Annotated in this window: 55 protein-coding genes (2 of these 55 running past the window's edge); 28 read left to right on the top strand and 27 right to left on the bottom strand. The window is 65.8% G+C overall.

Translation table 11 applies throughout. The features are described 5' to 3' along the window. Both CAG29_RS14140 and CAG29_RS14145 read right to left on the bottom strand, forming a co-directional pair. On the bottom strand, window positions 1-368 hold the 5' portion of the coding sequence (locus tag CAG29_RS14140) for an acyl-CoA dehydrogenase family protein (RefSeq protein ID WP_085694669.1). Its footprint begins 1,282 nt before the window's first position; 368 of the gene's 1,650 nt are visible here — the first part of the coding sequence; it begins with the start codon at window positions 366-368; its stop codon lies beyond the left edge, outside the window. A 96-nt stretch (window positions 369-464) separates the two neighbouring features. Continuing rightward, window positions 465-2,819: a hybrid sensor histidine kinase/response regulator gene (locus tag CAG29_RS14145; RefSeq protein ID WP_085694670.1), complete on the bottom strand. Its 2,355-nt coding sequence runs from the start codon at window positions 2,817-2,819 to the stop codon at window positions 465-467. 382 nt (window positions 2,820-3,201) lie between these two features. Between CAG29_RS14145 and CAG29_RS14150 the strand changes: the two genes are divergently transcribed. The 4 genes from CAG29_RS14150 (at window position 3,202) to CAG29_RS14165 (ending at window position 6,765) form a co-directional block, all read left to right on the top strand. After that, on the top strand, window positions 3,202-3,999 hold the full coding sequence (locus CAG29_RS14150) for a hydroxymethylpyrimidine/phosphomethylpyrimidine kinase (RefSeq protein ID WP_085584015.1): 798 nt from the start codon (window positions 3,202-3,204) through the stop codon (window positions 3,997-3,999). Window positions 4,000-4,059: 60 nt separating this feature from the next. Beyond that, window positions 4,060-4,683, top strand: coding sequence for a thiamine phosphate synthase (gene thiE / locus CAG29_RS14155; protein WP_085632363.1), 624 nt, complete (start codon window positions 4,060-4,062; stop codon window positions 4,681-4,683). Window positions 4,684-4,700: 17 nt separating this feature from the next. Continuing rightward, window positions 4,701-5,984, top strand: a complete 1,284-nt coding sequence (hemL, locus tag CAG29_RS14160) for a glutamate-1-semialdehyde 2,1-aminomutase (protein WP_085694671.1) — start codon at window positions 4,701-4,703, stop codon at window positions 5,982-5,984. Window positions 5,985-6,210: 226 nt separating this feature from the next. Beyond that, window positions 6,211-6,765, top strand: coding sequence for a tetratricopeptide repeat protein (locus CAG29_RS14165; protein ID WP_085584009.1), 555 nt, complete (start codon window positions 6,211-6,213; stop codon window positions 6,763-6,765). 41 nt (window positions 6,766-6,806) lie between these two features. Here the strand turns inward: CAG29_RS14165 and CAG29_RS14170 are convergent, their stop codons facing one another. Next, a complete protein-coding gene (locus tag CAG29_RS14170; RefSeq protein WP_085584007.1) occupies window positions 6,807-7,136 on the bottom strand; it encodes a DUF1820 family protein in 330 nt (109 codons plus the stop codon). A gap of 134 nt (window positions 7,137-7,270) precedes the next feature. Between CAG29_RS14170 and miaB the strand changes: the two genes are divergently transcribed. The 5 genes from miaB to lnt all read left to right on the top strand — a co-directional run bounded on the left by miaB (window position 7,271) and on the right by lnt (window position 12,613). Continuing rightward, a complete protein-coding gene (gene miaB / locus CAG29_RS14175) occupies window positions 7,271-8,599 on the top strand; it encodes a tRNA (N6-isopentenyl adenosine(37)-C2)-methylthiotransferase MiaB (protein ID WP_085694672.1) in 1,329 nt (442 codons plus the stop codon). A gap of 144 nt (window positions 8,600-8,743) precedes the next feature. Then, the gene (locus tag CAG29_RS14180; RefSeq protein WP_085584003.1) at window positions 8,744-9,742 is read left to right on the top strand and encodes a PhoH family protein; all 999 of its coding nucleotides are present in this window, start codon (window positions 8,744-8,746) and stop codon (window positions 9,740-9,742) included. Further along, a complete protein-coding gene (gene ybeY, locus CAG29_RS14185) occupies window positions 9,735-10,229 on the top strand; it encodes an rRNA maturation RNase YbeY (protein ID WP_085584001.1) in 495 nt (164 codons plus the stop codon). The genes CAG29_RS14180 and ybeY overlap by 8 nt, the downstream gene beginning before the upstream one ends. A gap of 5 nt (window positions 10,230-10,234) precedes the next feature. Beyond that, a complete protein-coding gene (locus CAG29_RS14190) occupies window positions 10,235-11,074 on the top strand; it encodes an HlyC/CorC family transporter (RefSeq protein WP_085583999.1) in 840 nt (279 codons plus the stop codon). A gap of 15 nt (window positions 11,075-11,089) precedes the next feature. Next, complete coding sequence (lnt, locus tag CAG29_RS14195; RefSeq protein ID WP_085656256.1) at window positions 11,090-12,613, top strand: apolipoprotein N-acyltransferase; 1,524 nt, start codon at window positions 11,090-11,092, stop codon at window positions 12,611-12,613. Window positions 12,614-12,748: 135 nt separating this feature from the next. On the opposite strand, the gene CAG29_RS14200 is transcribed toward lnt, so the two are convergent. Both CAG29_RS14200 and CAG29_RS14205 read right to left on the bottom strand, forming a co-directional pair. Continuing rightward, a complete protein-coding gene (locus tag CAG29_RS14200; protein WP_085656257.1) occupies window positions 12,749-13,528 on the bottom strand; it encodes a YdcF family protein in 780 nt (259 codons plus the stop codon). Between the two features lie 105 nt (window positions 13,529-13,633). Beyond that, entirely contained in the window at window positions 13,634-13,957 is a 324-nt protein-coding gene (locus tag CAG29_RS14205; protein ID WP_085586003.1) for a hypothetical protein, read from the bottom strand. A gap of 280 nt (window positions 13,958-14,237) precedes the next feature. Between CAG29_RS14205 and leuS the strand changes: the two genes are divergently transcribed. From leuS to CAG29_RS14230, 5 genes are all read left to right on the top strand, one after another. After that, complete coding sequence (gene leuS, locus CAG29_RS14210) at window positions 14,238-16,844, top strand: leucine--tRNA ligase (RefSeq protein ID WP_085632373.1); 2,607 nt, start codon at window positions 14,238-14,240, stop codon at window positions 16,842-16,844. Window positions 16,845-16,932: 88 nt separating this feature from the next. Beyond that, complete coding sequence (gene lptE / locus CAG29_RS14215) at window positions 16,933-17,538, top strand: LPS assembly lipoprotein LptE (RefSeq protein WP_085694673.1); 606 nt, start codon at window positions 16,933-16,935, stop codon at window positions 17,536-17,538. 39 nt (window positions 17,539-17,577) lie between these two features. Next, window positions 17,578-18,615, top strand: coding sequence for a DNA polymerase III subunit delta (holA, locus tag CAG29_RS14220; RefSeq protein WP_085585997.1), 1,038 nt, complete (start codon window positions 17,578-17,580; stop codon window positions 18,613-18,615). 121 nt (window positions 18,616-18,736) lie between these two features. Continuing rightward, the gene (arfA, locus tag CAG29_RS14225) at window positions 18,737-18,901 is read left to right on the top strand and encodes an alternative ribosome rescue factor ArfA (RefSeq protein ID WP_085585995.1); all 165 of its coding nucleotides are present in this window, start codon (window positions 18,737-18,739) and stop codon (window positions 18,899-18,901) included. 61 nt (window positions 18,902-18,962) lie between these two features. Then, the gene (locus CAG29_RS14230) at window positions 18,963-20,285 is read left to right on the top strand and encodes a lytic murein transglycosylase (RefSeq protein WP_085656258.1); all 1,323 of its coding nucleotides are present in this window, start codon (window positions 18,963-18,965) and stop codon (window positions 20,283-20,285) included. Between the two features lie 93 nt (window positions 20,286-20,378). On the opposite strand, the gene CAG29_RS14235 is transcribed toward CAG29_RS14230, so the two are convergent. The 13 genes from CAG29_RS14235 to CAG29_RS14295 all read right to left on the bottom strand — a co-directional run bounded on the left by CAG29_RS14235 (window position 20,379) and on the right by CAG29_RS14295 (window position 32,963). After that, window positions 20,379-21,329 carry an LD-carboxypeptidase gene (locus CAG29_RS14235; protein WP_085694674.1) on the bottom strand — a complete coding sequence of 317 codons (951 nt, stop codon included), beginning with the start codon at window positions 21,327-21,329 and terminating at the stop codon, window positions 20,379-20,381. 172 nt (window positions 21,330-21,501) lie between these two features. Then, window positions 21,502-22,524: a lipoyl synthase gene (gene lipA, locus CAG29_RS14240; protein ID WP_085585989.1), complete on the bottom strand. Its 1,023-nt coding sequence runs from the start codon at window positions 22,522-22,524 to the stop codon at window positions 21,502-21,504. Window position 22,525: 1 nt separating this feature from the next. Then, complete coding sequence (gene lipB / locus CAG29_RS14245; protein ID WP_085585987.1) at window positions 22,526-23,173, bottom strand: lipoyl(octanoyl) transferase LipB; 648 nt, start codon at window positions 23,171-23,173, stop codon at window positions 22,526-22,528. Then, complete coding sequence (locus CAG29_RS14250; RefSeq protein ID WP_085585985.1) at window positions 23,173-23,448, bottom strand: DUF493 domain-containing protein; 276 nt, start codon at window positions 23,446-23,448, stop codon at window positions 23,173-23,175. The genes lipB and CAG29_RS14250 overlap by 1 nt, the downstream gene beginning before the upstream one ends. An 82-nt stretch (window positions 23,449-23,530) precedes the next feature. Beyond that, window positions 23,531-24,688: a D-alanyl-D-alanine carboxypeptidase family protein gene (locus CAG29_RS14255; RefSeq protein WP_085632379.1), complete on the bottom strand. Its 1,158-nt coding sequence runs from the start codon at window positions 24,686-24,688 to the stop codon at window positions 23,531-23,533. A gap of 189 nt (window positions 24,689-24,877) precedes the next feature. Further along, a complete protein-coding gene (locus CAG29_RS14260) occupies window positions 24,878-25,888 on the bottom strand; it encodes a septal ring lytic transglycosylase RlpA family protein (RefSeq protein WP_085585981.1) in 1,011 nt (336 codons plus the stop codon). Beyond that, on the bottom strand, window positions 25,888-26,898 hold the full coding sequence (gene mltB, locus CAG29_RS14265; RefSeq protein WP_085632381.1) for a lytic murein transglycosylase B: 1,011 nt from the start codon (window positions 26,896-26,898) through the stop codon (window positions 25,888-25,890). The genes CAG29_RS14260 and mltB overlap by 1 nt, the downstream gene beginning before the upstream one ends. A gap of 17 nt (window positions 26,899-26,915) precedes the next feature. Further along, entirely contained in the window at window positions 26,916-28,019 is a 1,104-nt protein-coding gene (gene rodA, locus CAG29_RS14270; protein ID WP_085586018.1) for a rod shape-determining protein RodA, read from the bottom strand. Between the two features lie 31 nt (window positions 28,020-28,050). Next, entirely contained in the window at window positions 28,051-29,946 is a 1,896-nt protein-coding gene (gene mrdA, locus CAG29_RS14275) for a penicillin-binding protein 2 (RefSeq protein ID WP_085585977.1), read from the bottom strand. Between the two features lie 10 nt (window positions 29,947-29,956). Continuing rightward, on the bottom strand, window positions 29,957-30,424 hold the full coding sequence (gene rlmH, locus CAG29_RS14280; protein WP_009051038.1) for a 23S rRNA (pseudouridine(1915)-N(3))-methyltransferase RlmH: 468 nt from the start codon (window positions 30,422-30,424) through the stop codon (window positions 29,957-29,959). 10 nt (window positions 30,425-30,434) lie between these two features. Continuing rightward, window positions 30,435-30,929: a ribosome silencing factor gene (rsfS, locus tag CAG29_RS14285; RefSeq protein WP_085585975.1), complete on the bottom strand. Its 495-nt coding sequence runs from the start codon at window positions 30,927-30,929 to the stop codon at window positions 30,435-30,437. A gap of 71 nt (window positions 30,930-31,000) precedes the next feature. Beyond that, window positions 31,001-31,690 carry a nicotinate-nucleotide adenylyltransferase gene (nadD, locus tag CAG29_RS14290; protein ID WP_170930002.1) on the bottom strand — a complete coding sequence of 230 codons (690 nt, stop codon included), beginning with the start codon at window positions 31,688-31,690 and terminating at the stop codon, window positions 31,001-31,003. Window position 31,691: 1 nt separating this feature from the next. Next, a complete protein-coding gene (locus tag CAG29_RS14295; RefSeq protein ID WP_085694675.1) occupies window positions 31,692-32,963 on the bottom strand; it encodes a glutamate-5-semialdehyde dehydrogenase in 1,272 nt (423 codons plus the stop codon). A gap of 177 nt (window positions 32,964-33,140) precedes the next feature. Here CAG29_RS14295 and CAG29_RS14300 point away from each other — a divergent pair, with 177 nt between their 5' ends. Both CAG29_RS14300 and CAG29_RS14305 read left to right on the top strand, forming a co-directional pair. Beyond that, window positions 33,141-33,839, top strand: coding sequence for a DNA-3-methyladenine glycosylase (locus CAG29_RS14300; protein WP_085585969.1), 699 nt, complete (start codon window positions 33,141-33,143; stop codon window positions 33,837-33,839). Between the two features lie 135 nt (window positions 33,840-33,974). Continuing rightward, on the top strand, window positions 33,975-35,291 hold the full coding sequence (locus CAG29_RS14305) for a bifunctional DedA family/phosphatase PAP2 family protein (protein WP_085585967.1): 1,317 nt from the start codon (window positions 33,975-33,977) through the stop codon (window positions 35,289-35,291). A gap of 17 nt (window positions 35,292-35,308) precedes the next feature. On the opposite strand, the gene CAG29_RS14310 is transcribed toward CAG29_RS14305, so the two are convergent. From CAG29_RS14310 to CAG29_RS14320, 3 genes are read right to left on the bottom strand one after another with little or no spacing between them, the layout of a single operon-like run. Further along, a complete protein-coding gene (locus CAG29_RS14310; RefSeq protein ID WP_085585965.1) occupies window positions 35,309-35,899 on the bottom strand; it encodes an LON peptidase substrate-binding domain-containing protein in 591 nt (196 codons plus the stop codon). A gap of 10 nt (window positions 35,900-35,909) precedes the next feature. After that, window positions 35,910-36,626, bottom strand: coding sequence for an LrgB family protein (locus tag CAG29_RS14315; protein ID WP_085632385.1), 717 nt, complete (start codon window positions 36,624-36,626; stop codon window positions 35,910-35,912). Beyond that, window positions 36,626-36,988, bottom strand: coding sequence for a CidA/LrgA family protein (locus CAG29_RS14320; protein WP_085585961.1), 363 nt, complete (start codon window positions 36,986-36,988; stop codon window positions 36,626-36,628). The genes CAG29_RS14315 and CAG29_RS14320 overlap by 1 nt, the downstream gene beginning before the upstream one ends. A gap of 193 nt (window positions 36,989-37,181) precedes the next feature. On the opposite strand from CAG29_RS14320, the gene CAG29_RS14325 reads away from it, so the two are divergent. The 3 genes from CAG29_RS14325 (at window position 37,182) to CAG29_RS14335 (ending at window position 40,152) form a co-directional block, all read left to right on the top strand. Continuing rightward, window positions 37,182-37,637, top strand: a complete 456-nt coding sequence (locus CAG29_RS14325; protein ID WP_085585959.1) for a MaoC family dehydratase — start codon at window positions 37,182-37,184, stop codon at window positions 37,635-37,637. Window positions 37,638-37,746: 109 nt separating this feature from the next. Next, window positions 37,747-39,483, top strand: coding sequence for a C13 family peptidase (locus CAG29_RS14330; RefSeq protein WP_085585957.1), 1,737 nt, complete (start codon window positions 37,747-37,749; stop codon window positions 39,481-39,483). Between the two features lie 27 nt (window positions 39,484-39,510). Further along, window positions 39,511-40,152 (top strand): oxidoreductase, encoded by a 642-nt coding sequence (locus CAG29_RS14335; RefSeq protein WP_085585955.1) that lies wholly within the window; start codon window positions 39,511-39,513, stop codon window positions 40,150-40,152. A 174-nt stretch (window positions 40,153-40,326) separates the two neighbouring features. On the opposite strand, the gene CAG29_RS14340 is transcribed toward CAG29_RS14335, so the two are convergent. The 4 genes from CAG29_RS14340 to CAG29_RS14355 form a co-directional block, all read right to left on the bottom strand. After that, window positions 40,327-40,611: a YceK/YidQ family lipoprotein gene (locus CAG29_RS14340; RefSeq protein ID WP_085585953.1), complete on the bottom strand. Its 285-nt coding sequence runs from the start codon at window positions 40,609-40,611 to the stop codon at window positions 40,327-40,329. Further along, a complete protein-coding gene (gene ubiX, locus CAG29_RS14345; protein ID WP_085585951.1) occupies window positions 40,604-41,236 on the bottom strand; it encodes a flavin prenyltransferase UbiX in 633 nt (210 codons plus the stop codon). The genes CAG29_RS14340 and ubiX overlap by 8 nt, the downstream gene beginning before the upstream one ends. Beyond that, the gene (mpl, locus tag CAG29_RS14350) at window positions 41,233-42,582 is read right to left on the bottom strand and encodes a UDP-N-acetylmuramate:L-alanyl-gamma-D-glutamyl-meso-diaminopimelate ligase (protein ID WP_085585949.1); all 1,350 of its coding nucleotides are present in this window, start codon (window positions 42,580-42,582) and stop codon (window positions 41,233-41,235) included. The genes ubiX and mpl overlap by 4 nt, the downstream gene beginning before the upstream one ends. Before the next feature lie 93 nt (window positions 42,583-42,675). Then, window positions 42,676-44,592 (bottom strand): sigma-54-dependent Fis family transcriptional regulator, encoded by a 1,917-nt coding sequence (locus CAG29_RS14355; protein WP_085656260.1) that lies wholly within the window; start codon window positions 44,590-44,592, stop codon window positions 42,676-42,678. Between the two features lie 328 nt (window positions 44,593-44,920). Between CAG29_RS14355 and CAG29_RS14360 the strand changes: the two genes are divergently transcribed. From CAG29_RS14360 to CAG29_RS14400, 9 genes are all read left to right on the top strand, one after another. Continuing rightward, on the top strand, window positions 44,921-46,441 hold the full coding sequence (locus CAG29_RS14360; protein ID WP_085585945.1) for an aldehyde dehydrogenase family protein: 1,521 nt from the start codon (window positions 44,921-44,923) through the stop codon (window positions 46,439-46,441). Between the two features lie 202 nt (window positions 46,442-46,643). Further along, a complete protein-coding gene (gene eat, locus CAG29_RS14365) occupies window positions 46,644-48,014 on the top strand; it encodes an ethanolamine permease (RefSeq protein WP_085585943.1) in 1,371 nt (456 codons plus the stop codon). A gap of 106 nt (window positions 48,015-48,120) precedes the next feature. Next, window positions 48,121-49,515: an ethanolamine ammonia-lyase subunit EutB gene (locus tag CAG29_RS14370; protein ID WP_085694676.1), complete on the top strand. Its 1,395-nt coding sequence runs from the start codon at window positions 48,121-48,123 to the stop codon at window positions 49,513-49,515. Window positions 49,516-49,520: 5 nt separating this feature from the next. Beyond that, a complete protein-coding gene (gene eutC, locus CAG29_RS14375; protein ID WP_085586016.1) occupies window positions 49,521-50,345 on the top strand; it encodes an ethanolamine ammonia-lyase subunit EutC in 825 nt (274 codons plus the stop codon). Window positions 50,346-50,461: 116 nt separating this feature from the next. Beyond that, the gene (locus CAG29_RS14380; RefSeq protein WP_085585939.1) at window positions 50,462-50,923 is read left to right on the top strand and encodes an N-acetyltransferase; all 462 of its coding nucleotides are present in this window, start codon (window positions 50,462-50,464) and stop codon (window positions 50,921-50,923) included. 256 nt (window positions 50,924-51,179) lie between these two features. Continuing rightward, window positions 51,180-51,836, top strand: a complete 657-nt coding sequence (locus CAG29_RS14385) for a DedA family protein (protein ID WP_085585937.1) — start codon at window positions 51,180-51,182, stop codon at window positions 51,834-51,836. A 4-nt stretch (window positions 51,837-51,840) separates the two neighbouring features. Continuing rightward, window positions 51,841-52,653 carry a zinc-dependent peptidase gene (locus tag CAG29_RS14390; RefSeq protein WP_085585935.1) on the top strand — a complete coding sequence of 271 codons (813 nt, stop codon included), beginning with the start codon at window positions 51,841-51,843 and terminating at the stop codon, window positions 52,651-52,653. 100 nt (window positions 52,654-52,753) lie between these two features. Further along, entirely contained in the window at window positions 52,754-53,281 is a 528-nt protein-coding gene (gene ppa / locus CAG29_RS14395; RefSeq protein WP_085585933.1) for an inorganic diphosphatase, read from the top strand. A 207-nt stretch (window positions 53,282-53,488) separates the two neighbouring features. Beyond that, on the top strand, window positions 53,489-54,232 hold the full coding sequence (locus CAG29_RS14400) for a helix-turn-helix transcriptional regulator (RefSeq protein ID WP_085585931.1): 744 nt from the start codon (window positions 53,489-53,491) through the stop codon (window positions 54,230-54,232). Window positions 54,233-55,167: 935 nt separating this feature from the next. Here the strand turns inward: CAG29_RS14400 and CAG29_RS14415 are convergent. Next, the gene (locus CAG29_RS14415; RefSeq protein ID WP_085585921.1) at window positions 55,168-55,980 is read right to left on the bottom strand and encodes a YfaP family protein; all 813 of its coding nucleotides are present in this window, start codon (window positions 55,978-55,980) and stop codon (window positions 55,168-55,170) included. A gap of 3 nt (window positions 55,981-55,983) precedes the next feature. Beyond that, window positions 55,984-56,155, bottom strand: partial view of a DUF2300 domain-containing protein gene (locus CAG29_RS14420; RefSeq protein ID WP_371916629.1) — the end only. The gene runs 1,271 nt beyond the window's last position; 172 of the gene's 1,443 nt are visible here — the last part of the coding sequence; the start codon falls outside the window, past its right edge; it ends in the stop codon at window positions 55,984-55,986.

Here is a 56,155-nt window from a genome sequence, read left to right on the forward strand (position 1 = left end):
GTCATGGACGCCCGCGCCACATGGGCGCCGTCCTGCGGATGAGCCCAGGGCAGCGAGGTCAGGCCGTGCTCGATGGCCGTGCGCATCAGCTCGTGGTACGCGGGGTGGAACTCCACCAGGTCGATGCGGTGGCCGTAGCGGTCATGGCTGGCGAACACCGGCTTGTTCTGGTTGGCGAGGAACCCGGCCTCCATCAATGGCCCGCCGGCCAGGGCGCCGTAGGCGTCGATCCGCGACTCGGCCCAACCGGCGCCGAAGCGCCGCGACCACTCCTGCAGCGGCAGGTCGATGCGGTACAGGTTGGCGCCGTCCAGCGACGGCGGCTGGTTGGTGACTTCGTGGGTTTCGGCGAACTGATGCAGGTTCATGACGGGGCTCCTCCTGTCTGCCAGGCGTTCAGTTAAGCACCGCACCGTGGCCGGACAAAGTGTCATTTACGCCGAACTCTCGGCGGTTTCACCCTATCAGCGACACAACACCCGACGCTCCAGAGCCGCCTGCAACTCTTCGAATTTCACCGGTTTGCCCAGGTAGTCGATCACGGCGTCCGCCGCACAGCGCTCCCGCTCGGCCCCCAGCGCCAGGACGAACACCGGCAGGTGGGCGCAACCGGGCAGATCGTGGATCCGGCAGCACAGCGACGCGCCGTCCAGCGGCGGCAACTGGCAATCGATCAGCACCGCGTCGAACGTTTCGCGCTGCAGGCATTCGAGCGCCGCCTCGCCGTGGTCGGCCGTGCGCACCCGGAAGCCGAGCTTGAGCAGCATGCCGCGCATGACCAGTTGATTGACGCTGTTGTCGTCCACCAACAGAACGGTGCAATCCTGCGGCACCCGCGTGCCGTCAGCGCTGTGCAGCGAGACGGGAGCAGGTTCGAGCGCCGGCAGTTCGAATTCGACATCCAGCTGGAACCGGCTGCCGCGCCCGGGCTCGGAACGGTGGGTGAGCTTGCCGCCCAACAATTCGACCAGTTGCCGGCAGATCGCCAGGCCGACGCCCAGGCCGCCGTACTCCCGGGTCATCGAGCCGTCGAGCTGGAAGAACCGCTGGTACAGCGTCGCCTCGCCCAGGTCGGTGAAGCCGATGCCGGTGTCGATCACCGCGAACGACAGCGCCAACCGGTTGCCTTGGGACGGCTTGCCGGTGACCCGCAGGGCCAGCCCGCCGACCCGGGTGAACTTGATCGCGTTGTCCAACAGGCATTCCAGGCATTGCGCCAGTTTGCCGCTGTCGCCGTGCAGGCGGTCGGGCAAGGTCGGCAGCACATCGACCTTGAAATCCAGGGCCTTGCTCGACGCATTGCCGTCGAACTGCACCCGCAACGCCTCGATCACCCCCCGCAGGCTGAAGCTGCCCGACGTCGCCTTGAGCTTGCCGGCCTGCAGTTCGGTGAGGGTGAGAATGCCGTTGACCATGCGCATCATGTCCCGGGCGGAGCCGGCGGCGGTCTGCTGGTATTGCTCCAGTTCCGGATCCAGTTCGACGGTCTGCATCAGTTCCAGCGAGCCGATCACGCCGTTCATCGGCGTGCGCAACTCGTGGGTCAGGGTCGCCAGGAACTCGTCCTTGAGCTTGTTGCTGTGGGCCAGTTGCTGGTTGAGCACTTCCAGTTTCTGCCCGGCCTCAAGCAGGGTCTGGGCCTGCTGCTCGCGCATGGCGTTGATGCGGTCGGCCAGGGCCAGCGACAGCAGCGCCACTTCGATGGCCGAGCCGATCTGGCTGGCGTACATGGTCAGGAACACGTTCGGCAGCACGCCCAGCACCATCAGGGTGTTGACCACCCCGCCGAGCAGGAACGCCGACCACGCAATGATGAAATAGCGCGCCACCCGCAGGCCGCGCCACCAGGCCAGGATCCCGGCGGCGAAGATCACCACGGTGAAGGTCAGCGCCAGGGTCGTCGCCAAGCGCAGCGCCAGCCCGTAACTGGTCATCAGCGACAGGCCCACCACCAGCGCGCCGAACACGATCAGGGCGATCAGCAGCCGGTCGAGCCAGCGGCTGTGGTCTTTGGTCTGCAGGAAGCTGCGGGCGAACTGGCTGCCGAACAGCCCCGCACAGCCGATGAAGAACGGCGTGGCGGCGTTGGCCCACCACGGGTTGTCAGGCCAGAAGTACTCCACCGCCGCACCGTTGACCGACAGTTGGTACAGGCCGAACGAGGCGATGTAGAAGATGTAATAGAGGTAACTGGTGTCGCGCACGCTGAGGTAGATGAACAGGTTGTACACCAGCATCCCCAGCAGCACGCCATAAATGATGCCCAGCACGTACAGGCGCACCGGCTGGTCTTCCAGGTAGGCGGTGCTCGACCACAGCGTCACCGGGGCCTGGATCGAGCCTTCGCTGGCCAGCCTGAGGTAAACGGTCTGCGCCTGGCCCGGTTCGAAGGCCAGGTCGAACAGGTAATTGTTCTGGCGGATCTCGCGGCTGGCGAACGGCAGGGCATCGCCGGTCTGGCGCGTCAGGCGGTAGGCGCCCGTCGCATCGGGCAGGTAGAGGTCCAGGTGGTCGAGCGGCGGGTAGGCCAGCTCCAGCAGCCAGGTGCGCTGCGCCGCCGGATTGTTCGGGCGGTAAAGCAGATCGATCTTCAGCCAGAACGCCGAGCGCGAATAGCCGGCGTTGAGCGTGGCCTTGTCATGCGGCTTGAAGCGGCCGGCAGCGTCTTGCGCGCGGACATCGGCGAAGGTCGCCTGACCGCTCGGGTCTTCGAACACTTGCAGGGATCGGCCCAGGGGGAGGCTCTGGGTGAATTCGTCGAACTCGACGGCGCTCGCCAGGAGGGGCAAGCAGAACAGCAACATCAGCAAATAGCGCATTGAAGCCCCAGCGTGGCTTGTCCGGTTGCGTCAGGAAGCCCCCCATTCCCTTTGAGAAGACGTAAAACCGGTATTACCTGTTATTGGTTTGGATCCACTCTAGCATAGCCGTTGATGGCCATTGAGCACCATGGAAATTTTTCCGACAGAGGCTCTAGAACGGGCGTTTCAGAGCAAAGTACCGGGCTAGAGCTGTTGGCTTGGTCAGATTGTGACAGTACAGTCCGTTGCGGGACGGCGCTTGCTCCCGATCCGCCGCCATGCCATTGATCCGGATGTGTCGGCAGAATGGCGCATCGAGGCCGCTTTGCGGCCCGGCGGCAGCAAGCTCCCTCACCACAGCTGAACCCGCACACCGGGATTGGTGGTAAGCTCGCGCACCATGAATACCTATAGCTCCCGCCCCGTTGTCCTCTGTCTCTCCGGCCACGACCCCAGTGGCGGCGCCGGCCTGCAGGCAGATATCGAAGCCCTGCTCGCCCAGGGTTGCCATGCGGCTCCGGCCGTCACCGCCCTGACCGTGCAGGACACGGTCAACGTCACCGATTTCCGCGTCCTCGACCGCGAGTGGGTGTTGGCCCAGGCCAATGCCGTGCTCAACGATTCCGACGTCGCGGCGGTGAAGCTGGGCATGCTCGGTTCCCTGGAAATGGTCGACACAGTCGTCGAACTGCTCCAGGCGCACCCGCACCTGCCGGTGGTCTGCGACCCGGTGCTGCGCGCCGGCGGCGGCGGACGCCTGGGCAAGGACGAGGTCGGCTACGCCATGCGCGAACGCCTGCTGCCGCTGTCCGCCATCGCTACCCCGAACCTGCCCGAGGCGCGGATCCTCGCCGAACTGCCCGAAGGCACCGCGGACGAGTGCGCAGAAAAGCTCCTGCCGTTCGTCAAACACCTGCTGATCACCGGCGGCCACGGCGACGAGACGCAAATCCACAACCGCCTGTACAGCCGCGACGGCCTGCGCGAGACCTTCCTCTGCCAGCGCCTGCCGGGCAGCTACCACGGTTCCGGCTGCACCCTGGCCAGCACCCTGGCCGGTCGGCTGGCCTTGGGCGAAGACCTGGCCAGCGCCGTACGCAGCGCCCTGGACTACACCTGGCGCACCCTGCGCGACGCCGAGCGGCTGGGCAAAGGCCAGTTCGTGCCGCGCCGCCTGCCGCTGGACTTCTGCGCCTGATGCAGCGCCGCTGACGCGGCGCACCTGATGTTCCGCGCCTGACGCCGGGAGGCCTGTGCGATGAAATTACGTGGCCTGTACGCCATCACCGACAGCACGCTGCTGGCGGGCAAGTTTCTGCCTTACGTGGAGGCGGCGCTGGAAGGCGGCGTCACCCTCCTGCAATACCGCGACAAGAGCGGCGACGACGCCCGCCGCCTGCGCGAGGCCGAAGCCTTGCGCGAGCTGTGCGAGCGCCACGGCACCCGCCTGATCATCAACGATGACGCCGAGCTGGCCGCCCGCCTGGGCGTCGGCGTGCACCTGGGCCAGACCGACGGCCCGCTGTCGCCGACCCGCGCCCTGCTGGGACCGAAGGCGATCATCGGCTCGACCTGCCACGCGCAGCTCGACCTGGCCGAACAGGCGGTGAAGGAAGGCGCCAGCTACGCCGCCTTCGGCCGCTTCTTCAACTCCAGCACCAAGCCCGGCGCCCCGAGCTGCAGCCTCGGCCTGCTCGACGAGGCCCGCCGCACGCTGCATCTGCCGATCTGCGCGATCGGCGGCATCACCCTGGACAACGCCGCCCCGCTGGTGGCCCACGGCGCCGACCTGTTGGCGGTCGTCCACGGCCTGTTCGGTGCCGACAGCACCGCCGAGGTGACGCGCCGCGCCCGCGCATTCAATGAATTGTTCAAATCCTGACCTTCGAGAGCCCGATCATGTCCCGTTCCGAAACCCTGTTTGCCAATGCCCAGAAACACATCCCCGGCGGCGTCAACTCGCCGGTCCGCGCGTTCAAGAGCGTCGGCGGCACCCCGCTGTTCTTCAAGCATGCCGAAGGCGCCTACGTCACCGACGAAGACGACAAGCGCTATGTGGATTACGTAGGTTCGTGGGGCCCGATGATCCTCGGCCACAGCCATCCGGACGTGCTGGACGCCGTGCGCAAGCAACTGGAGCACGGCCTGTCCTACGGCGCCCCGACCGCCATGGAAACCGAGATGGCCGACCTGGTCTGCTCGCTGGTGCCGTCGATGGACATGGTGCGCATGGTCAGCTCCGGCACCGAAGCGACCATGAGCGCCATCCGCCTGGCCCGTGGCTTCACCGGCCGCGACAGCATCATCAAGTTCGAAGGCTGCTACCACGGCCACACCGACAGCCTGCTGGTCAAGGCCGGCTCCGGCGCATTGACCCAGGGCGTGCCGAGCTCGGCCGGCGTGCCGGCGGCATTCGCCAAGCACACCCTGACCCTGCCGTTCAACGACATCGGCGCCGTCGAGAAGATGCTCGCCGAAGTCGGCCAGGACGTCGCCTGCATCATCGTCGAGCCGGTGGCCGGCAACATGAACTGCGTGCCGCCGGCGCCGGGCTTCCTCGAAGGCCTGCGCAGCCTGTGCGACCGCCACGGCGTCGTGCTGATCTTCGACGAAGTGATGACCGGTTTCCGCGTCGCCCTCGGCGGTGCCCAGGCCCACTACGGCGTGACGCCGGACCTGACCACCTTCGGCAAGATCATCGGCGGCGGCATGCCGGTCGGCTGCTTCGGCGGCAAGCGCGAGATCATGCAGCGCATCGCGCCGCTGGGCCCGGTCTACCAGGCCGGCACGCTGTCGGGCAACCCGCTGGCCATGGCCGCCGGCCTCACCACCCTGCGCCTGATCAGCCGTCCGGGCTTCCACGCCGAGCTGACCGACTACACCACCCGCCTGCTCGACGGCCTGCAGCAACGCGCCGACGCCGCCGGCATCCCGTTCGTGACCACCCAGGCCGGCGGCATGTTCGGCCTGTACTTCAGCGGCGCCGACGACATCGTCACCTTCGACGATGTGATGGCCAGCGACGCCGCGCTGTTCGGACGCTTCTTCCACCTGATGCTCGAAGGCGGCGTGTACCTGGCGCCGAGCGCCTTCGAAGCCGGTTTCACCTCCATCGCCCACGGCGAAGCGGAACTGAAACTGACCCTGGACGCCGCAGAGCGCGCCTTCGCCGCCCTGAAGTAATCCGCCCTGACGCTGACGTTGGCCAATGCCGGCGTCAGCGTTTGCCTACACCTGAGCGTTTTTTCCTGCATCGCCGCCGACAATCGCCTGCAAACCGGGCGACCAGCGCTCCGCGCAGCAGAAAATCGAGTAAAGACTTTGTAAGGTTGGGCCTGCTTATTTCATAATGCGCGCTTATTGGATCCCTCGACGGGTCCGCGTGCCCTTCAGAGGTAAGTCGATTCCCATGAACCGCACCGGCCGCACCCTTGCCTTGGGCTGCCTGTTGCTCCTTCAGCCGCTGCTTGCACATGCACAGGCAGGCGGCAACTCGTTGTTGATCCCGGCGATGGGGCGTTGCACCCTCAACACCCAGCCGCAAGACGTCACGCAGGCCCTCGCCGCCTGCCAGAAGGCTGCGGACGAAGGGGATGCGCAAGCGCAATACGAGTTGGGCGAATTCTACTACGACGGCAAGAACGCACCGCGCGACCTCAACCAAGCCCTCAACTACTTCGAAAAGGCCTCGCTGCAGGGCCACGCCCAGGCGCAGTTCAAGCTCGGCACCATGTTCTTCCACGGCGAAGGCGTGCAGGCCAACAACATCCAGGCCTATATCGTGCTGAAGATGGCGGCGGTCAACGGCGCCGAGGATGCGTTGGACACCGCCGACGAAGTCGCCGAGAAGATGCCCCGAGAAGACCTCGAGACCGCCACCCAGGTGCTGGGGCAAATTTTCCGTAAATACCTGATGGAACTGCAGAGCGCGGACGGGCGCACGCCTTTCTCGCCGCTGCCCTGAAACCCGCTGGTCTGCCGTGAGTGCGGCAAGTGAGCCGTGGCTTACTTCTCAGGCATCGGCATCGGAAACGGCATCACGTTGCCGGTGCCGGCCCGGGCCTCGCTGATCTTCGGCGTGCCGAGGCGCTCGACCTCGTCGATGCGCACGATCGAATGCATCGGCACGAAGCTGCGCACCACGCCTTCGAACTGGGCCTTGAGCTTCTCTTCGCTCGGATCCACGACCACCTGGGTGCGCTCGCCGAAGACGAACTCTTCCACTTCCAGAAAACCCCACAGATCGCTTTGGTAGATCTGCTTGGCGTACATTTCGAACACCTGGCCCTGGTTGAGGAAAATCACCTTGTAGATCGGAGCTTCGCGTTTGGTCATGGCGGGCGGACAACACATCGGGGCAAAAATGAGGGCGCAAACTATAGCACAGGCACCGGTCGCGCAGCGGTAGGAACCTTTGGACATGTTCCCTATAATGCGCGGTTCTTCGAATCACGTGACGACCTGAATCCATGGCCAAAAAGCTCTACATCGAAACCCACGGCTGCCAGATGAACGAGTACGACAGCTCGCGCATGGTCGATCTGCTGGGTGAACACCAGGCCCTGGAAGTCACCGCCCGCGCCGAAGACGCCGACGTGATTCTGCTCAACACCTGCTCGATCCGCGAACGCGCCCAGGACCGGGTGTACTCCCAGCTCGGCCGTTGGCGCGAACTGAAACTGGCCAACCCGGAGATGGTCATCGCCGTCGGCGGCTGCGTGGCCAGCCAGGAAGGCGCGGCGATCCGCGACCGCGCGCCCTACGTCGATGTGGTGTTCGGCCCGCAGACCCTGCACCGCCTGCCGGAAATGATCGACGCCGCACGCATCAGCAAGCTGCCGCAGGTGGACGTCTCGTTCCCGGAGATCGAGAAGTTCGACCACCTGCCCGAGCCGCGCATCGACGGCCCGAGCGCCTACGTGTCGGTGATGGAAGGCTGCAGCAAGTACTGCACGTTCTGCGTGGTGCCCTACACCCGCGGCGAGGAAGTCAGCCGGCCGTTCGACGACGTGATCGCCGAGATCATCCACCTGGCCGAAAACGGCGTGCGCGAAGTCACCCTGCTGGGGCAGAACGTCAATGGCTACCGCGGCCTGACCCACGACGGCCGCCTGGCGGACCTGGCCGAGCTGATCCGGGTGGTCGCAGCCGTCGACGGCATCGACCGCATCCGCTACACCACCTCGCACCCGCTGGAGTTCTCCGACAGCCTGATCCAGGCCCACGCCGACGTGCCGGAGCTGGTCAAGCACCTGCACCTGCCGGTGCAGTCGGGCTCCGACCGGATCCTGGCGGCCATGAAGCGCAACCACACGGCGCTGGAGTACAAGTCCAAGCTGCGCAAACTGCGCGCCGCCGTGCCGGGCATCTGCATCAGCTCCGACTTCATCGTCGGCTTCCCCGGCGAGACCGAGAAAGACTTCGAACAGACCATGAAGCTGATCGCCGACGTCGGCTTCGACTTCTCCTACTCGTTCGTCTACAGCCCGCGCCCGGGCACCCCGGCGGCCGACCTGGCCGACGACACCCCGGAAGAGCTGAAAAAGGAACGCCTGAACGCGTTGCAGCACCGCCTGAACCAACAGGGCTTCGAGATCAGCCGACAAATGGTCGGCACCACCCAGCGCATCCTGGTCACCGACTACTCGAAGAAAGATCCGGGCGAACTGCAGGGGCGCACCGAGAATAACCGTATCGTCAACTTCCGCTGCGACAATCCGACCCTGATCGGGCAGTTCGCCGACGTGCACATCGATTCGGCGCAGCCGCACTCGCTTCGCGGCTCGCTGATCGGCTGACGGTACAGAGCAACGGCGGGAACGGGCTTGCCCGCTCCCGCAACGTCGGCCATTCACCTTGCAAGATTTAAGAGCTTTCGCACCCACGCCACTGGCGTTATCCTTGATTTCATCATTATTGCCCCAGGGCGGCTAAATACGACCTTGAACGCACCCATAGAACCCCATCGCTTCATCCTTGAGCCCTTCGAGGCTCGTCGCTTCGCCAATCTGTGCGGGCAGTTCGACGAGCACCTGCGCCTGATCGAACAGCGCCTGGCCATCGAGATCCGCAACCGCGGCAACCAGTTCGAACTGATCGGCGAACCCAAGCACACCACTTCCGCGGAAAACCTGCTGCGCCGCCTGTACCGGGAAACCAAGGGTACGGAGCTGTCGCCGGACATGGTGCACCTGTACCTGCAGGAATCGGCCGTCGAAGAACTGGACAAGCACTCCCCCGCCGAACCGTCCGTCGCCTTGCGCACCAAGAAAGGCATGATTCGCCCGCGCGGCCTGAATCAGCTGCGCTACGTGAAGGAAATCCTCGGCAACGACATCAACTTCGGCATCGGCCCGGCCGGCACCGGCAAGACCTACCTGGCCGTGGCCTGTGCCGTGGACGCGCTGGAGCGTGAACAGGTGCGGCGCATCCTGCTGGTGCGCCCGGCGGTCGAGGCGGGCGAAAAGCTCGGCTTCCTGCCCGGCGACCTGGCCCAGAAGATCGACCCGTACCTGCGCCCCCTCTACGACGCGCTCTACGAAATGCTCGGCTTCGAATACGTGGCCAAGCTGATCGAACGCCAGGTGATCGAAGTCGCGCCGCTGGCCTACATGCGCGGCCGCACGCTGAACAACAGCTTCATCATCCTCGACGAAAGCCAGAACACCACCGTCGAACAGATGAAAATGTTCCTGACCCGGATCGGCTTCGGCTCGACCGCCGTCATCACCGGCGACATCACCCAGGTCGACCTGCCGCGCGGCACCAAGTCCGGGCTGCACCATGTGATCGAGGTGCTGAAGGACGTGCCGGGCATCAGCTTCACCCATTTCCAGCCCAAGGACGTGGTGCGCCATCCGCTGGTGCAGCGCATCGTCGAAGCCTACGAGCGCTTCGAGACCCGTGCCGAAGCGGCCAAGGAACCCCCGCGCGATGCTTGAGCTAGACCTGCAAACCGCCACCGAGGCGCCCGCGCCGAGCGAAGCCGAATTCCGCCGCTGGTGCGAACTGGCCCTGCGCCAGCGCACCGCCGACTCGGAAATGACCATCCGTCTGGTGGACGAGGCCGAAGGCCGCGAGCTGAACCGCACCTGGCGCCAGAAGGACTACGCGACCAACGTCCTTTCGTTCCCCGCCGAAGTGCCCGACGAGTTTCTCGACATCCCGCTGCTGGGCGACCTGGTGATCTGCGTGGCCGTGGTCGAGCGCGAGGCTGCCGAGCAAGGCAAGGCGCTCGACGCCCACTGGGCCCATCTGGTCATTCACGGCTGCCTGCATCTGCTGGGCTACGATCACATCGATGACGATGAAGCCGAAGAGATGGAAGCCCTGGAACGCGAGTTGCTTGCCGAACTGGGCTACCCCGATCCGTACGCGGACGACGAAACCGAAACATCCCCTACCGTTACGACAAAGGATTCAGAGTAATCGCTATGAGCGAAGATCGATCGAGCAACGGGCAGAAGTCATGGCTGGGCAAGATCACCCAGGCTTTTGCCCACGAGCCGAAGAACCGCCAGGAGTTGATGGAGCTGCTGCGCGACGCCCATCAGAACAAGCTGCTGGACAGCGAAGCGCTGGCCATCGTCGAAGGCGCCATCCAGGTCGCCGACCTGCAGGTGCGCGACATCATGGTGCCGCGTTCGCAGATGGTCAGCATCAAGGCGACCCAGACGCCCCGCGAATTTCTCCCCGCCGTGGTCGACTCGGCCCACTCGCGCTATCCGGTCATCGGCGAAAGCCACGACGACGTGATGGGCGTGCTGCTGGCCAAGGATCTGCTGCCGCTGATCCTCAAGGAGAACGGCGAGAGCTTCAACATCAAGGACCTGCTGCGCCCGGCCACCTTCGTGCCGGAGTCCAAGCGCCTGAACGTGCTGCTGCGCGAATTCCGCGCCAACCATAACCACATGGCCATCGTCATCGACGAATACGGCGGCGTGGCGGGCCTGGTGACCATCGAAGACGTGCTGGAACAGATCGTCGGCGACATCGAGGACGAGCACGACGTCGAAGAGGACAGCTACATCAAGCCGCTGCCCAGCGGCGATTTCCTGATCAAGGCCCTGACCCCGATCGAGAACTTCAACGAGTTCTTCGACAGCGAGTTCTCCGACGACGAGTTCGACACCGTCGGCGGCCTGGTGATGAGCGCGTTCGGGCACCTGCCCAAGCGCAACGAGATCACCGAGATCGGCGCTTACCGCTTCCGCATCCTGAACGCCGACAGCCGTCGGATCCACTTGCTGCGACTGACCCCAATCGCCCGCTGACCTCCAAGGATAGAAATGCGCTGGATAACCCGCCCCGGCTGGCCCGGTAACCTGCTGGCCGTGGCGGCCGGCGCAATCACCACCCTCTCTCTGGCGCCGTTCGACATCTGGCCGCTGGCCTTGCTGGCGGCGGGCCTGTTCTATGCCGGCCTGCGCGAGCTGAGCCCGCGCCAGGCGCTCGGCCGGGGCTGGTGCTTCGGCTTCGGCCTGTTCGGTGCCGGCACCAGCTGGATCTACTACAGCATCCACCACTTCGGCGGCGCTTCGGTGCTGCTGGCCGGTTTCCTGATGCTGCTGTTCACCGCCGCGATCGCCTGGTTCTTCGCCCTGCCCGCCTGGCTCTGGGCGCGCTGGCTGCGACGCAACGAAGCGCCGCTGGCCGATGCGCTGGCGTTCGCGGCGTTGTGGGTCGGCCAGGAGGCGTTCCGGGGTTGGTTCCTCACCGGTTTCCCCTGGCTGTACTCCGGCTACAGCCAGCTCGACGGCCCGCTGGCCGGGCTGGCGCCAGTGGGCGGCATGTGGTTGGTGTCGTTCGTCCTGGCACTGACCGCCGCACTGTTCCACAACATGCCGCGCCTGCTCAGCGGCGGCCGCAAGGGTTTCGTGGCCGCCGGCCTGCTGTTGCTGATCGGGCCGTGGGTGGCGGGCGTCGCGCTCAAGGGCCACGCCTGGACCAGCCCGGCGGGCGCGCCGCTGAGCGTCGCCGCGATCCAGGGCAACGTCGAGCAGAGCATGAAGTGGGATCCGGCGCAGCTCAACGCGCAGTTGGCGCTGTACCGCGACCTGAGCTTCCGGTCCAAGCCGGTGGATCTGCTGATCTGGCCGGAGACCGCCGTGCCGGTGCTCAAGGAGTCCGCCGAAGGCTACCTGAACATGATGGGCACCTTCGCCGCCGAGCGTAAATCGGCGCTGATCACCGGGGTGCCGATCCGCCAGACCGTGCGCCACGAGAAGCGCTTCTTCAACGGCATCACCGTGGTCGGCGAAGGCGACGGCACCTACCTGAAGCAGAAACTGGTGCCGTTCGGCGAATACGTGCCGCTGCAGGATCTGCTGCGCGGGCTGATCGCGTTCTTCGACCTGCCGATGTCCGACTTCGCCCGCGGCCCGGCCGACCAGGCGTTGCTGCAGGCCAAGGGCTACCAGATCGCCCCGTTCATCTGCTACGAAGTGGTATACCCGGAGTTCGCCGCCGGCCTGTCCGCCCGCAGCGACCTGCTGCTGACCATCAGCAACGACACCTGGTTCGGCACCTCCATCGGCCCGCTTCAGCATTTGCAGATGGCGCAGATGCGCGCCCTGGAGGCCGGACGCTGGATGATCCGCGCCACCAACAACGGCGTCACCGGCCTGATCGATCCGTTCGGCCGCATCACCGAAAGCATCCCGCAGTTCGAGCAAGGCGTGCTGTACGGCGAAGTGGTGCCGATGCACGATCTGACGCCGTACCTGCAATGGCGCTCGTGGCCGTTGATCATCCTGTGCCTGCTGTTGTTCGGCTGGGCGCTGATGGCCGGGCGGATCTCCAAGACCCTCTGAAGGCTTCGCGGCGCCTTCACCGGCGCCATCGCCAGCAGGCTGGCTCCCACAGTCAGGCGCGCCTGAATACAGCCGCTGCGGGAGCGGCGGCGCGACGATTCGACTTGTCCGCGACGGGGCCATCGGCCCCGTGCATCATTCAGCTTCGTCAGCCCCTCGATAGAACAGCGAATACCCCACCTGCCCCACCGCCTCGTTCAGCAACTGTCCGCTTTGCCAGATCGACTTGAACTCCGGCAACCAGCCGCCGAACGGCCGGGCATTGTCCGTGCCAAGGAAGCCGACCGGCGCCGGCACCACCTCGAACCCGGCCTGCTCGAAACACCACACCGCCCGCGGCATGTGCCAGGCCTGGGTCACCACCGCGACGCGCTTGATGCCCTGGGGCAGCAGCACCTTGGCGCTGAGCACGGCGTTTTCCCAGGTCGTGCGGCTCTCGCCTTCCTGCCAGCGCACCGTCACCCCGAAATCGTCGCGCAGCGAATCGGCCATCAGCTTGGCTTCCGTCGGCGGCGTGCCGTAATGCAGGCCGCCGCTGGTCAGGATCGGCAACCCCGAGGCCTTGGCCAGACGCGCCGCATATCGCTGCCGCTCAAGCCCGATGCCGGTCGGCTGATCCTCGCCCCAGGCCAGGTCGCCGCGCTCGCGCCCGGAACCCAGCACCACAATCGCGTCGGCGCGTTGCGAAAGCTCCGCCCAGGCCTCACGGGCCAGCGGCGGCTCGCGCTCCAGGGCCTTGGCGCCCCATTGCACGACCACCGGCAGGCTCATCAGCCACAAACCGCCCAGCCCCAGGGCGAAGCACAGCCCGGCCAGGCGCGGACGTGAGCGGCGCAGCCACCAGGCGACCAACAGCAACAGGAAAAGGATGCCGGGCGGCAGCAGCAGTTGTTTGATGAAATAGCGAAAGGGCATCGGGCATCTCCAAAGATGCCCGCAGCCTAAGTGGGTTGATTCGACGCGACAACCTATAAGGTGGGATCCCGCTTGAAAAGATCCGCTTCTTGACCTGCCATGCGCTTACTTGGCCTGCAGGGTGCGGACCTTGACGGTCGCTCTGCCGGGCGCCTTGTCCTTGAGCCATATGACCTTGGCCGAAGGCACTGCATCGAGCTGTTTCACTGCCTGTGACAGACATCCGTGGGCTTCACGTTCACTGCGATCCAGGTAAGCCTTGACCAGATCGAACTCGGCGGGGCTCAAGCCGCGCAATTCCAGCTCCAGGGGGCGCTCGTCGCGCAGCCGTCCCGCAGTTCTCGCCGCGTCCAGGGCCATGCCCAGACGGTCGATCAACCGCTCGTACAACTCGGGTTTGGTTACGTTCTGTTGCTGTGACTCCACCATCCCTCACCTCATTGAAGATAAGACTCACTCCCCACTAAGGAGCTTAGCTTCGCTGCACAAACCGGCCGCACGCCGCGACCAACGGCCCCCGCAGCCGTTTTGCCCGGCCGGACGGGCGCAATCAGGGTTTCCCTAGGCCAAGCGCGGTCATGTATGCTACGGCGCTTCCTGTCACTCCACTTCCAGCCCGTCCGGGCCGCGAAACGCCAACTTGGCGTCACCCGCCCCCGATGTCGCATCGAAGAGGACTGGGCCACCCCTATCCAGTACAAAAGTAGCCATGCACGAACACTATCAGCCCCGTGAAATCGAAGCCGCCGCCCAGTCGTTCTGGGATGAGCACAAGTCCTTTGAAGTCAGTGAACAGCCAGGCAAGGAAACCTACTACTGCCTGTCGATGTTCCCTTACCCCAGCGGCAAGCTGCACATGGGGCACGTGCGCAACTACACCATCGGCGACGTGATCTCCCGCTACCAGCGCATGCAGGGCAAGAACGTCCTGCAGCCGATGGGCTGGGACGCGTTCGGCATGCCGGCGGAAAACGCCGCGATGAAGAACAACGTGGCGCCCGCCAAATGGACCTACGAAAACATCGCCTACATGAAGTCCCAGCTGCGCAGCCTGGGCCTGGCGGTGGACTGGTCGCGCGAAGTCACCACCTGCAAGCCGGACTACTACCGCTGGGAGCAGTGGCTGTTCACCCGCCTGTTCGAGAAGGGCGTGATCTACCGCAAGAACGGCACCGTGAACTGGGACCCGGTCGACCAGACCGTCCTGGCCAACGAGCAGGTGATCGACGGCCGCGGCTGGCGTTCCGGCGCGGTGATCGAAAAGCGCGAAATCCCGATGTACTACTTCAAGATCACCGCCTACGCGGATGAGCTGCTGGAGAGCCTCGACGAGCTGACCGGCTGGCCTGAACAGGTCAAGACCATGCAGCGCAACTGGATCGGCAAGTCCCGCGGGATGGAAGTGCAGTTCCCGTACAACGTCGATTCCATCGGCGAGACCGGCACCCTGAAGGTCTTCACCACCCGTCCTGACACCCTGATGGGCGCGACCTACGTCGCCGTGGCCGCCGAGCACCACCTGGCCGCCCTGGCCGCGCAGAACAACCCTGAGCTGCAGGCGTTCATCGCCGAGTGCAAGGCCGGCAGCGTCGCCGAAGCCGACGTCGCCACCCAGGAAAAGAAAGGCCTGCCCACAGGCCTGTTCGTCGAGCACCCGCTGACCGGCGAGAAACTGCCGGTGTGGGTCGCCAACTACGTGCTGATGCACTACGGCGACGGCGCGGTCATGGCCGTTCCGGCCCACGACGAGCGCGACTTCGAGTTCGCCCAGAAGTACAGCCTGCCGGTCAAGTCCGTGGTGCGCACCAGCGCCGGCGACACCAACCCGGCCCCGTGGCAGGACGCCTACGGCGAGCACGGCACGCTGATCAACTCCGGCGAGTTCGACGGCCTGGACTTCGCCGGCGCGTTCGACGCCATGGAAGTCGCCCTGATCAAGAAAAACCTCGGCGCCTCGCGCACCCAGTTCCGCCTGCGCGACTGGGGCATCAGCCGCCAGCGCTACTGGGGCTGCCCGATCCCGATCATCCACTGCGGCGCTTGCGGCGACGTGCCGGTGCCGGAAGACCAGTTGCCGGTCGTGCTGCCGGAAGACGTGGTGCCGGACGGCAACGGCTCGCCGCTGGCGCGCATGCCGGAATTCTACGAGTGCGCCTGCCCGAAATGCGGCCAGCCCGCCAAGCGTGAAACCGACACCATGGACACCTTCGTCGAGTCGTCCTGGTACTACGCCCGCTACGCCTCGCCGCACTTCGAAGGCGGCCTGGTGGAAAAATCCGCGGCCGACCACTGGCTGCCGGTGGATCAGTACATCGGCGGCATCGAGCACGCCATCCTCCACCTGCTGTACGCGCGCTTCTTCCACAAGCTGATGCGCGACGAAGGCCTGGTGAGCTCCAACGAGCCGTTCAAGAACCTGCTGACCCAGGGCATGGTGGTCGCCGAGACCTACTACCGCCGCGAAGCCAACGGCGCCTACACCTGGTTCAACCCGGCGGACGTCGAGCTCGAGCGCGACAGCAAGGCCAAGGTCATCAGCGCCAAGCTGATCGCCGACGGCCTGCCGGTGGAGATCGGCGGCACCGAGAAGATGGCCAAGTCGAAGAACAACGGCGTCGACCCGCAGTCGATGATCGACCAGTTCGGCGCCGACACCTGCCGCCTGTTCATGATGTTTGCCTCGCCGCCCGACATGAGCGCCGAATGGTCGGACTCCGGCGTGGAAGGCTCGCACCGCTTCCTCAAGCGCGTCTGGCGCCTGGCCCAGGCCCATATCGTCCAGGGCCTGCCGGGCAAGCTGGACGTCGCCGCCCTGAACGACGAGCAGAAGGCCGTCCGCCGCTCGATCCACCAGGCCATCAAGCAGGCCAGCCACGACGTCGGCCAGAACCACAAGTTCAACACCGCCATCGCCCAGGTGATGACCCTGATGAACGTGCTGGAGAAAGCCGCCCAGGGCACCGAGCAGGACCGCGCCCTGATCCACGAAGGCCTGGAGACCGTGACGCTGCTGCTGGCGCCGATCACCCCGCACATCAGCCACGACCTGTGGAACCGCCTGGGCCACGCCGGCCCCGTGATCGACGCCGCCTGGCCTGCGCTGGACGAAAGCGCGCTGGTGCAGGACAGCCTGACCCTGGTGATCCAGGTCAACGGCAAGCTGCGCGGCCAGATCGAAATGCCGGCCAGCGCCACCCGCGAGGAGATCGAAGCCGCGGCCCGCGCCAACGAGAACGTGCTGCGCTTCGTCGACGGCCTGACGATCCGCAAAGTGATCGTGGTGCCGGGCAAACTGGTCAACATCGTCGCCAGCTAAATTGGATCGGGCGCCGGCTGCGGCCGGCGCCCTGTAAAACCTTTCGGGCCGCAGCATCGGCCCACACGGTTTCAAGGGGAGCAACACAATGATCAAACGCAATCTGCTGGTGATGGGCCTCGCGGTCCTGTTGAGCGCCTGCGGTTTCCACCTGCGCGGCACCGGCACCACCGAACTGGCGATCAAGGAACTCGACCTGAGCGCCCGCAACGCCTACGGCGAGACCGTGACCCAACTGCGCCAGGTGCTGGAGTCCAGCGGCGTCAAGGTGGTCTCCGGCGCGCCGTACAAGCTGTTCCTGGCCGACGAGCAGGAAAGCCAGCGCATCCTCAGCTATGCCGGCGCAGGCCGTACGGGCGAGTACCAGGTCAACACCGTGCTCAACTACGAGATCCGCGGCGAGAACAACCTGCTGCTCAAGAGCGACAAGCTTGAAGTGCAGAAAGTGTTCATCCACGACGGCAACAACCTGGTGGGTTCCGACCAGGAAGCCAACGACGCCCGCCGCGAAACCCGCCGCGAGCTGGTTCAGCGCATGATGCTGCGCCTGCAGCAACTGACGCCGGCCCAGCTGGACGACCTGCAGCAGAAGGCCAACGCCCGCGCCAAGGCGGAAGCCGACGCGCTGGAAGCGGCGCAGAAGGCTGAGGCGGAGACTCCGCGTCAGTCGCCGCTCGAACTGCCGCAGCAGTAAGACGTCCGGGGCGCTCAGGCGCCCCGTTCGCTTTCTCTTATGAAGCTCGCTCCCGCCCAACTCGCCAAACACCTGCAAGGCACGCTGGCGCCGGTCTACGTCATCAGTGGCGACGACCCGCTGCTGTGCCAGGAAGCCGCCGACGCCATCCGCTCCGCCGCCCGCCGGCAGGGCTTCGACGAACGCCAGGTGTTCGCCGCCGACGCCAACTTCGATTGGGGCACGCTGCTGCTGGCCGGCGCCAGCCTGTCGCTGTTCGCCGAAAAGCGCCTGCTGGAACTGCGCCTGCCCTCGGGCAAGCCCGGTGACAAGGGCGCCGCCGCGCTCATCGAATACTGCTCGCGCCCGGCCGAAGACACCCTGCTGCTGATCAGCCTGCCCAAGCTCGACGGCAGCGCGCAGAAAACCAAGTGGGGCAAGGCCCTGGTCGAAGGTGCGCAGACCCAGTTCGTGCAGATCTGGCCGGTGGACGCCAACCAGCTGCCCAGCTGGATCCGCCAGCGCCTGTCCCAGGCCGGCCTGTCGGCCAGCCAGGACGCGGTGGAACTGATCGCCGCGCGGGTCGAGGGCAACCTGCTGGCCGCCGCCCAGGAAATCGAAAAGCTCAAGCTGATGGCCGAGGACGGGCAGATCACCGTCGAAACCGTGCAGGCAGCCGTGGCCGACAGCGCACGCTTCGACGTGTTCGGCCTGACCGACGCGATCCTCAACGGCGAAGCCGCCCACGCGTTGCGCATGCTCGAAGGCCTGCGCGGCGAAGGCGTCGAGCCGCCGGTGATCCTCTGGGCCCTGGCCCGGGAACTGCGCCTGCTGGCCAGCATCGCCCAGCAGTACAGCCAGGGCACGCCGCTGGACAAGGCCTTCAGCCAGTCCAAGCCGCCGGTCTGGGACAAGCGCAAGCCGCTGATGACCAAGGCCCTGCAACGCTACTCGGCCCAACGCTGGGCGCAACTGCTGCTCGAAGCCCAGCGCATCGATGCGCAGATCAAGGGCCAGGCACCGGGCTCGCCGTGGATGAGCCTGAGCCGGTTGTCATTGCTGATGGCCGGACAGCGCCTGCCGTTGCCTGCCGAATAAGTGCCGGACGTTGCGGCAAAGGCGCAAGCTTCCTCGCCGCAATGTTCATCACCGGACTGGACAGACCGCGAACATCGGCAGATCATCTGCCACGCAAAATCCCCCCTCAGAGAGTGACATCATGAGCAAAAAGCCATCGAAGCATGGCCACAACAAGGCCAAATCCATCATCGCCCAACCGCTGTTCCGCAGCCGCCAGGAACGCCCGGCCAAGGGCAAAGGCAGCTACCGCCGCGAAGCCTTCCAGTCTAAAAGCTGGGAGGCTTCTTACTTTCTGGCCGCGTGAAGCGCTTCACCCCTTTGCCATGTTAAGGTCTGCACCTGATTCACATCCTCTGGACCTGTGCATGCCCCTTTGCCTTACCCGTCGTTGGCCCGTGCGCCAATTGATCGCCGCCACCAGCTTCGTGTTGCTGGTCGCCTGCGCGGAGAAACCCACCGCCGCCGACGCGCAACCGCTCCAGACCGCCCCCGTGGCCACCGCCCCGGCCATCGTTCCGCCCGTCGTGCCTTCCGGTGACGACCTCGACCTGCAACCGACCCAGACCTTCGCCGAATGGCAGGCAGGCTTTCGCAAGGACGCCCTCGCCGCCGGGATCCGCGCCGACGTGTTCGACCGCGCCTTCGCCAACGTCAGCTTCGACGCCAGCGTGATCCGCGCCGACCGCAGCCAGCCGGAGTTCGCCCGGCCGGTGTGGGAATACCTCGACGGCGCGCTCTCGCCGCTGCGGGTGCGCAAGGGCCAAGCCCTGATCAATCAGTACGCCGGCATCCTGCAGAGCATCGAACAGCGCTATGGCGTGGACCGCCAGGCACTGGTGTCGGTGTGGGGGATGGAAAGCAACTTCGGCCAGTTCCAGGGCAACAAGTCGGTGATCAACTCACTGGCGACCCTGGCCTACGAAGGCCGCCGCCCGGGCTTTGCCCATGCGCAGCTGATCGCCGCGCTGCAGATCCTGCAACAGGGCGACATCACGCCCGAGAAGATGCTCGGCTCCTGGGCCGGCGCCATGGGCCAGACCCAGTTCATCCCGACCACCTACAACACCCACGCGGTGGACTTCGACGGCGACGGCCGCCGCGACATCTGGGGCAGCCCGGCCGACGCCCTGGCCTCGACCGCGCATTACCTGCAAAGCTCCGGTTGGCAGCGCGGCCAGCCGTGGGGCTTTGAAGTGCAGCTGCCGAGCGGCTTCAACTACACCCTGGCTGACGGCGCGATCCGCAGGAGCGTCGCCGAGTGGCGCCAAATGGGCGTGATCCTGCCCAACGGCGGGCAAGCGCCGGCCGGTTCCGATCAGCTGTCCGCCGCCCTGCTGCTGCCGGCCGGCTACCGTGGCCCGGCGTTCCTGATCCTCGACAACTTCCGGGCGATCCTCAAGTACAACAACTCCTCGTCGTACGCCTTGGCGGTGGGTCTGCTGTCGGAGCGCTTCAACGGCGCCGGCCTGATCAGCGGCACCTGGCCCAAGGACGACCTGCCGCTGAGCCGCACTGAGCGGATCGAACTGCAGAACCTGCTAAGCGCACGCAACTACGACGCCGGCGCGGCGGACGGCATCATCGGCGCCAACACGCGCAAGGCGATCCGCAGCGCGCAACAGTCGTTCGGCTGGCCGGCGGACGGCTATCCGACGCACAAGCTGCTCGAAAGCCTGCGCGCCCAGTAAAAAGCATCGTGGGCAAGCCCGCTCCCACAGGGATCGCACTGAACCTGTGGGAGCGGGCTTGCCCGCGAATACGCTCCGGCAGGCGCCGGATGCTTACTGCCTGACCACCACATCCTGCTCCAGCAGCAACTCTTGCTTCCCGGCATCCAGCCGCACCAGCGCCCCCAGCGGCAACGTCAGGTTCGGGTCGCAATGCCCGCTGCGCCAGCCCGACAGCACCGGGATGCGCAGCGGTTCGAAGGTCTGCTTGAGCAACCGGTTCAGCGCAACGGTCTCTACCCCCGCCACATCCCCGACCAGCACACCGCGCAACTTGCGCAGGTGACCGGCCAGGCGCATCTGGGTCAGCAGCCGGTCAATGCGGTACAACGGCTCGTTGACGTCCTCGATCAACAGGATCACCCCTTCGGCGTCGATCTCGTAGGGCGTGCCCAGCGTGGATGCGATCATCGCCAGGTTGCCGCCCAGCAGCCGGCCATGGGCGACTCCCGGCTCGACGGTGGTCAACGGCCAGGCCGCCGGGTGGGCGATCACGCTGCCGGCCTGCAACTGGCCCCGCAGCATGGCGAAGAACGACGTGACCGTCGGCGGCTCCTTGTCGCCCAGCAGGTCGGCGTTGAGCAGCGGCCCGTGAAAGGTCACGAACCCGGCGTAACGGCTGATGGCGAGGTGCAGCGCGGTGATGTCGCTGTAGCCGACGAACGGCTTGGCATGGCGCCCCAGCAGGTCGTAGTCGATGCGGTCGAGCAGGCGCGGCGTGCCGTAGCCGCCGCGCAGGCAGATGATCGCGTCGACCTCGGGATCGGCAAACGCGGCGTGCAGGTCATTGAGGCGCACCTCGTCGCTGCCGGCCAGGTAACCGTCCTTCTCATAGACGCCGGGAAAGATCCGCAGCCCGTAGCCCCGGGCGCGCATCCACTGCACCGCCTTGTCCGTGTCCAGCGTGCCCGGCCCTGCGGGCGCGATGACGCCGATCGTCCCTTCGGACGGCAGCGCCGGCACGGGTCGGTGCGGAAAAAGGGTGTGGGTCGGTCGAACGGTCATCCATGGATCTCCCTGCGTGAAGTCGTGAGCACACAGTAGTCAGGTACGGCGGCAAACAGAAGAGGCATTGTCAGCCATCGGTTGCGGGAAAAGTCTCTGTCGAGCATAGGCCAGGCAAAAAAACGCCCGCCGGGCGCTGGGGCGCGGCGGGCGATTTCGGGTCAGCGCCGGATCAGGAACCCAGCAGCTCGGCCTTGACCAGTTTCGCCTGCTCGTCGGCGTGGTAGGAGGAACGCACCAGCGGGCCGGAGGCGACGTTCTTGAAGCCCATCTTGTAGCCTTCCTCGGCGAACCAGGCGAAGGTGTCCGGGTGCACGAAGCGCTGCACCGGCAGGTGGCTGCGGGACGGCTGCAGGTACTGGCCCAGGGTCAGCATGTCGATGTCATGCTCGCGCATGCGCTTCATGACTTCGATCACTTCGTCGTCGGTCTCGCCCAGGCCCAGCATCAGGCCGGACTTGGTCGGGATGTGCGGCATCATCTGCTTGAAGCGCTGCAGCAGGGTCAGCGACCACTGGTAGTCGGAACCCGGGCGTGCGGCCTTGTACAGGCGCGGCACGGTTTCCAGGTTGTGGTTGAACACGTCCGGCGGCTCGGCGGCGGTGATTTCCAGGGCGATGTCCATGCGGCCGCGGTAGTCCGGCACCAGGGTCTCCAGCTGCACGTTCGGCGACAGCTTGCGGATCTCGCGGATGCAATCGGCGAAGTGCTGGGCACCGCCGTCGCGCAGGTCGTCACGGTCCACCGAGGTGATCACCACGTACTTGAGGCGCAGGTCGGCGATGGCGATGGCCAGGCTTTCCGGCTCGTTGACGTCCAACGGCTTCGGACGGCCATGGCCGACGTCGCAGAACGGGCAGCGACGGGTGCAGATGTCGCCCATGATCATGAAGGTCGCGGTGCCGCCGGAGAAGCACTCGCCCAGGTTCGGGCAGGAGGCCTCTTCGCAGACGCTGTGCAGCTTGTGCTTGCGCAGCAGGGTCTTGATGCGCTCGACTTCCGGCGAAACCGGGATGCGCACGCGGATCCAGTCGGGCTTCTTCGGAAGCTCCGTGGTCGGGATGATCTTCACGGGGATGCGTGCGACCTTCTCGGCGCCGCGCAGCTTGACGCCGGCTTCGACCTTGGCACGCGGGGCCGGGCGCTCGGTGACATCGAGCGTCGGGATCATGGTTTGCACTGCATCAGTAGTCATATCAGTCGATTCCGCCCGTCAGGGTCGTCTGCTCAGCATAGTCGAGGTGTTTGACGAGCTGCGCGCGCAGCCGGGCACTTACCTCGGCAAATTCAATCGATCCTGCGTGGTCGCTCAGCTGGGTCATGGCCAGCCCGGCGTAGCCGCAGGGATTAATCCGTCGAAACGGCTCCAGGTTCATGTCCACGTTCAGGGCCAGGCCGTGAAAGGAACAGCCGTGGCGAATCCGCAGCCCCAGGGATGCGATCTTCGCCCCGTCGACATAGACGCCGGGAGCGTCGGGCTTGGCCGCTGCGGTCACGCCGTAGCTGGCCAGCAGTTCGATCAGGCATTGCTCCATGCGCGTGACCAGGTCCCGAACGCCGAAACCCAGCTTGCGCACGTCCAGCAGCAGGTAGGCCACGAGTTGGCCGGGGCCGTGGTAGGTCACCTGCCCGCCCCGGTCCACCTGCACCACCGGAATGTCGCCCGGCAGCAGCAGGTGTTCGGCCTTGCCGGCCTGGCCCTGGGTGAACACCGGCGGGTGCTCGACGAGCCAGACTTCGTCCGCGGCATCGCTGCCGCGTTCGTTGGTGAAGCGCTGCATGGCATGCCAGACCGGCTCGTAAGCCATCTGGCCGAGTTCGCGAAAGCCCAGCGTGCCCGGCATCACAGCACCATGTGCACGAAACCGGTCGCCCGCAGTTCGCTGTTGATGTTGTACAGCTGATCCTGGTCGGTCGCCACGATGTGCAACTGGATGGTGGTGTACTTGCCGTTGCTGCTTTGACGCTCGTCCACACGCTCATCGTTGATCTTGGCGTATTTGCGGACGATGTCGATGATCTTGTCCTTGTTGCCCACGCCGGTGTCGCTGATCACCTTGACAGGATAGTCCGTGACAGGAAATTCGATCTTTGGCGCCTTTACTTGGGTATCGCTCATGGCGTAACGGCCTCGCAAGCCGTGCCAACGAGCATGGCCCCGCTCCGGGTTCGGGGCGGGGCCATGCAGGTCAACACTGGGATCAGTTGAACAAGCCGTAGAAGAATAGACGGATGCTATCCCACATGCGGCGGAAGATACCACCCTCCTCGACAGCGTCCAGGGCGATCAGGTCGGCGCTGTGCACCACCTTGTCGTCCAGTTTCACTTCGACTTTACCGATCACGTCGCCCTTGGCGATCGGCGCGGTCAGTTGCGGGTTCATGGTCATGCTGGCGGCGAGCTTCTTCAGCTGGCCTTTCGGCAGGGTCATGGTCAGGTCCTGGGCCAGGCCGGCCTTGACCTGACCGGTGGTGCCCTTCCAGACCGGCGCCTGGGCCAGTTCGGTGCCCTTCTGGTAGAAGGTCTGGGTTTCGAAGAAGCGGAAACCGTAGGTCAGCAGCTTCTGGGTCTCGGCGGCGCGGGCCACTTCGCTGTTGGTGCCGAACACCACCGCGATCAGGCGCATGCCGTCGCGCACGGCCGAGGACACCATGCAGTAGCCGGCTTCGTCGGTGTGGCCGGTCTTCAGGCCGTCGACGGTCTTGTCGCGCCACAGCAGCAGGTTGCGGTTAGGCTGCTTGATGCCGTTCCAGAAGAACTCCTTCTGGGAGTAGATGGCGTAGTGCGCCGGATCTTCGTGGATGATCGCGCGGGCCAGGATCGCCATGTCATGGGCCGACGAGTAGTGCTCAGGGTTCGGCAGGCCGGTCGGGTTCATGAAGTGGGTGTTGGTCATGCCCAGGTCGGCGACGGTCTTGTTCATCAGGTCGGCGAACGCGTCTTCGCTGCCGGCGATGTGCTCGGCCACCGCGACGCTGGCGTCGTTGCCCGACTGGATGATGATGCCGTGCAGCAGGTCGCTGACGGTCACCTGGGAGCCGACCTTGATGAACATCCGCGAACCGCCGGTGCGCCAGGCGTTCTCGCTGACGGTCACCGGATCGTTCTCGCCGATCTGGCCGCGACGGATCTCCAGCGTGGCGATGTACGCGGTCATCAGCTTGGTCAGGCTGGCCGGCGGCAGGCGCTGGTCACCGTTGTTCTCCACCAGCACGTTGCCGCTGCTGGCGTCCATGAGCACGTAGGATTTGGCGGCCAGTTGCGGCGGCGACGGCATCATCTCGGCCGCGAAGGCGGCAGGCGAGAGGAGCAGCGGGACTAGCAGGCACAGGCGTTTGGCAAAGGTGGTGATGTTCATCCGTCTCTCGAAATCGCTAATGGAAACTGCCCTTGCGGGCAAAACTAATCAGATGGCCTTCTCATCGGGCCATCGCGTGTTCAGTTGCTCACTCCAGTCACCCTTGCCGGGCTTTTGTTCTTCGACGAGCCAACAACCTGGTCCACCCCCCGAAACCGCAAGTGAACCGTCAATCAAGTCCTACGTTTTTTACTCGGTGACCACGCTCGGCGAACCGAGGTTGGCCAGGCGCACGCTGTTCTGCACCTGGGCGATCTCACCCGGCGATCCGATCGGCCCCAGCCGCACCCGGTGCAGGGTCTGCTGATTGCGCACGATCGAACTGATGAACACCGGAGCGCTCACCATCCCGCTGAGCTTCGACCTCAGGAGTTCTGCAGCGTCCGGGTTGGCGAACGCGCCCACCTGCAGATACTGGCCAGACGCTGTTGCAGAAGCGTTTTTTTTTGCATCGAGCTGAACCGGCACGACGGCCGCGGCGTGCTGCTGCGGCGGAGGCGTCCACTGCTCGACGGTGCCGGCCGAAGCCGTGATCGCCGGGGCGGCATTCTGCGCCACTTGCGGCTCGTTGAGCATCAGAGGCGCCGGACGGCCCTTGGCGGCCCACCACTGCTGCGGGTCGATGCCTTCGACCTTGACCCGCGCGGTGCCGATTTCGGCGTAGCCGAGCTTCTTGGCGGCCGCGTAGGAGAGGTCGATGATCCGGTCCGAATAGAACGGCCCGCGGTCATTGACCCGCAGGATCACGCTCTTGTTGTTGTCCAGGTTGGTCACCCGCACATAGCTGGGCAGCGGCAGGGTCTTGTGCGCGGCGCTCATGCCGTACAGGTCATACACCTCGCCGTTGGCGGTGTTCTGGCCGTGGAACTTGGTGCCGTACCAGGACGCGGTGCCCTGGGCGACATAGGTCTTGGATTCCTGCAGCGGGAAGTAGGTCTTGCCCAGCACCGTGTACGGGTTGGCCTTGTAGGGGCCGGTGTGCAGGGTCGGCGTGGCGTCCGGGATGCGCGACACGTCGACGTCCCACCACGGCGCGCCGTCCTTGTGGGCCCGGTTGATGTCCAGGCCCGGCTGCGAGCGGACGCTGTTGGAGGCGGACTTCTGAGCGGGCGAACGGCTGGTCGAACAGCTGGCGACCAGCACCGCCAACGCAGCGAATGCCACCAGCTTCAGGGGTTTGTTGATAGGCAATGCCCGCATTACTTGACGCCCCGTGCTTGTACCAGCTGTTCAGACAGTTGATGTACGGCCATGGCGTACATCACGCTGCGGTTATAACGCGTGATCGCGTAGAAATTCTTCAGGCCCATCCAGTATTCGGGGCCGTTGTCGCCTTCGAGGCGGAACGCGGTGACCGGCATGTCGTCGCGCAGCGCATCATGACTCGACCAGCCCAGCGCCCGCAACTCCCCGACGGTTTTCGTCGGCTCGATGCCGGCGGTCAGACCTTCGTCCACCTGCTCGCCCCGCACGTCCGCCCGGCTCACCACCGGCTCGCCGGCGACCCAGCCGTGACGCTTGAAATAGCTGGCGACGCTGCCGATCGCATCGTCCGGGTTGTTCCAGATGTTGATGTGGCCGTCGCCGTCGAAATCCACCGCATAGGCGCGGAAACTGCTCGGCATGAACTGCGGCAGGCCCATGGCGCCGGCGTAGGAGCCCTTGAGCGTCAACGGGTCGACCTGTTCCTCACGGGCCAGCAGGAGGAACTCGCGCAGCTCCTTGCGGAAAAACTCGGCACGGGGAGGATAGTCGAATCCGAGGGTGGACAAGGCATCGATCACCCGGAAATTGCCGGTATTGCGTCCGAAAAAGGTCTCAACGCCGATGATCGACACGATCACCTGGGCCGGAACGCCGTATTCCTGCTCGGCGCGGGCCAGGGTGGCCTCGTGCTGGCGCCAGAAGTCCACCCCGCGGGCGATGCGCGCGTCGGTGAGGAACATCGGCCGGTATTCCTTCCATTGCTTGACCCGCTCGGCGGGCTTGGAAATGGCATCGAGGATCGACTGCTTGCGCTCGGCCTCGCGGAACACCGCCATCAGCTGCTCGCCGGCGAAACCGTAGTCGCGGGTCATCTCGCCGACGAACTCGGCCACCTGGGGCGAGCCCTCGTAATCACCGGCCAGCGCTTCCTGCGCGCCGCCAAGGATGCCCACCAGGCCGACCCACGGCATGTGCCGGGTCGCCCAGCCACGCATTGCTTGCATTGAACTGTTCACCTTATTCAAACCTGTGCGATCCACTTGCGGTGGGTATGGATCGACATCAAAACCCCAAACGCTGACAGCAGCGTCACCAGCGAAGTTCCTCCGTAGCTAATGAACGGCAACGGCACCCCCACCACCGGCAGCAGGCCGCTGACCATGCCGATGTTGACGAACACATAGACGAAGAACGTCATGGTCAGCGCACCGGCCAGCAGCTTGCCGAACAGCGTCTGCGCCTGGGCGGTGATCACCAGCCCGCGGCCGATCAGCAGCAGGTAGATCAGCAGCAGCGCGCAGATCCCCACCAGGCCGAACTCTTCGCCCAGCACCGCAATGATGAAGTCGGTGTGGCTTTCCGGCAGGAAGTCCAGGTGCGACTGGGTGCCCAGCAGCCAGCCCTTGCCGAACACGCCGCCGGAACCGATGGCGGCCTTGGACTGGATGATGTTCCAGCCGGTGCCCAGCGGGTCGCTTTCCGGGTCGAGGAAGGTCAGGATCCGCTGCTTCTGGTAGTCGTGCATGATGAAGAACCACATGGCGACCGCCACCGGCACGGCCGCGGCCAGCACGCTGAGGATCCAGCGCCAGCGCAGGCCGCCCATGAACAGCACGAACGCACCGCCGGCCAGGATCAGCAGCGAGGTGCCCAGGTCCGGCTGGCGCACGATCAGCACGAACGGCACGCCGATCAGCAGCAGGCTGATGCCCACGTGCTTGAGCTGCGGCGGCAGCGTGCGCTTGGACAGGTACCAGGCGATGGTCGCCGGCATCAGGATCTTCATGAACTCGGACGGCTGGAAGCGGATCACCCCGGGGATGTTGATCCAGCGCGTGGCGCCCATGGCGTTGTGGCCCATGATGTCCACCACCATCAGCAGCACCACCCCGACCACGTAGCCCAGCGGCACCCAGCGCGCCATGAACCGCGGCTCGAACTGGGCGATGACGATCATCGACACCAGGCCGATGCCGAACGAGGTGGCCTGCTTGCCCAGCAGGTCCCAGCTCTTGCCGCTGGCCGAATACAGCACGAACAGGCTGCCGGCGGCCAGGATCAGCAGCAGCACCAGCAACGGGCCGTCGATGTGCAGGCGTTGCAGCAGCGTCGCGCGGCGACGCATCACATCCTCGCTGGAGAGCATGCGATCGAAATTATTCTTCACGGGCCGTAGCCTCCGCACTGATAGGGCTGGCGTATTCGGCCTTCAACCGTCCGTCCTGATCCAGAAGCCAGGCATCCATGACCTGACGCACCACCGGCGCCGCGACGCCGGAGCCGGACTCACCGTTCTCGACCATCACCGACACCACGATCCTGGGATCGTCCGCCGGGGCGAAGCCCACGAACAAGGCGTGGTCGCGGTGGCGCTCCTGCACCTTGGAGCGGTCGTACTTCTCGCCCTGCTTGATCGCGACCACCTGGGCCGTACCCGACTTGCCGGCGATCCGGTACTGGGCGCCGATGGACGCCTTGCGCGCGGTGCCCCGGGCACCGTGCATCACCTGCTGCATGCCGTGGTTGACCTTGGCCCAGTCCGACGGGTCGCGCAGGACGATGTCCGGCATCGGATTCTCGTCCTTGGGCTTCTCGCCCTCGATGGTCTTGGCCAGGTGCGGGCGGTTCCACACGCCCTTGTTGGCCACCAGCGCCGTGGCCTGGGCCAGTTGCAGCGGCGTGGACTGCATGTAGCCCTGGCCGATCCCCAGGATCAGGGTCTCGCCGGGGAACCAGGCCTGACGGCGGGTCGCCCGCTTCCACTCGCGGGACGGCATCAGGCCGGGAGATTCTTCGAACATGTCCAGCGAGACCTTCTGGCCGATGCCGAACTTGTTCATGTAGGCGGACAGCCGGTCGATGCCCAGCTTGTGCGCCAGGTCATAGAAGTAGGTGTCGTTGGAACGCATGATCGCCGTGTCCAGGTCCACGAAGCCGTCACCTGTGCGGTTCCAGTTGCGGTACTTGTGATCGTAGTTGGGCAGCATGTAGTAGCCCGGGTCGAACACCCGGCTGGTCGCCGTCACTACGCCCGCGTCGAGGCCGGCGATGGCCACCGCCGGCTTGATGGTCGAGCCCGGCGGGTACAGGCCGCGCAGCACGCGGTTGAACAGCGGCCGGTCGATGGAGTCGCGCAGCTCGGCATAGGCCTTGAAGCTGATGCCGGTGACGAACAGGTTCGGGTCGAAGCTCGGCTGGCTGACCATCGCCAGCACCTCGCCGGTGCGCGGATCCAGCGCCACCACGGCGCCGCGGCGGCCGCCCAGCGCCGCTTCGGCAGCTTCCTGCAGCTTGATGTCGAGGCTCAGGACGATGTCCTTGCCCGGCACCGGATCGGTGCGCTTGAGCACCCGCAGTACGCGGCCCCGGGCGTTGGTCTCGACTTCCTCGTAACCCACCTGGCCGTGCAGCTCGGCCTCGTAGAAGCGCTCGATGCCGGTCTTGCCGATGTGGTGGGTGCCGCTGTAGTTGACCGGGTCGAGGGTCTTGAGCTCTTTCTCGTTGATCCGCCCCATGTAGCCCACCGAGTGCGCGAAATGCGCGCCCTGGGGATAGTGGCGGACCAGCTGCGCGACCACTTCCACGCCCGGCAGGCGGAACTGGTTCACCGCGATCCGGGCGATCTGCTCCTCGGTCAGCTCGAACAGGATCGGCACCGGCTCGAACGGCCGGCGCCCCTGGCGCATGCGTTTCTCGAAGATCACCCGGTCTTCGGGCGTCAGCTCCAGCACTTCGACGATCACGTCGAGCACCTGCTGCCAGTCGCCGGAGCGCTCGCGGGTCATGCTCAGGCTGAAGCTGGGGCGGTTGTCCGCCACCACCACGCCGTTGCGGTCGAAGATCAGGCCGCGGGTCGGCGGGATCGGCTGGACGTGGACGCGGTTGTTCTCCGACAGCGTCGAGTGGTACTCGTACTGGATCACCTGCAGGTAATACAGCCGCGCAATCAGCACGCCGATCAGCATGACGATCGCAATGGCCCCGAACACGACGCGGCTGCGCACCAGACGTGCGTCTTTTTCGTGGTCCTTGATGCGGATCGGCTGAGACATGAGGGCTGGATTACTTGTGGTAAGGGTGGCCGGACAGCACGGTCCAGGCACGGTACAGCTGTTCGCCGATGAGGATGCGCACCAGCGGGTGCGGCAAGGTCAACGGCGACAGCGACCAGCGCTGGTCGGCCCGCGCGCAGACTTCCGGCGCCAACCCTTCCGGGCCGCCGACCATGAAGTTGACGGTGCGCGAGTCCAGCCGCCAGCGGTCCAGTTCGACCGCCAGCTGCTCGGTGCTCCACGGCTTGCCGTGGACTTCGAGGGTGACGATCCGCTCGTTCTGCCCGACCTTGGCCAGCATGGCTTCGCCTTCCTGACGGATGAAACGGGCCACGTCGGCATTCTTGCCACGGGTATTGAGCGGAATTTCCACCAGTTCCAGCGCCAGCTCGGACGGAAGACGCTTGGCATACTCATGCCAGCCTTCTTCCACCCACTTGGGCATGCGTGAACCGACGGCGATCAGTCGCAGTCGCACAGCGCTTACCTTACTGCTGGTCTTTGTTGAGCTTGGCGAAATGCTCGTGGGTGTTTTCCGGGCTGTGGTGCTTGGCGTCGGCCGCACGGCTCTGCTCGGCACCGGCCCACAGGCGCTCCAGGTCGTAGAACTGACGGGCCGAGGCGGTCATCATGTGCACGATCACCAGGTCCAGGTCCAGCAGCACCCAGTCGCTGTCGCCCTTGCCTTCTTCGCCCAGCGGACGGGCGCCGTTCTTCTTGACCTCTTCGCGGACCTTTTCCAGCATCGCGTTGATCTGGCGGTTGGAGGTACCGGTCGCGATCACCATGTAGTCGGTGATGCTCTGCTTGTCGCGCACGTCGATGACCTGGATGTCCTGGGCCTTGACGTCTTCCAGGGCCGCCACGGCGACCTTGACCAGCTCGTCGCCCTTCAGCGGCTCGGCGCTCACGGTCGGCTCCGGCAGCGGGGCACTCTTGAACGTGCCTTTGCGCTTGATTTTGTTTACGTCGTTGTTGGTCATATAAAACTCGTTTTGCTCATGTGTTCGGCGGTTCGGGATACGCCGGTGCGTATCAGTGAAGCACGCCTTGTTCAGTTCGACGCACGGTACAGACCGTGCGCATCGATGTAGGCCAGGACCGCGTCGGGCACCAGGAAACGTACCGACTTACCGCTGGCCAGCAGTTGACGGATCTGGGTGGCGGACACCGCGAGCGGTGTCTGCCAGACGAATGCAATCTGTCCGCTCGGCCCCTTGAGGGCCTGCGGGTCGCTCACCGAGCGCGCCGCCAGCAGGTTGCGCAAGGCATCCGGCGGCTCGCTGTCGGCGTCCGGGCGCTGAAGCACCAGGATGTGGCAATGCTGGAGCAGTTCGCTCCAGCGGTGCCAAGTGGGCAGGCCGCAAAACGCGTCCCAGCCCAAAAGCAGGAAAACCTGGGTCTCCGCGGCCATTTCGGCGCGCATCGACTCCAGGGTGTCGATGGTCCAGGACGGCTTGTCCCGCTGCAGTTCGCGGGCGTCCACCACCAGCGGCGGCACGCCGGCCACCGCGCATTCGACCATCGCCAGCCGGTCCTGCGCCGACACCTGCGGCGCATCGCGGTGCGGCGGCCGGGCGCTGGGCGTCAGGCGCAGCTCGTCGAGGCCCAGGGCATCGGCGACTTCCAGCGCACCGCGCAGATGGCCGACGTGCACCGGGTCGAACGTGCCGCCCAGTACGCCGATGCGCCGGGGTCGGGATTCGCTGGCGGGCAGCGGCGCTTTAGGGTCGAGGTCGGACAAGTCAGACCGTCGCCTGGCCGCGCAACTGGCCATCACCGACCACGATGTACTTCTCGCAGGTCAGGCCTTCGAGACCCACCGGGCCGCGGGCGTGCAGCTTATCAGTAGAAATGCCGATCTCGGCACCCAATCCGTATTCGAAACCGTCGGCGAAGCAGGTCGGGGTGTTGATCATCACCGACGCCGAGTCGACTTCCGCCACGAACCGCCGGGTGTCGGCAAGGTGCTCGCTGACGATCGAGTCGGTGTGGTGGGAGCCGTAATGGTTGATGTGCTCGATGGCCTGGTCCAGGCCGTCGACGACGCGCACCGACAGGATCGGCGCCAGGTACTCGGTGCTCCAGTCGTCTTCGGTGGCCGCCACCGCGTCGATGATCGCGCGGGTGCGCTCGCAACCGCGCAGCTCGACGCCCTTCTCGCGAAAGCGGGCGGCCATCGATGGCAGGAAGTCCTTCGCGACGGCCTGGTCGACCAGCAGGGTCTCCATGGCGCCGCAGATGCCGTAGCGGTAGGTCTTGGCGTTGAAGGCGATGCGCTCGGCCTTGGCCAGATCGGCGTGCTCGCCGACGTAGACGTGGCAGATGCCGTCCAGGTGCTTGATCACCGGCACCCGGGCATCGCGGCTGATGCGCTCGATCAGGCCACGGCCGCCGCGCGGCACGATCACATCGACGTGTTCGGGCATGGCGATCAGCGCGCCGACGGCGGCGCGGTCGGTGGTCTCGACCACCTGCACCACGGCAGGCGGCAGGTCGGCTTCGGCCAGGCCGCGCTGGATGCAGGCGGCGATGGCGCGGTTGGAGTGGATCGCCTCGGAGCCGCCGCGCAGGATGGTCGCGTTGCCGGACTTCAGGCACAGGCTGGCGGCGTCGATGGTCACGTTCGGCCGGGACTCGTAGATGATCCCGATCACGCCCAGCGGCACGCGCATCTTGCCGACCTGGATGCCCGACGGACGGAAGCTCATGTCCCGGATCGCACCCACGGGATCGGGCAATGCCGCCACCTGGCGCAGGCCGGTGATCATGCCGTCGATGCGCGCCGGGGTCAGTTCCAGACGTTCCAGCAGCGCCGGCTCCAGGCCGTTGTCGCGACCGGCGGCCAGGTCCTGTTCGTTGGCTGCCGCAAGCTCGGCGCGGGCGGCGTCCAGGGCATTGGCGGCAGCCAGCAGGGCGCGGTTCTTCTGCGCGGTGCCGGCACGGCCGATGACCCGGGACGCTTCGCGGGCGGCGCGACCCAATCGGGTCATGTAGTCAAGAACGGACTCAGTCATGGTCTGCTGGGGTCTTGGCAAAGAGGAAAGCGGCAGATTATAGCTGTCGCGTCCCGGGACTAACAGCGGTGACGGGCGGATGGTCGAAATCGCTTTGGATTTGCCGACGTTCAGCCGTGATTAAGATCCAAATTGTTATCATCGCGCCCTCCCGAGCCTGGATGAACGCCGCCCGCCATGTCCAACCTGACCGTTCCCCTCCCCGCCGCGCCCCGGCCCGCCGGCCTTGCGGACGCCTTCTTCGACCGCGACGCCCAGACGCTGGCGCAGGACCTGTTGGGCAAAGTCATCCGCCACCGGGTCGGCGACCTGTGGCTCAGCGCCCGGATCATCGAGACCGAGGCCTATTACTGCGAAGAAAAAGGCAGCCACGCCTCCCTCGGCTACACAGAAAAGCGTAAGGCTTTGTTTCTGGACGGCGGGCACATCTATATGTACTACGCCCGCGGCGGCGATTCGCTGAACTTCAGCGCCCAGGGGCCCGGCAACGCGGTGCTGATCAAATCCGCCTATCCGTGGGTCGATGAGATCAGCGGGCCGGCCAGCCTGGCGCAGATGCTGCTGAACAACCCCGACGCCCAGGGCCGGCCGCGCCCGTCGCAAAAGCTCTGCGCCGGGCAGACGCTGCTGTGCAAGGCGCTGGGGCTGAAGGTGCCGGTGTGGGACGCCAAGCGTTTCGACCACGACGTGCTGCTGGTGGAAGACACCGGCCCGGCCCCGACCCACATCATCCAGACCACCCGGCTGGGCATTCCCCACGGGCGCGACGAGCATTTGATGTACCGCTTCGTCGACGCCGCCTACGCGCAGTGGTGCACCCGGAACCCGCTGCGCCGGGGACAGGTCGAAGGGCGCGATTACTATTTGCTGCCTTGAGTAGCAATGTCCTGTAGGAGCGAGCCTGCTCGCGATGGCGCAGGGTCCGCGGACGCACTCGCTTGCTGACACACTGTGATCGCGAGCAGGCTCGCCCCCACAGGGATTCTCATGAAATGGATGGAGTGATGTGCAATGGGCCAATGGCTCGATAGCGTGACCGGATGGCTGGCGGCCAACCCGCAGTGGCTGGCGGCGGCGGTGTTGATCATCGCGTTCGTGGAGTGCCTGGCGATCGCCGGGATCATCGTGCCGGGCACCGTGCTGCTGTTCACCGTGGCGGTGCTGGCCGGCAGCGGCGCGCTGCCCTTGAGCGAAACCCTGCTGCTGGGCTTTCTCGGCGGGATTCTGGGCGACGCCGTTTCCTATTACCTGGGCCGCCACTTCCACCAGAACATCCGGCGCCTGCCCGGGCTGCGCCACCATCCGGAGTGGATGGCCGGGGCCGAGACCTACTTCCAGCGCTACGGCATCGCCAGCCTGCTGGTGGGCCGGTTCATCGGCCCGCTGCGGCCCATGCTGCCGATGGTCGCCGGCATGTGCGACATGCCCTTCCCGCGCTTCGCCGCCGTGAGCCTGCTGGCCGCCGCCGGCTGGAGTGTCGCCTATCTGCTGCCGGGCTGGGCCACGGGTGCGGCGATCCGCCTGCCGCTGCCCGAAGGTTTCTGGCTGCAGGCCGGCATCGTCGCTGGCAGCATCGCCGCGATGGTGGGCCTGAGCGCCAACAGCAGCCTGCGCCGCCATCGCCGCGCGACCGTCTGGATCGGCGGCATGAGCCTGCTGATCCTGATCGGCCTGTTCATCGGCTACCCCTACCTCACCGCCCTGGATCGGGGCGTGATGACGCTGATCCAGGAACACCGGCAGCCGGCCCTGGACGAAATCGCCGTCACCTTCACGCTGATCGGCGAGTTCCGCAACATGCTGCTGTTCAGCGCCTTGTTCACCGGCCTGTTGCTGCTGATGCGCCAATGGCGCCATGCGATATTCGTCGGCGGCACCCTGCTCGTCACCGCGCTGGCCAACACCGCCACCAAGCACTTCTTCGCCCGTCTGCGCCCCGAGGTGCTGACCGATCCGCTGACCAGCTACAGCATGCCCAGCGGTCATGCCTCGGGCTCGTTCGCGCTGTTCCTGACCCTCGCGGTGCTCGCCGGGCGAGGCCAGCCGCCGCGGATGCGCCTGACCTGGCTGCTGCTCGGCTGCCTGCCGGCCATGGCCATCGCCCTGTCGCGGGTGTACCTGGGGGCGCACTGGCCGACGGATGTGCTGGCCGGTGCGATGCTGGCGGCGTGCGTGTGCGCGGCGGGGCTGTGGCTGATCCAGCGGCAGACGCCGCTCGGGCCGATGCCGCAGAAAGTCTGGTGGCTGGTGCTGCCGGCGCTGGTGGCGCTGTTCGGCCTGTTCGTCATGCGCCACCTGCCCCACGTCATGCTGCGCTACGCCTACTGACCTTCAGGCGCTGCCCCTCAAGCGAACAGCTCGCCTTGCAGCTCATCGAGCAGCGCCTGGATCGCATCCAGCCGCTGCTGCGGGTCGTCGAGCTGGAGCAGGTCCAGCTTGTCCGCCTCGGCGAACGGCAGCAGGTAGGCCAGCTGATTGGCCAGCGACTGCTGCCCCGCCGCGTGGGTGCCCATGTCCAGCGCCTCGACCATCGGGTGTTCGGCCAGCGCCTTGAGCAAGGCCACCAGATCCGCGTCCTCGTCCTGCAGCGGTTGCTCGGGCTCGTCGTCCAGCCATTCGATGTCGGCGACGAGCAACTGGTCGCGCTGCACCTCGCTGCGCAGCACCCGGAAGCGCCGCCCGCCCTGCACGCGGATGCCCAGCAGGCCGTTGTCCTGCTGCTGGAAATCGGTGATGCGCGCCTCGCAGCCGACCCGGGCGAAGCCTTCCGGCGCGGCGCCGACCTCGTCGCCGTCGAGGATGCACACCACGCCGAAGCCTGCGCCCTGTTTCATGCAGCGGCCGATCATGTCCAGGTAGCGCGCCTCGAAGATCTGCAAGTCGAGGTTGCAGCCGGGAAACAGCACTGTGTTCAGCGGGAAAAGCGGCAGACTCATAGCCATATCCTTACACCACCATCGACACCGCCAACGGCAGGAACACCGCCGTGGCCACGCCCATCAGACTCATCGCCAGCGCCGCGAAGGCGCCGCACTCATCGCTTTCCTGCAACGCCACCGACGTGCCCACCGCATGCGCCGTCATGCCCAGCGCCATGCCGCGCGCCTCGGGGCTGCGCACGCCGAGGCGGTCGAGCAGCGCCGGGCCGAAGATCGCGCCGATAACCCCGGTGATCAGCACGAACACCGCCGCCAGCGCCGCCACGCCGCCGATCTGCTCGGCCACCAGCATGGCGATCGGCGAGGTCACCGACTTGGGCGCCATGGTCATGAGGATCATGCGGTCGGCGCCGAACCACCAGCCCAGCGCCACGCCCATGCCGGTGGCGACCACGCCGCCTATCACCAGCGTAGTAAAGATCGGCCAGAACAATTGGCGGATGCGCCGCAGGTTCAGGTACAGCGGCACCGCCAGCGCGACGGTCGCCGGCCCCAGCAGGATGCTGAGGATCTCGGTGCTCTTGCGGTACTCGGCGTAGGTCAGGCCGCAGCCGACCAGCACGCCGATCACCAGCAGCATCGACACCAGCACCGGTTGCAGGAAGATCCAGCGGGTCTTCTCGAACGCCGCCAGCACCAGTTGATAGGCCCCCAGGGTGACGCCGATGCCGAACAGCGGATGGTGGATCACCGACGCCCAGGCGCCTTGCCAGTCGAACAGCATCAGGACTCCTCCGTGCCGGCGGCGTGACGCTTGACCAGGCGCTGCATCAGCACCCCGGCGAACGCCATGGACAGGATCAGCGACACCACCAGCGCACCGACGATGGCCCAGAAATCCGCGGCGATGGCGCCGGCGTACACCATCACCCCCACCGCCGGCGGCACCAGCAGCAACGGCAGGTAACGCAGCAGGCTGCCGGCGGCCAGGCTCAGCGGCTCGCCGACCTCGCCCCGTACGATGAGGAACCCCAGCAACAGCAGCAGGCCGATGATCGGCCCCGGCAGCACCGGCAACAGCAAATGGTTGAGCGCCGTGCCGAGCAATTGGAACAGCACCAGCCAGGTCAGGCCACGTAGCAACATCCGACATCTCCGTCCGACCGCCCGCCAAGCACGGGCGGGGCATTATAAGCATGCGGCGCCTATGCACAGGCATTCGCCAAAAGCATGGCAGGTTGACCGGAGCAAATCGCCATGATGATCTACAGTGGTTCGCAGGGCGGTCATGTCCCCCACCTGAAAAACGATAAAACCGATGAACCCAAGGAGAGTCTCAATGCCCTATGTTCCCGTTGCAGAGCTCAAAGATTATGTCGGCAAGGAACTCGGACGTTCCGAATGGCTCACCATCGATCAGGAGCGCATCAACCTGTTCGCCGAAGCCACAGGGGATTTCCAGTTCATCCACGTCGACCCGGTCAAAGCCGCGCAAACGCCATTTGGCAGCACCATCGCACACGGATTCCTGACGCTGTCGCTGATGCCCAAACTGATGGAAGACATCCTGATCCTGCCCCAGGGCGTGAAGATGGTGGTCAACTACGGGCTGGACAGCGTGCGTTTCATCCAGCCGGTCAAGGTCGACTCCAAGGTCCGGCTCAAGGTCGACCTGGTTGACGTGACCGAGAAGAAACCCGGCCAGTGGCTGCTCAAGGCCAACGCCACCCTGGAGATCGAAGGCTCGGAAAAACCGGCCTACATCGCCGAACCGCTGTCGCTCTGCTTCGTCTGAGCACCGGGATGCGAAGCGGCTCACGCCGTTTCGCATCCGCCCCGCCTCCCGGCTGTATATGGTCACCCGGCTGCGGCATACTCGGTCGCCTAATTGCCCGGAACCCGCCATGCGCTCACTTGTGTCCCTTGCCCCGATTGCCCCCCTTGCCCTGGCCCTGATGCTCACCGCCTGCGGCGATGGCGAATCGCTGCTGCCGGCCGATGCGCACCTGCCGGACGGCGGGCGCTACCGCGGCGAGCTGGTCAACGGCCTGCTGCAGGGCCAGGGCCGGGTCGACTACCCCAACGGCAGCTGGTACGCCGGCGCGTTCGACAAGGGCCAGTGGCACGGTCAGGGCGAATGGCACGGCAGCAACGGCGAGGTCTACCGCGGCCAGTTCCGGCAGGGCCTGTTCGACGGCCAGGGCACCCTGACCACCCACGGCAGCAGCTACACCGGCGGCTTCAAGCTGGGCCGGCGCGACGGCGAAGGCACCCTGAAGGAAAACGCCATGACCTACCGCGGCGAGTTCAAGGCCGACCAGTACGCAGGGCTCGGCCGCCTCGAACTCGACGACGGCAGCTCCTACCAGGGCCAGTTCGCCAACGGCAAGCCCAACGGCGAAGGCCAGCGCGGCGACGCCAGCGGCAACCAGTTCACCGGCCGGTTCGTCAACGGCCAGCTGGAAGGCAACGGCACTTTCAACAGCGCCGACGGCGACATCTATGTCGGCGGCTTCAAGAACAACCAACTGCACGGCAAGGGCCGCTACGAGAACGCCGACGGCGACGTGTGGCTCGGCCAGTTCAAGGAAGGCGCGCTGACCGGCAAGGGCGAACTGATCGGCGCCGACGGCAGCCATTACACCGGTGACTTCAATGACTGGCGCTTCAGTGGCCAGGGCCGCCTGAACCTGTCCGACGGCAGTTTCTACATCGGCCAGTTCGACAGCGACAGCTACGCCGGGCGCGGTACCCTGGTGCTCACCGACGGCACCGTCCTGAGCGGCACCTGGGTCAACGGCCAGCGGGTGCGCGACGCCGACGGCAAGCTGTTGCCCGACACCCTCGAGCTGGGTCTGCTGGCCCAGGGCCGGCTGCTCGACGACGCCCTGGGCAACGTGCCCGCCTCTACCCCGGCCGTGGAGCTGTACACCCTGACCTTGGGCGGCGACGGCAAGCAGAGCGTGTTCCTGCGCGAGTCCGACTACGTCGCCAACATGCTCGCCAGCCGCTTCGGCGCCCGCGGCCAGATCCGCCTGGTCAACCACCGCGACCACCTCGGCGACCGGCCGATGGCCACCCGCGAGAACCTGCGCCGCGCCGCCCAGACCCTGGCCGAACGCAGCGGCCCGGAAGACCTGGTGTTCATCTACCTCACCAGCCACGGCACCGCCGAGCACGAACTGGTGCTCGACCAGCCGCGCATGGAACTGGCCGACCTGCCCGCCGACGAACTGGCCGCCGTGCTGGCGCCGCTGAAGAACCGCGACAAGGTCATCGTCATTTCCGCGTGCTATTCCGGCGGCTTCATTCCGGCGCTCAAGGACGAACGCACGCTGATCATGACCGCCTCGCGCGCCGACCGCGTGTCGTTCGGCTGTTCGGAGGAAGCCAACTTCACCTACTTCGGCGACGCGCTGTTCGCCCAGGCGCTGAACCAGACCGACGACCTGGAGCAGGCCTTCAAGCTGGCCAAGGCCACCGTCGCCGAACGGGAGCTGGCGGACAATTTCGAGGCGTCGGAGCCACAGATCTGGGCACCGAAAACCGTGCTGTCGCACTGGCAGCAGCTGCGCAAGCAACAGGCCAGAAAAGCGTTGCAGAGTGCTGCATTGAACGACGGGGCGACAAAGAGCAACTAAGCTGAACAGTATCAAGGGAGAGACACTATGTACTTGACGCCTCAGCATGTCTTGCTTGCCGGAGCCACCGGGTTGACCGGTGAACATCTGCTCGACCGCCTGCTCAACGAGCCGACGATCACCCGAGTGCTCGCCCCTTCACGCCGGCCGCTGGCCGAGCATCCTCACCTGGAAAACCCCGTCGGTGATCCCCAGGCGTTCCTGCCGCAGCTCTCCGGGCGGGTCGACATCGCCTACTGCTGCCTGGGCACCACCATCAAGCAGGCCGGCTCCGAAGAGGCGTTCCGCGCGGTGGACCTGGACATGGTCGTGGCCTTCGCCAAACGTGCCCGGGAAATGGGCGCACGGCACCTGATCGTGATCAGCGCGCTGGGGGCCGACCGCAGATCCTCGATTTTCTACAACCGGGTCAAGGGCGAGATGGAGTACGCCTTGCGCGCCCAGAACTGGCCGCAACTGACCATCTGCCGGCCGTCGCTGCTGCTGGGCGACCGCAGCGAGCCGCGCCTGGGCGAGCAGCTCGCCGGGCCGTTGTCGAAACTGATCCCCGGCAAGTACCGCGGCATCGAAGCCTGCCAACTGGCCCGGGCGATGTGGCGGCTGGCGCTGGAGGAACAGGACGGGGTGCGGGTGGTCGAGTCGGATGAGCTGAGAAAGCTCGGCAAGTGATTGGCGGCGTCTGCGAGGACGCCATCGCCAGCAGGCTGGCTCCCACATTGGAAAGCGCAACGCCCAAACCTGTGGGAGCAACTGCCTGCCCCTGACCTGTGGTGTCCGGACTGACGCCATCGCCAGCAGGCTGGCTCCCACTGGGGAGCCGCGAATGGAGCGCGCAGCGCTGCCTTACAGCCCCCCGGTCGCCTGAAACCCGACGCCGATCACCGTCAGCAACGACAACGGCAGCAACAGCGTGTCGAGCAGTGCGCTGGCCGGCAGGTCCACCTGGGGATACCCCGGCGCCTCCGCCCCGAACCGATCCTTCGCGCAGCACCCGCCATTGATCGCATACAGATCCAGCCGCGTGCCGGCGTACACCACCGGCGCCCCCGGCTTGGCCGCGTCCAGAGTGCGTGCGGTGGCGCAGCCGGTCAGCTGCAACGCCAACAGAACCGCCAGCAGCTTATTCATCGCTGCTCAGGTGATGTTCGCCCCAGCGCGGCAGCATGTCCTGGGGAATGCCCAGCAGGTTGAGGATGCGCGCCACCACGAAGTCGATCAGGTCGTCGATGGTCTGCGGCTGGTGATAGAAACCCGGCGAGGCCGGCAGGATGGTCACGCCCATGTTCGACAGCTTGAGCATGTGTTCCAGGTGAATGCTCGAATAAGGCGCTTCGCGCGGCACCAGGATCAGTTGGCGGCGTTCCTTGAGGGTCACGTCCGCCGCCCGTTCGATCAGGTTGTTGCAGGCCCCGGTGGCGATGGCCGACAGGGTGCCCGTGGAGCACGGCACCACCACCATCGCCGCCGGCGCGCCGGAGCCCGAGGCCACCGGCGACATCCAGTCTTCCTTGCCGTACACGCGGATCTGCCCGTCGGCGGCACCGGTGTACTCGGTGAGGAACGCCTGCATCATCTGCGGCTTGGCCGGCAGCGACACATCGGTCTCGGTGGCCATCACCAGTTGCGCGGCCTTGGAGATCAGGAAGTGCACCTCGCGGTCCTCGCGCACCAGGCAGTCCAGCAGGCGCAGGCCGTACTGGGCGCCGGACGCGCCGGTCATCGCCAGGGTGATGCGTTCCGGGCCGTTGTTCATTTCAGCGCCTCGGCCAGTTTGCCGTGCAGGCCGCCGAAGCCGCCGTTGCTCATGATGACCACGTGGGTGCCAGGCTGGGCCTGGCTCTTCACACGCTCGATGATGCCTTCCAGCGAATCGCTGACGACCGACGGCACCGAACATTGCGCCGCCGTGGCCGCCAGGTCCCAGCCCAGGTTGGCCGGCGCGTACCAGATCACCTGGTCGGCATCGGTCACGCTGTCCGGCAGGCCGTCGCGGTGCGCGCCCAGCTTCATGGAGTTGGAGCGCGGTTCGATGATCGCGATCAGCGGCGCGTCGCCGATGCGCTTGCGCAGGCCGTCGAGGGTGGTGGCGATGGCGGTCGGATGGTGGGCGAAGTCATCGTAGATGGTGATGCCGCGCACCTCGGCGACCTTCTCCATCCGGCGCTTGACGCTCTTGAACGCGCTCAGGCCGGCGATGGCCATCGACGGCACCACGCCGACATGGCGGGCGGCGGCGAGGGTCGCCAGGGCGTTGGCGACGTTGTGCTGACCGGTCAGCTCCCACTCGACCACGCCTTGGGACTGGCCGTCGAACATCACTTCGAACGCCGAACCGTCGTCCTTGAGCAGCTTGACCTGCCACTGGCCGCCGGCGCCGGTGGTCTGCACCGGCGTCCAGCAACCCATCTCGATCACCCGCTGCAACGCAGGCTCGGTGGTCGGGTGGATCACCAGGCCTTCGCTCGGGATGGTGCGAACCAAGTGGTGGAACTGCCGCTCGATGGCCGCCAGGTCAGGGAAGATGTCGGCGTGATCGAACTCAAGGTTGTTGAGGATCGCGGTGCGCGGACGGTAGTGGACGAACTTGGAGCGCTTGTCGAAGAAGGCGCTGTCGTACTCGTCGGCCTCGATCACGAAGAACGGCGTGCCGCCCAGCCGCGCGGACACCGAGAAGTTCTGCGGCACGCCGCCGATCAGGAAGCCCGGGCTCATGCCCGCGTGCTCCAGCACCCAGGCGAGCATGCTGCTGGTGGTGGTCTTGCCGTGGGTGCCGGCGACGGCCAGCACCCAGCGGCCCTGGAGGACGTGGTCGGCCAGCCACTGCGGGCCGGAGACATACGGCAGGCCCTTGTTCAGCACATATTCCACGGCCGGATTGCCACGGGACATGGCGTTGCCGATCACCACCAGGTCCGGCGCCGGATCGAGCTGCGCCGGGTCGTAGCCCTGGGTCAGCTCAATGCCCTGGGCCTCGAGCTGCGTGCTCATCGGCGGATAGACGTTGGCGTCGGAGCCGGTGACGTGATGGCCCAGCTCTTTGGCCAGAACCGCCATCGAGCCCATGAAAGTCCCGCAGATACCCAGAATATGAATGTGCATAGTCGACCTCGTAAAACATGGCCGCAGGGTAGCGCAGGGTGGGGCAAATGGCACCTTGTGTTTGTGGCGGGGAGCAAGCTCCCTCGCCACCGGTCAGGCGGAACGGGCAATGCCGTGCTTGCGCATTTTCCTGTACAGGGTGTTGCGGCTGATGCCCAGCTGCTGCGCCGCATGCGTCATGTGCCAGCGCGTCTGCTCCAGCGCACTGAGCAAGGCCACCCGCTCCGCGTCGTCCAGCGGATGCCCGGACAATGCCTCGACCGGTTGCACCGCCGCAGGCCGCGCCTGGCGGATCATCGCCGGCAGGTCGTCCAGCCTGATCCGCCCGTCCTCGCACAACGCCGCCAGGGTGCGCAGCACATTGCGCAGTTGCCGCACGTTCCCCGGCCAGTTGAACGCCAGCAGCGCCTGACGCGCCGCCTCTTCGATCACGACCGACTCCCCGCCCGCCTCTTCGGCCAGCAGGAAGTCCAGCAACTGCGGTTTGTCGCTGCGCTCGCGCAATGCCGGCAACGTCACCTCCAGACCGTTGAGCCGGTAATACAGGTCCTCGCGAAAGCCGCCGTCCTCGACCCGCTCCAGCAGGTTGCGGTGGGTGGCGCTGATGATCCGCACATCGACCGCCTCGGCCTCGCCGCCGATCGGCACCACCTGGCGGTCCTCCAGCACCCGCAGCAGGCGGGTCTGCAAGGCCAGCGGCATGTCGCCGATCTCGTCCAGGAACAGCGTGCCGCCGTCGGCCTGCTGCAGCTTGCCGCGCATGCCTTCCTTGCGGGCGCCGGTGAAACTGCCGCCGCGGTAGCCGAACAGTTCGCTCTCGATCAGGCTTTCGGGGATCGCCGCGCAGTTGAGGGCGACGAAAGCCTTGGCGCCGCGCTGGCTGGCCAGGTGCACGGCCTTGGCCACGGCCTCCTTGCCGGAACCGGTCTCGCCGTTGATCAGCAGCGGCACGTCGCGCTCGAAGACGCGCAACGCCTTGCGAAAGTCCGCTTGCAGTCCGGCATCGCCCAGGCAAATGCCCGGCAGGCTCGGCGCCGGCGGCTTGACCGGAGCCGGCACGGCCGGTAGCGGCCTGCGCGACTCGCCCCGCAGCACCGCGAACAGAGGGCGCCCGTCGCGGGTGCGCAGCGGCCAACTGGCGCTCGCGTGGGCGCTGGCCCGGCCCAGCAGCTCATCCAGCGAACAGTCGAAGAACGCCTCCACCGGCTGGCCGAGCAGACCGCCACGGATGTGCCCGAGCAGGTTCAACGCGCTCTGGTTGACCGCGCTGATCCGCCCTTCCCCGTCGAACGCCAGCAGACCTTCGCTGAACAGGCCGACGGATTCGGCCTGCAAGTGAAAGCGCAGCAGCCATTGATTGTCGAAGCAGCGCAGGAAATAGCAGCTCTCGATCATCTTCGCCGACAGGTTGACCAGCGCCATGGTGTGGAATTGGCTCTGGCGCGAGACGTCCGGCCGGGCCGACGACACGTCGAGCACCGCCAGCAGCTCGCCGTGGGGGTCGAACACCGGGCTGGCGGAACAGGTCAGGCCGGTGTGCTGGCCGCGAAAGTGTTCGCCCTGGTGAATGGTCAGCGCCTGGCGCTCCACAAGGCAGGTGCCGATGCCGTTGGTGCCTTCGCAGGCTTCGCTCCAGTCGGCGCCGAGCCAGAGCCCGGCGCGTTCGAAGCTCTTGCGTTCGGCCGGGTCGGTGACGCAGTTGAGGATCACCCCGCGGGCGTCGGTCAGCAGCACCGCATGGCCGGCGCCGGACAGTTGCTGGTGCAGGCTGCTCATTTCGTTGCCGGCGATCTGCAGCACCTGCTGCAGGCGTTCGCGGCTTTCGAGGACGCGACCGTGCTCAAGCACGGTCGGCGCCATGGCCAGGGCCGGATCGAGGTGGTAGTCCTCAAGGCAACGCAGCCACGAACGGGCGATCGACGGATCGGCGCCCGGCCCGTGCAGGCGCGGCTTGCCCTGGGTGACGGTGAGCACCTGCCGGACGTGGCGGCTCAGATGGTTTTCGTGCATTTCTTATTGTTCTCCCCGCGGCTTGCGGCGAAGGCGCTTGCACCCTCATCGCAGAGTGACCTGCATGGCGATTCGAGGCCCAGCATCCTCCAGCCACCGGCGCTTTGCAATGCTGGCGGAACCGCCCGGTCACAGGTTGTGCCGCAGGCGGTACAAACTGTCACGCCACCTGTACCGCAATCGCCACAAGCGCCGGCCGCCTGTCCGGCAAAACCGGCGCAAGACCTTGATTTGCCTGACTTGCACGGCGCTGGCCCGACCTTTGCTCTACGCTTAAAGCAAGCGCACATGCGCCTCCCGACAAATACAAAAGCAAGGAGAAACCATCATGCGTTACGCTCACCCGGGTACTGAAGGCGCCAAGGTCTCGTTCAAGAGCAAGTACGGAAACTACATCGGCGGCGAGTTCGTCGCGCCTGTCAAAGGCCTGTATTTCACCAACACCTCGCCGGTCAACGGCCAACCGATCGCCGAATTCCCGCGTTCCACCGCCGAAGACATCGACAAGGCCCTGGACGCCGCCCACGCCGCCGCCGATGCCTGGGGCGCCACCTCGGCGCAGGCCCGTTCGCTGATCCTGCTGAAGATCGCCGACCGCATCGAACAGAACCTCGAACTGCTGGCGATCACCGAGACCTGGGACAACGGCAAGGCCATCCGCGAGACCCTCAACGCCGACATCCCGCTGGCCGCCGACCACTTCCGCTACTTCGCCGGGTGCCTGCGCGCCCAGGAAGGCAGCGCCGCCGAGATCGACGGCAACACCGTGGCCTATCACATCCATGAGCCGCTGGGCGTGGTCGGCCAGATCATCCCGTGGAACTTCCCGCTGCTGATGGCCGCCTGGAAACTCGCCCCGGCCCTGGCCGCCGGCAACTGCGTGGTGCTCAAGCCTGCCGAGCAGACGCCGCTGGGCATCAGCGTGCTGATGGAACTGATCGGCGACCTGCTGCCGCCGGGCGTGCTCAACGTGGTGCAAGGGTTCGGCAAAGAGGCCGGCGAAGCCCTGGCCACCAGCAAGCGCATCGCCAAGATCGCCTTCACCGGCTCGACCCCGGTCGGCTCGCACATCATGAAGTGCGCCGCCGAGAACATCATTCCGTCCACCGTGGAGCTGGGCGGCAAGTCGCCGAACATCTTCTTCGAAGACATCATGCAGGCCGAGCAAAGCTTCATCGAGAAGGCCGCCGAAGGCCTGGTGCTGGCGTTCTTCAACCAGGGCGAGGTCTGCACCTGCCCCTCCCGCGCCCTGGTGCAGGAGTCGATCTACCCGGCGTTCATGCAAGAGGTGATGAAGAAGATCAAGCAGATCAAGCGCGGCGACCCGCTGGACACCGACACCATGGTCGGCGCCCAGGCGTCCGAGCAACAGTTCGACAAGATCCTCTCCTACCTTGAGATCGCCGAGAAGGAAGGCGCCGAGCTGCTCACCGGCGGCAAGGTGGAAAAACTCGACGGCAGCCTGTCGACCGGCTACTACATCCAGCCGACCCTGCTCAAGGGCACCAACAAGATGCGCGTGTTCCAGGAGGAAATCTTCGGCCCGGTGGTGAGCATCACCACCTTCAAGGACGAAGCCGAAGCCCTGGCGATCGCCAACGACACCGAGTTCGGCCTCGGCGCCGGCGTCTGGACCCGCGACATCAACCGCGCCTACCGCATGGGCCGCGGCATCAAGGCCGGCCGCGTATGGACCAACTGCTACCACCTGTACCCGGCGCACGCCGCGTTCGGCGGGTACAAGAAGTCCGGCGTCGGCCGTGAGACCCACAAGATGATGCTCGACCACTACCAGCAAACCAAGAACCTGCTGGTCAGCTACGACATCAATCCGCTGGGCTTCTTCTAAAGAACCGGGGCGGCGCCGCAACCCCGGTGCCGCCTTCCCGACCGCCTCGCGGGCACGCCCGCGAGGCGCCCTGAATGACCACCACCCAAGGACTGGCCGCTCTGGCACGGCCCTTGCGTACCCGTCATCCAGGATCCGCCCTGCATGCGCCACACCTGAAAGTCCAACAGACCGAACAATAAAAAGAGTGAAGAGAGGACTTATGACTTCCACCACACAGCTCAAACCCACCCTCGGCACCCTGCACCTGTGGGGCATCGCCGTCGGCCTGGTGATTTCCGGCGAGTACTTCGGCTGGAGCTACGGCTGGGGCACCGCCGGCACCCTGGGCTTTCTGGTCACGGCCCTGATGGTCGCGACCATGTACACCTGCTTCATCTTCAGCTTCACCGAGCTGACCACCGCCATCCCTCATGCGGGCGGGCCGTTCGCCTACAGCCGCCGGGCCTTCGGCGAGAAAGGCGGGCTGATCGCCGGGATCGCCACCCTGATCGAATTCGTGTTCGCCCCGCCGGCCATCGCCATGGCCATCGGCGCCTACCTCAACGTGCAGTACCCGGGGCTCGACCCGAAAGTCGCGGCGGTCGGCGCGTACTTCGTGTTCATGACCCTGAACATCCTCGGCGTCAGCATCGCCGCCACCTTCGAGCTGGTGGTCACCGTGCTGGCGGTGGCCGAGCTGCTGGTGTTCATGGGCGTGGTCGCGCCGGGCTTCAGCTTCAGCAACTTCGTGCTCAACGGCTGGTCCGGCGCCAACGAGTTCAGCCTGGCCTCGGTGCCGGGGATCTTCGCCGCCATCCCGTTCGCGATCTGGTTCTTCCTCGCCATCGAAGGCGCGGCCATGGCGGCCGAGGAAGCCAAGGACCCCAAACGCACGATTCCGCGGGCCTACGTCAGCGGGATCCTGACCCTGGTGTTCCTCGCCATCGGCGTGATGGTGATGGCCGGCGGCGTCGGCGACTGGCGCCAGCTGTCGAACATCAACGACCCGCTGCCTCAGGCGATGAAGGCGGTGGTGGGCAACAACTCGACCTGGATGCACATGCTGGTGTGGATCGGCCTGTTCGGCCTGGTGGCGAGCTTCCACGGGATCATCCTCGGCTACTCGCGCCAGTTCTTCGCCCTCGCCCGCGCCGGCTACCTGCCCAAGGGGCTGGCCAAGCTGTCGCGCTTCCAGACCCCGCACCGGGCGATCATCGCCGGCGGCGTCATCGGCATCGCCGCGATCTACAGCGACGGCCTGGTCAACCTGCAAGGCATGAGCCTGACGGCGGCGATGATCACCATGTCGGTGTTCGGCGCCATCGTGATGTACATCATCAGCATGCTCAGCCTGTTCAAGCTGCGCCGCACCGAACCGAACCTGGAGCGCACCTTCCGCGCGCCGGGCTATCCGGTGGTGCCGGCCATCGCGCTGTTCCTGGCGGTGGTGTGCCTGGTGGCAATGGCATGGTTCAACGCCCTGATCGGCTGCGTGTTCCTCGGGTTCATGGCCGCCGGCTACCTGTACTTCCAGCTGACCGCCAAGCAACGTTCCGAAGCGCCGGCGGACGCTATGCTCGAAGGTGTATGAGATGCACCGGCACCGGGCCGCGCGCCCGGTGTCTGCCTTATAGAAGTGCATGCAGTCCCTCCCGCAGGGAACAGAGTCATCCACAGATTCAGGAGGAACGCGCCCCATGGCCGCATTCGCCCATACCGTCGGCGCCCAGACCTACCGCTTCGACAGCCTCAAGGAGGTGATGGCCAAGGCCAGCCCCGCCCGCTCCGGCGACTTCCTGGCCGGGGTCGCCGCGCTCAACGACGGCGAACGGGTGGCCGCGCAGATGGCGCTGGCCGACATCCCGCTCACGCACTTCCTCCAGGAAGTGCTGATCCCTTACGAGTCCGACGAAGTCACCCGGCTGATCATCGACAGCCACGACCGACAGGCCTTCGCCGCCGTCAGCCACCTCACCGTCGGCGGCTTTCGCGACTGGCTGCTCAGCGAAGCCGCCGACGAAGCCAGCCTGCGCGCCCTCGCCCCCGGCCTGACCCCGGAGATGGCCGCCGCCGTGTCGAAGATCATGCGCGTGCAGGACCTGGTGCTGGTGGCGCAGAAGATCCGCGTGGTCACGAAGTTCCGCGGCACCCTGGGCCTGCGCGGACGCCTGTCCACGCGCCTGCAGCCGAACCACCCGACGGACGAGCCCGCCGGGATCGCCGCGAGCATCCTCGACGGCCTGCTGTACGGCAACGGCGACGCCATGATCGGCATCAACCCGGCCACCGACAGCATCGCCTCGATCTGCGCGATGCTGGAGATGCTCGACGCCATCATCCAGCGCTACGACATCCCCACGCAGGCCTGCGTGCTGACCCACGTCACCACCTCCATCGAGGCGATCAACCGGGGCGTGCCGCTGGATCTGGTGTTCCAGTCCATCGCCGGCACCGAAGCGGCCAACGCCAGCTTCGGCATCAACCTCAATGTGCTGCAGGAAGGCTACGAAGCAGGCTTGAGCCTGAACCGCGGCACCCTGGGGCAGAACCTGATGTATTTCGAGACAGGCCAAGGCAGCGCGCTGTCGGCCAACGCCCACCACGGCGTCGACCAGCAGACCTGCGAGACCCGGGCCTACGCCGTGGCGCGGCACTTCAAGCCGTTCCTGGTGAACACCGTCGTCGGCTTCATCGGCCCGGAGTACCTCTACAACGGCAAGCAGATCATCCGCGCCGGCCTCGAAGACCACTTCTGCGGCAAGCTTTTGGGCGTGCCGATGGGCTGCGACATCTGCTACACCAACCACGCCGAAGCCGACCAGGACGACATGGACACCCTGCTGACCCTGCTGGGCGTGGCCGGGATCAACTTCATCATGGGCATCCCCGGCTCCGACGACATCATGCTCAATTACCAGACCACCTCCTTCCACGACGCCCTCTACGCCCGCCAGACCCTGGGCCTGAAGCCGGCGCCGGAGTTCGAGCGGTGGCTGGCGAACATGGGCATCTTCACCCAGGCGGACGGCACGGTCCGCTTCGGCAACCAACTGCCGCCGGCCTTCCGCCAGGCGCTGGCGCAACTGGGATGAGCCTCATGGAAAAACCGCCCGTCGATCCGCAAAACCCCTGGCTGGCCCTGCGCAACCTGACCCCTGCACGCATCGCCCTGGGCCGCACCGGCACCAGCCTGCCGACCCGCGCGCAGCTGGACTTCCAGTACGCCCACGCCCAGGCCCGGGACGCGGTGCACCTGCCGTTCGACCACGCCGGGCTCGCCGGGCAACTGAACGGACGCGGGCGCGACAGCCTGCTGCTGCACAGCGCCGCGAGCGACCGCAACAGCTACCTGCAACGCCCGGACCTTGGGCGCAGGCTCAGCGAACCGTCGGCGCAGGCCCTGCGCGAATACGCCGCCGCCCATCCCGGCGGCGTCGACCTGGCCATCGTCGTGGCCGACGGCCTCTCGGCGCTGGCCGTCCATCGCCACACCGTGCCGTTCCTCACGCGCCTGGAAGAGCAGATGGGCGCCGACGGATGGTCATGCGCGCCGGTGATCCTGGTGGAACAGGGCCGCGTGGCCATCGGCGACGAGATCGGCCAACTGCTGGGCGCCAAAATGGTGGTGATGCTGATCGGAGAGCGCCCGGGCCTCAGTTCGCCGGACAGCCTGGGTTTATATTTCACCTACAATCCTAAGGTCGGCCTCACCGATGCCTACCGCAACTGCATCTCCAACGTGCGGCTGGAGGGCTTGAGCTACGGCATGGCGGCCCACCGTTTGCTGTACCTGATGCGCGAAGCCTGCCGGCGGCAGCTCTCGGGCGTGAACCTGAAGGACGAAGCGCAGGTTCAGACACTGGAGTCGGAAGACGGAACAGACATGAAAAGCAATTTCCTGCTGGATCCGCCCCCGGCCTGAACCGTTTCCGCATTGCCTTCGCGCGTCGGTTTGAGGCAGGATCGACGCACGGCCGCCCGGGTTTCCCATTGCCGTCAGCGCACGTGAAGACAGCCAATTGAAGGACGAGACCTACCATGCGGATTATCCAAGCGACCCTCGAACACCTGGATCTGCTGACCCCGTTGTTCGTCAAATACCGCGAGTTCTACGGCTCGCTGCCTTATCCGGACTCGTCCCGGGCGTTCCTGGAAAAACGCCTGCGGCGCAAGGAGTCAGTGATCTACCTGGCCCTGGCCGATGACGACGACCGCAAACTGATGGGCTTCTGCCAGCTCTACCCGAGCTTCTCCTCACTGTCGCTCAAGCGCGTGTGGATCCTCAACGACATCTACGTCGCCGAAGACGCCCGCCGGCAACTGGTGGCCGACAACCTGATCCGCACGGCCAAGAAAATGGCCAAGGACACCCAGGCCGTGCGCATGCGCGTGTCCACCAGCAGCAACAACGAAGTGGCGCAGAAAACCTACGAGTCCATCGGCTTCAAGGAAGACACCGAGTTCAAGAACTACGTGCTGCCGATCAGCGACGAGCTTTGAACGCCTACCGATGACGGAGCCGGCTCCTTTTGCGAGGGAGCCGGCGCCCGCTCAAGCGCTCCCTCGCCACGGCCCCGCCAGACTGACAATTCCTCACACCGCGACATTCCCCGCTACAAAACCAACACGCTTTTCACGTCTCAAACCGTATAATCCCGACCTTTCCGGCTTGTAAGAAAAACTACACCTGCGTGTAGCCTTTCACGAAGTCATCCGCACAGGCCTGCCGAGTCGGGCCGTCACCACAGGTGCCCACATGGATTTCAACCCGATCGACCTGATCCTGCATCTCGACGTCTACCTCGACATGCTGGTGACCAACTACGGCACCTGGATCTACGCCATCCTGTTCATGGTGATCTTCTGCGAGACCGGCCTGGTGGTGATGCCTTTCCTGCCGGGCGACTCCCTGCTGTTCATCGCCGGCGCCGTGGCGGCAGGCGGCGGCATGGATCCGGTGCTGCTGGGCGGCCTGCTGATGCTGGCGGCGATCCTCGGCGACAGCACCAACTACGTGATCGGACGAACGGCGGGCGAGAAGCTGTTCAGCAACCCGAACTCGAAAATCTTCCGCCGCGACTACCTGCAGCAGACCCACGACTTCTATGACAAGCACGGCGGCAAGACCGTGACCCTGGCGCGCTTCCTGCCGATCATCCGCACGTTTGCGCCGTTCGTCGCCGGCGTGGCGAAGATGCCTTACCCGCGCTTCTTCGCGTTCAGCGTGTTCGGCACCGTCCTGTGGGTCGGCGGCCTGGTGACCCTGGGCTACTTCTTCGGCAACGTGCCGTTCATCAAGAAGAACCTGTCGTTGCTGGTGGTCGGCATCATCCTGCTGTCGCTGGTGCCGATGATCATCGGTGTGGTGCGCAGCCGCCTCGGCGGCGCCGGCTCCAAAGCCGCTTCGCGCTGATCCCGTGTGGTCGCTGAGCGCCTGGCGACGCCGGCGCATCCTGGCCAGGCACCCGATTGCCGATGACCTCTGGCAACGGGTGCGCCATCAGCTGAGCTTCCTCGACGGCATCAGCGCCGACGAAGACCGCTGGCTGCGCGAGGCCAGCGTGCTGTTCCTTGAGGACAAGCACCTCACCGCGCTGCCCGGCGTCGAGCTGCACCAGGAGCAGCGCCTGCTGCTCGCCGTCCAGGCCCAGTTGCCGCTGCTGCACCTGGGCGACCTGAACTGGTACCGGGGCTTCCACGAAATCATCCTCTACCCCGACGACTTCCTCAGCCCCCAGCGCCACCGCGACGCCGCCGGCGTGGAGCACGAGTGGGACGCCGAGCACAGCGGCGAAGCCTGGCAGCACGGGCCGGTGATCATGGCTTGGCCCGGCGTGATGGCCAGCGGCGGCTGGGAAGGCTACAACCTGGTCATCCACGAACTGGCGCACAAGCTCGACATGCTCAACGGCGACGCCAACGGCCTGCCGCCGCTGCACGCCGACATGCGGGTCAAGGACTGGGCGACGGTCATGCAGGCGGCCTACGACGATCTCAACCGCCAGCTCGACCGCAACCCCGACGCCGAAACCGCCATCGACCCCTACGCCGCCGAGAACCCGGCCGAGTTCTTTGCCGTCACCAGCGAGTACTTTTTCAGCGCCCCGGACCTGCTGCACGAGAGTTATCCACAGGTGTACGCGCAGCTGCGGCTTTTCTACCGCCAGGATCCGTTGGGCAGGCTGCGGCAACTTCAGGCGCACGACCCGGTCTATCAGGCTCACGACTGAGGCGGCACGTGGCACCGGCAACAGAATGTGCCTATAATCGCCGCCACTTTTTGGTCAATCCGGCCAAGTGTTTTTGGTCAACTAACGGGGGCACCGCCCAATGAGCTACAGCAAGATCCCGGCTGGCAAAGACCTGCCGAACGACATCTACGTCGCGATCGAGATCCCGGCCAACCACGCGCCGATCAAATACGAAATCGACAAAGACAGCGACTGCCTGTTCGTTGACCGTTTCATGGCCACCCCGATGTTCTACCCGGCCAACTACGGTTACATCCCGAACACCCTGGCCGACGACGGCGATCCCCTGGACGTGCTGGTCGTGACCCCTTACCCGGTCGCCCCAGGTTCGGTGATCCGCGCCCGTCCGGTCGGCATCCTGAACATGACCGACGACGGCGGCGGCGACGCCAAGGTCGTTGCCGTTCCTCACGACAAGCTGTCCCAGCTGTACGTTGACGTGAAGGAATACACCGACCTGCCGCCGCTGCTGATCCAGCAGATCGAGCACTTCTTCGCGAACTACAAGGATCTCGAGAAGGGCAAGTGGGTCAAGATCGAAGGCTGGGACGGCGCCGATGCCGCCCGCGCCGCGATCACCAAGTCGGTGGCCGCCTACAAGGGCTAAGCGCACCGCTTGAAGAAAACCCCGGTCGATCCGGGGTTTTTTGTGCCTGTCGATCCGGCTTTTCAACAGCGCGTTTAACACGAGACGCCACGGTTGCCTGCTGTTTAAACTTTCCAAAATGCAACTTACATCCGGTCTTAAATTGCCGCCCATTTTGAACGGCCGGTTTATTCAAACCGCTCTGGCACGGCCGTAGACTCTGTGTTCATGAGAAAGAACACTAGCGGTCCACGATTCAAGGCACTCCTGGAAGCTGCGAACATCACCACCACGGGATTCGCCAGGTTCTGGGGCACGGAAGCCCAAAACATCCATAACTGGTACACCCGCGGCGTACCGGCCTACCGCATGGAAGAAGTCGCGCGCCTGCTGTCGGTCAACAGCGACTGGCTCAAGACCGGCGAAGGCCCGAAGGACTCCACCCGCGTGCGCTCGCCCGACGCCGGCGACGCCCTCGACGCCCAGGCCCTGCGCGGCGTCTACGCCGTGGTCGATCACCTGGACATCGCCTTGCCTCTCTACAAGGAAGTCCCCACCGCCGCCGGCTCCGGCAAGACCCACGTCATCCGCGACCCGGACCAGACCGTCCGCCTGCCACGCAGCCACCTCGACGCCCTGGAGATCAAGCACACCGACGCCATCTGCGCCCACATGATCGGCAACAGCATGGCCGAAAAGATCGAAGACGGCTCCGCCCTCGCCATCGACCGCAGCCTCACCCAGGTGGTGGACGGCGAAATCTACGCCATCGAGCACGACGGCATGCTGCGCATCAAGTACCTGCACCGCATGCCCGGCAACGCCCTGCGCCTGCGCAGCCACAACAGCGCCCAGTACCCGGACGAAATCTTCCGCGCCGCCCAGATCGAAGAGCAGCGGATCCACGTGCTGGGCTGGGTGTTCTGGTGGTCGACCCTGAACAAGCGCCGGCCGGTGGTGCCGTTCCTCTGAGCGCCGGGCACCCGTCTACTCTGCAATGAGCCCCTGAAAAACCGTACAAATGCCGGATTTCTCCCGATTGGATCGCTCTATTCCGCACTCTGGGCTGGGAATCCCCCGCAAAACTCAGTATCCTGCGCCCCACCTCAGCGCATCGGCCCGCCCAGCGGCCCGGATGACGCCCGACGCGGCAGACCACTGTCTGACCAAGTCCCACAGCCGGACGCAAGATCCGGGTGTACGTTTTGAAGGCTGGCGCGGCTTACCAAAAATAGGCCAAGCCAGTCCCCGAGAAGCCGGCCACAAGCCGGCTTTTTAATGCCTGCCGAAAAGCCACGCCCATTCGAGCCGCTTGCCTGCCCCTTGTGGGAAACGTCCTGAAAGGGGCCGGGCCGCTTGCGCCTCGCATAGGGGCTGATTAACCTTCAGCCGCCACTGCCGGCCTCAGAATGGCGTCTGACGAAACAGAAGGACAAACGCCGAATCCCACCCCAAGGATGTTCAGCATAGATGCTCCCTACCGCACGCCTTCGCTTGATGGCTGCCTGCGCCGCAACAACCCTGTGTCTTTCAGGTTGCGTCGGTGCAGTCGTATCGCTACCGGAAAAGTCGACAATCCAGACTGACGCCTACCGAGCGCAAAGCGCCCGGTCCGTTGCGCCGCCAATCAGCAGAACAGAGCAATCGCCACCCTCCCGTGAATGGTGCGGGGTGACCGTCTGGGCACTGGTGGTGCCAGTGCCGCTGAAGCTGCCGGTGTGTGCGTCCTATGAGGAGCAGGCCTTCGGCAATGACCAATCCGGGAATGAGACCGTGCTTCTCCACACGAAACAATCGGTTCCATCCCCTTTCTACGCTTGCGGGCCTTTCATGATGCTCGGCCCGATCGTTCATGGTTACCGGGGCAACGCTTTGTGTGGTGTGTTTCCCGACTGATCAGGTAGCGCTCACGGATAACTGAACGACTTCACCAGCGTCAGCTCCCCCACCGCCCGCATCGGCACCACGAACGTCTCCATCTTCTCGCTCGGCGTGCCTTCTTCGGTGATCACCGTCACCTGCGCCGTGGTCAGCGGCTGCACCGCCTCGTCGCCGCCTTCGTCGTCCCCGCGGTAGCCGCCGCCGTAGTAGTTCACATAGACCAGGTACTGGCCCTTGATCGGCGCGGGCATGGCGAAGATTTCCGGGCCGTAGCCGGTGGTGACGTCGACGTCGAGGGCGGCGCCGTTGGGGGCGGTGCGGTCGCCGTACCAGATGTGGGCGCCGTCGGGGGTGACGAGGTGCAGGTCGAGGTCGGTGCCGTCGCTGTCCCAGGCCAGCAGCACGCGCAGTTTGGCCGGGGTGGCGCCACCGCTGGCGTTGAGGAACTGGGTGCGGTGACGCTGCTGACCGTCGGGGCTGCGGACTTCGACGCTGTTGCTGCCGTTGGGGAAGGAGAACGGGCGGTCGAAGCGGCCGGCGTCATCGATCTTCAGCGGCATGCTGACGCCGTTGACGATCAGCCGTCCCGGTGCGTTGCCCTTGGGCGCTGCCTTGATCTGGCCGCTGATGCGCGCGGTATTGGCTTGGCCGGCCTTGGTGTTGACCGACGAGGCCGGGTAGTTGACGGTCTGGCGGAAGCTTTCGCCTTCGCCCTCCGGAGCGCCGGTGCGCCAGCCGCCGACCGGGGTGTCGAGTTTGACGCCGTCGGCGGCCGTCGCCGGCGACAGCGCGGCGAAGGCACAGAGCAACAGCAAGACCTGTGGATAACGGAGTGTCATGGTCTATTCCAGCAAAAGGTGACGGGCAAGCCCTTCGATGTAGGTTTCGTCCTGGCCGTTGGGGTGTGCCTCAAAGGCCAGGTGCAGGTATTCGTGGGTCAGGTCGAGGCGGTCCTGCAGGGTGAGGACGCCGCGCACATAAATGCGCTGGCGTTCGCGGTCGACGAACGGCCGT

Source organism: Pseudomonas sp. B7(2017) (genome assembly GCF_002112745.1).
In the GTDB taxonomy this organism is placed as follows: Bacteria; Pseudomonadota; Gammaproteobacteria; order Pseudomonadales; family Pseudomonadaceae; genus Aquipseudomonas; species Aquipseudomonas ekonensis.

Bases quoted from the DNA above. Each gene is read 5' to 3' on its own strand.
- CAG29_RS14145 (WP_085694670.1), bottom strand. From the start codon at position 2,819: ATGCGCTATTTGCTGATGTTGCTGTTCTGCTTGCCCCTCCTGGCGAGC.
- CAG29_RS14150 (WP_085584015.1), top strand. From the start codon at position 3,202: ATGAATACCTATAGCTCCCGCCCCGTTGTCCTCTGTCTCTCCGGCCAC.
- thiE (WP_085632363.1), top strand. From the start codon at position 4,060: ATGAAATTACGTGGCCTGTACGCCATCACCGACAGCACGCTGCTGGCG.
- hemL (WP_085694671.1), top strand. From the start codon at position 4,701: ATGTCCCGTTCCGAAACCCTGTTTGCCAATGCCCAGAAACACATCCCC.
- CAG29_RS14165 (WP_085584009.1), top strand. From the start codon at position 6,211: ATGAACCGCACCGGCCGCACCCTTGCCTTGGGCTGCCTGTTGCTCCTT.
- CAG29_RS14170 (WP_085584007.1), bottom strand. From the start codon at position 7,136: ATGACCAAACGCGAAGCTCCGATCTACAAGGTGATTTTCCTCAACCAG.
- miaB (WP_085694672.1), top strand. From the start codon at position 7,271: ATGGCCAAAAAGCTCTACATCGAAACCCACGGCTGCCAGATGAACGAG.
- ybeY (WP_085584001.1), top strand. From the start codon at position 9,735: ATGCTTGAGCTAGACCTGCAAACCGCCACCGAGGCGCCCGCGCCGAGC.
- CAG29_RS14190 (WP_085583999.1), top strand. From the start codon at position 10,235: ATGAGCGAAGATCGATCGAGCAACGGGCAGAAGTCATGGCTGGGCAAG.
- lnt (WP_085656256.1), top strand. From the start codon at position 11,090: ATGCGCTGGATAACCCGCCCCGGCTGGCCCGGTAACCTGCTGGCCGTG.
- CAG29_RS14200 (WP_085656257.1), bottom strand. From the start codon at position 13,528: ATGCCCTTTCGCTATTTCATCAAACAACTGCTGCTGCCGCCCGGCATC.
- CAG29_RS14205 (WP_085586003.1), bottom strand. From the start codon at position 13,957: ATGGTGGAGTCACAGCAACAGAACGTAACCAAACCCGAGTTGTACGAG.
- leuS (WP_085632373.1), top strand. From the start codon at position 14,238: ATGCACGAACACTATCAGCCCCGTGAAATCGAAGCCGCCGCCCAGTCG.
- lptE (WP_085694673.1), top strand. From the start codon at position 16,933: ATGATCAAACGCAATCTGCTGGTGATGGGCCTCGCGGTCCTGTTGAGC.
- holA (WP_085585997.1), top strand. From the start codon at position 17,578: ATGAAGCTCGCTCCCGCCCAACTCGCCAAACACCTGCAAGGCACGCTG.
- arfA (WP_085585995.1), top strand. From the start codon at position 18,737: ATGAGCAAAAAGCCATCGAAGCATGGCCACAACAAGGCCAAATCCATC.
- CAG29_RS14230 (WP_085656258.1), top strand. From the start codon at position 18,963: ATGCCCCTTTGCCTTACCCGTCGTTGGCCCGTGCGCCAATTGATCGCC.
- CAG29_RS14235 (WP_085694674.1), bottom strand. From the start codon at position 21,329: ATGACCGTTCGACCGACCCACACCCTTTTTCCGCACCGACCCGTGCCG.
- lipA (WP_085585989.1), bottom strand. From the start codon at position 22,524: ATGACTACTGATGCAGTGCAAACCATGATCCCGACGCTCGATGTCACC.
- lipB (WP_085585987.1), bottom strand. From the start codon at position 23,173: ATGCCGGGCACGCTGGGCTTTCGCGAACTCGGCCAGATGGCTTACGAG.
- CAG29_RS14250 (WP_085585985.1), bottom strand. From the start codon at position 23,448: ATGAGCGATACCCAAGTAAAGGCGCCAAAGATCGAATTTCCTGTCACG.
- CAG29_RS14255 (WP_085632379.1), bottom strand. From the start codon at position 24,688: ATGAACATCACCACCTTTGCCAAACGCCTGTGCCTGCTAGTCCCGCTG.
- CAG29_RS14260 (WP_085585981.1), bottom strand. From the start codon at position 25,888: ATGCGGGCATTGCCTATCAACAAACCCCTGAAGCTGGTGGCATTCGCT.
- mltB (WP_085632381.1), bottom strand. From the start codon at position 26,898: ATGCAAGCAATGCGTGGCTGGGCGACCCGGCACATGCCGTGGGTCGGC.
- rodA (WP_085586018.1), bottom strand. From the start codon at position 28,019: ATGCGTCGCCGCGCGACGCTGCTGCAACGCCTGCACATCGACGGCCCG.
- mrdA (WP_085585977.1), bottom strand. From the start codon at position 29,946: ATGTCTCAGCCGATCCGCATCAAGGACCACGAAAAAGACGCACGTCTG.
- rsfS (WP_085585975.1), bottom strand. From the start codon at position 30,929: ATGACCAACAACGACGTAAACAAAATCAAGCGCAAAGGCACGTTCAAG.
- CAG29_RS14295 (WP_085694675.1), bottom strand. From the start codon at position 32,963: ATGACTGAGTCCGTTCTTGACTACATGACCCGATTGGGTCGCGCCGCC.
- CAG29_RS14300 (WP_085585969.1), top strand. From the start codon at position 33,141: ATGTCCAACCTGACCGTTCCCCTCCCCGCCGCGCCCCGGCCCGCCGGC.
- CAG29_RS14305 (WP_085585967.1), top strand. From the start codon at position 33,975: ATGGGCCAATGGCTCGATAGCGTGACCGGATGGCTGGCGGCCAACCCG.
- CAG29_RS14310 (WP_085585965.1), bottom strand. From the start codon at position 35,899: ATGAGTCTGCCGCTTTTCCCGCTGAACACAGTGCTGTTTCCCGGCTGC.
- CAG29_RS14315 (WP_085632385.1), bottom strand. From the start codon at position 36,626: ATGCTGTTCGACTGGCAAGGCGCCTGGGCGTCGGTGATCCACCATCCG.
- CAG29_RS14320 (WP_085585961.1), bottom strand. From the start codon at position 36,988: ATGTTGCTACGTGGCCTGACCTGGCTGGTGCTGTTCCAATTGCTCGGC.
- CAG29_RS14325 (WP_085585959.1), top strand. From the start codon at position 37,182: ATGCCCTATGTTCCCGTTGCAGAGCTCAAAGATTATGTCGGCAAGGAA.
- CAG29_RS14330 (WP_085585957.1), top strand. From the start codon at position 37,747: ATGCGCTCACTTGTGTCCCTTGCCCCGATTGCCCCCCTTGCCCTGGCC.
- CAG29_RS14335 (WP_085585955.1), top strand. From the start codon at position 39,511: ATGTACTTGACGCCTCAGCATGTCTTGCTTGCCGGAGCCACCGGGTTG.
- CAG29_RS14340 (WP_085585953.1), bottom strand. From the start codon at position 40,611: ATGAATAAGCTGCTGGCGGTTCTGTTGGCGTTGCAGCTGACCGGCTGC.
- ubiX (WP_085585951.1), bottom strand. From the start codon at position 41,236: ATGAACAACGGCCCGGAACGCATCACCCTGGCGATGACCGGCGCGTCC.
- mpl (WP_085585949.1), bottom strand. From the start codon at position 42,582: ATGCACATTCATATTCTGGGTATCTGCGGGACTTTCATGGGCTCGATG.
- CAG29_RS14355 (WP_085656260.1), bottom strand. From the start codon at position 44,592: ATGCACGAAAACCATCTGAGCCGCCACGTCCGGCAGGTGCTCACCGTC.
- CAG29_RS14360 (WP_085585945.1), top strand. From the start codon at position 44,921: ATGCGTTACGCTCACCCGGGTACTGAAGGCGCCAAGGTCTCGTTCAAG.
- eat (WP_085585943.1), top strand. From the start codon at position 46,644: ATGACTTCCACCACACAGCTCAAACCCACCCTCGGCACCCTGCACCTG.
- CAG29_RS14370 (WP_085694676.1), top strand. From the start codon at position 48,121: ATGGCCGCATTCGCCCATACCGTCGGCGCCCAGACCTACCGCTTCGAC.
- eutC (WP_085586016.1), top strand. From the start codon at position 49,521: ATGGAAAAACCGCCCGTCGATCCGCAAAACCCCTGGCTGGCCCTGCGC.
- CAG29_RS14380 (WP_085585939.1), top strand. From the start codon at position 50,462: ATGCGGATTATCCAAGCGACCCTCGAACACCTGGATCTGCTGACCCCG.
- CAG29_RS14385 (WP_085585937.1), top strand. From the start codon at position 51,180: ATGGATTTCAACCCGATCGACCTGATCCTGCATCTCGACGTCTACCTC.
- ppa (WP_085585933.1), top strand. From the start codon at position 52,754: ATGAGCTACAGCAAGATCCCGGCTGGCAAAGACCTGCCGAACGACATC.
- CAG29_RS14400 (WP_085585931.1), top strand. From the start codon at position 53,489: ATGAGAAAGAACACTAGCGGTCCACGATTCAAGGCACTCCTGGAAGCT.
- CAG29_RS14415 (WP_085585921.1), bottom strand. From the start codon at position 55,980: ATGACACTCCGTTATCCACAGGTCTTGCTGTTGCTCTGTGCCTTCGCC.